We start from the raw sequence: 54678 nt of genomic DNA on the forward strand, positions 1-54678 counted from the left end.
AGCCCGTGGAGAAGGTCCAGTGAGCAGTCCGACGGGAGAGATCTACCGCATCGACTGGATGCCCGGCACGGACGTGCTGCACGGCACCTGTCACTGCGGCCGCGAGCACACCTCGCAGGACCCGATCGAGATGTGGGAGTGGATGCTCGCCCACCCGCGAGGACACGAGCCGCAAGGACACGAGCCACGAGGAAGCACTTCATGAGTGACGTGTACGAAGCCGAACTCGTCGTCGGTCAGAGGCAGTTCGTCGCCGACGGCGTGCTCGCCCTCACGCTGTGCCACCCCCTCGGCGAACAGCTCCCGGCCTGGGAGCCCGGCGGTCACATCGACGTCATGCTCGGCCCCGGACTGGAACGCCAGTACTCCCTGTGCGGCGACCCGGCCGACCGCACCGCGTGGCGGATCGCCGTACTGCGCGAGCCGGCCGGGCGCGGCGGATCCGCCCATGTGCACGAGCAATTGAGGCAGGGCGACAAGGTGCGGGTGCGCGGTCCCCGCAACCACTTCGCCCTGGAGCCCGCCCCCGGCTACCGGTTCATCGCGGGCGGCATCGGCATCACCCCCATCCTGCCGATGCTGGCGGCGGCGGAGTCCCGGGGCGCGCAGTGGTCCCTGCTGTACGGCGGGCGCACCCGTGACTCCATCGCGTTCACCGGGGAGTTGGGCCGCTACGGCGACCGGGTCACCGTCGCGCCGCAGGACGAGACCGGGTTGCTCGACCTGGCGTCGGTGCTCGACGACGTCCCCGAGGGCACCCTCGTCTACTGCTGCGGTCCTGGTCCCCTGCTGGACGCGGTGGAGGCGCGCTGCCCGGCCGGGGTGCTGCGCCTGGAGCGGTTCACGCCGAAGGAGCAGGAGGGCGGCGAGAACACCGAGTTCGAGGTCGAGTTGGCGCAGAGCGGCCGGACGGTGACCGTACCGGCGGACGTCTCCGTGCTGGACGCCGTGCGCGGCGCAGGTGTGGAGGTGCTCTTCTCCTGTACCGAGGGCACCTGCGGGACGTGCGAGACCGATGTCCTCGAAGGCGCCCCGGACCACCGGGACTCGGTGCTCACGGACGCGGAGCGGGAGGCCGGGGAGACGATGATGATCTGTGTGTCCCGGTGCCGGGGGAAGCGGCTCGTCCTCGACCTGTAGCCATCCCGAGGTCGGCCTCGATCCCGGCGACCGTGTCCAGCAGATGCGGCAGCAGCTCACGGCGGACCGACGCCACGGTGTTGCGGCTGGCGTGCACCGGGATGTTCACCGCCGCGACCACCTCGCCGCTCCGGTCCCGCACCGGGGCGGCGACCGAGCGCAGCCCCTCCTCCAACTCCTGGTCGACGATGGCGTATCCGCGTGCCCGCACCTTGTCGAGCTCGGCGCGCAGCAGGCCCTCGTCGGTGATCGTGCGTGGCGTCAGGGGGCGCAGGTCGGCCCGTGCCAGCCTCGACTCGCGTTCCTCCTCGGTCAGATGGGCGAGGATCACCCGGCCCACCGAGGTGACGTGCGCCGGGAAGCGGGTCCCGACGGTGATCGCGGCCGTCATGATGCGGCGCGCGGGGACCCGGGCGACGTACACGATGTCGTCGCCGTCGAGCACGCACAGGGACGACGACTCCCTTGTGCGGTCGACCAGTTGCTCCAGATGCGGTTCGGCGATCTGCGCCAGCGAGAAGCCCGCGAGATAGGAGTAGCCGAGTTCCAGCACACGTGGCGTGAGCCGGAACGCCCGTCCGTCGGCGTGCACGTATCCGAGGTCGACGAGGGTGAGCAGGAAACGCCGGGCCGCCGCGCGGGTCAGTCCGCAGGTGCGCGCGACCTCGGCGAGCGTCAGTTCCGGGTGTTCCGCGTCGAACGCGCGGATCACGGCGAGGCCCCGCTCGAAGGAGCGGACGAAGTGCGGGGCGCGGGCTGCTGCAGGCATCGTCGCCTCCAGGGGACGCACGAAGTGCGTTGAGCCCGCAGGCCAGACGCACGGTTCGATAACTGTCAACAATATTGTTAGCCAAAGGCATTGACCGCGGCGAGCAAAGACTCTACCTTTCGCGCTGTGCACCACTGTGCGCTATGCGCACAACCTGTCGGAACAACGAAGTCTGCGCAGGAGGAGCCATGCGTCGTCTGCTCGCCGCTCTCGCGGCCGGAGCATTCCTGGTCACCGTGTCGGCCTGTGGCTCGTCCGGGGACAGTACGGGGTCGGACAAGGAGTCGTCGTCCGGCGGCACCACCAAGGTCAAGGTCGGCGTCATCCCCATCGTCGATGTCGCCCCGCTCTATCTGGGGCAGGAGAAGGGCTTCTTCAAGAAGCAGGGTCTGGAGCTGGAGGTCTCGCTCGCCCAGGGCGGCGCGGCGATCGTGCCCGCCGTCGCCAGCGGCCAGTACCAGTTCGGCTTCTCCAACTCGACCTCACTGATGATCGCCCAGTCCAACAACGTGCCCGTGAAGGTCGTTTCCAACGGCATCGCCTCAACGGGCGTACAGGGCAAGGACTTCGGGGCCCTCACCGTGAAGGGCGACAGCTCGATCAAGTCGGCCGACCAGCTGGAGGGCAAGAAGGTCGCCATCAACACCCTGAAGAACATCAACGAGACCGCGGTGCGCGAGTCGGTGCGCAAGGCGGGCGGCGACCCGGACAAGGTGAAGTTCGTCGAGCTCGCCTTCGACCAGATGCCGGCCGCCCTCGACAGCGGGCAGATCGACGCGGCCATGGTGGTCGAACCGGCGCTCGCGACCGTGAAGAGCCAGGGCGCCAAGGAGATCGCCTCACCGCTCGTGGACGTGGCGCCCGAACTCACCGTGGCCATGTACTTCACCTCGACGTCGTACGAGCAGCAGAACGCGGCCGTCGTGAAGAAGTTCCAGACCGCCATCGCCGAGTCGCTCGCCTACGCGGACGCCCACCCGGACGAGGCCCGCCAGATCGTCACCACCTACACGAAGATCCCCGCGGCCGTGCTGGCGAAGGTCACCCTGCCCGCATGGCCGGCCGAACCGAATCGCGCCTCCCTGGACGCGCTGGAGAAGCTCGGCCAGTCGGACGGCCTCTTCAAGACGGCACCCGACCTGGACAAGCTGCTGCCGTGAAAGGACTCAACTTCGCACTCGGCGCCGCCGGGCTCGCGGCCTTCCTCGCCCTGGGCGAGGCGGTGCCGCGGCTCGGCCTCGTCAAAGAGGCCTACTTCCCACCGACCAGCCGCATCGCCGACGCCCTGGGCACCGAGCTCTCCGACGACACCTTCTGGACGGCGCTCGGCGACACCCTCACCGGCTGGGCGCTGGGCCTGCTCATCGCCTCGACGGCGGGCATCGTCATCGGCGTCGCCATCGCGGTGGTGCCGTATCTGCGCGAGGCCACCGCCTCCACGATCGAGTTCCTGCGCCCGATCCCCTCGGTCGCCCTGATCCCCCTCGCGGTGCTGTTGTACGGCACCGAACTGCGCTCGGTGCTGTTGCTCGTCGTCTACGCCTCGTTCTGGCAGGTGCTGATCCAGGTCCTGTACGGCGTCCAGGACGTCGACCCGGTCGCCGAGGAGACGGCGCGCTCCTACGGTCTCGGCCCCTGGGCACGGGTCCGGCACGTGCTGTGGCCGACCGCGCTGCCGTACGTCATGACCGGCGTCCGGCTGGCCGCCGCCGTCGCGCTGATCCTCGCCATCACCGCCGAACTCGTCATCGGCGCCCCGGGGTTGGGCGCCCGTATCGCGGTCGCGCAGAACTCCCAGGCGGTGCCGGAGATGTACGCGCTGATCGTGGTCACCGGTGTCCTGGGGCTGCTCATCAACGTGGGCGCGCGTACCGTGGAGCGGCGGGCCCTGGCATGGCATCAGTCGGTGCGCGGGGAGGTGGCGGTGTGAGGGACAGTGTGAGGAGCGCTCTGCTGCGGCTGTGCTTCGTACTCGCGCTGCCCGCGCTGCTGTTCACGATCTGGTGGTTCGCGTCCGACGGCAGTACCGACGTGTTCTGGCCGCCGCTGCGGACCATCCTGACGACCTTCCCGGACGTCTGGACGGGCCGGCGGTTCGAGGACGACGTGCTGCCCAGCGTGCTCCGGCTCTCGGCCGGGTACGCCGTGGCCGCCGTCGTGGGTGTCGCCGTCGGCCTGGTCATCGGCTCCTACCGGCGGGTGCGGGCGGTGTGCGAGCCGGTCCTGGAGTTCCTGCGGGCGGTGCCCCCGCCGGTCCTCGTCCCGGTCATCATGCTGTTCGCAGGCATCGACGACACGATGAAGATCGTCGTGATCGCCAGCGGCTGTGTCTGGCCGATCCTGCTCAACACGGTCGAGGGCGTGCGCGCGGTGGACTCCGTGATGGCGGAGACGGCCCGCTCGTACGGCATCACGGGCATCGCCCGCCTCAAGGACGTGGTGCTGCGGTCGGCGAGTCCGCAGATCTTCGCGGGGCTGCGGCAGGCCCTGTCGATCGGCATCATCCTCATGGTCATCAGCGAGATGTTCGCGGCCAGCGACGGCCTCGGCTTCACCGTCGTGCAGTTCCAGCGCAGTTTCGCGGTCCCCGAGATGTGGACCGGGATCCTCGTCCTCGGTCTGCTCGGCTTCGTGCTCTCCGTCGTCTTCCAGCTGGTCGAGCGGCGGGTCCTCGGCTGGTACCACGGTCTGCGGGCCTCGACCCGGCGGTCCCCGTGACGCTCACGAAAGGGCGGTCCATGCACGCACTTGTCGTATCCGGCCTGACCAAGGTCTACGAGGGGTCAGGGCGCCGCGTGGAGGCGGTGCGCGACCTCACCTTCACCGTCGAGGCGGGCGAACTCGTCTGCCTGGTCGGCCCGTCGGGCTGCGGCAAGACGACGCTGCTGAAGTGCATGGGCGGCCTCCTCGCCCCGACCGGCGGCGAAGTCCTGCTGGCGGGCCGGAAGGTGAACGGCCCGCCGCCCGGGATGGCGTTCGTGTTCCAGGAGTACGGGCGCAGCCTCTTCCCGTGGAAGCGGGTCGGCGAGAACGTCGAACTCCCACTGAAGCAGAAGAACTTGAGCAAGGCGCGACGCCGGGAGCTGGTCGCCGACGCGCTGGCGTCGGTGGGGCTCGCGGACGCCGCCGGGGCCTACCCCTGGCAGCTGTCCGGCGGGATGCAGCAGCGGGTGGCGATCGCCCGCGCGCTGGCGTACGAGCCCGAAGTGCTGCTGATGGACGAGCCGTTCGCGGCCGTGGACGCCCAGACCCGCGCCGATCTGGAGGACCTGGTACGGCGGTTGTGGCGGGAGCGCGGCATCACCATCCTGTTCGTCACCCACGACATCGACGAAGCGGTGTACCTGGGCGAGCGGGTGATCGTGCTGTCCGCCTCCCCCACCGTCGTACAGGAGCAGCTGAAGGTCGATCTCCCGGACGAGCGCGACCAGTTGCACACCCGGGTGGCCCCGCGCTTCGCCGAGCTGCGGACCCATGTGTACGAGCAGATCCAGGCGGCGAAGCGCGGGGTCCCGCAGGACGCGCTCACGAAGTCGGACACGCCGCCACCTCGCTGAGGGGTGCGGCCGGGCGGGAGACCGGCGTCACTTGGCGGCCCAGAGGCCGCGGACATGCCCGAGGTGGCGGGTCATGACCGTGCGGACGGCGTGCTCGTCGCGGGCGACGAGGGCGTCCAGGATCTCCAGGTGCTCCTCGGCGGAGGCCAGCAGCCGGCCCGCCTCCAGCAGGGCGGTGAGCCCGTAGAGGCGGGAGCGCTTGCGCAGGTCGCCGACGACCTCGACGAGGTGGGTGTTGCCGGCGAGGGCGAGCAGGCCGAGGTGGAAGCGGGTGTCGGCCTCGACGTAGCCGACGAGGTCACCGCGGGCGGCGGCCTGGACGATCTCCCGGGCGGCCGGGCGCAGCGCCTCCAGGGAGACCGGGTCGGCGGTGCCGGCCAGCTCCACCACGGTCGGGATCTCCACGAGGGCACGGATGTGGGTGTACTCGTCGAGTTGCTTCTCGGAGACCGCGGTGACGCGGAAGCCCTTGTTGGGAACGGTGTCGACCAGTCCCTCCTTGGCCAGATCCAGCATGGCCTCGCGCACCGGGGTGGCCGAGACGCCGAAGCGGGCGGCGAGCGTGGGTGCCGAGTAGACCTCGCCGGGGAGCAGCTCACCGGCGATCAGGGCGGCCCGCAGGGCGTCGGCGACCCGTTCCCGGTAGCTGCTCCTCCGGCCGCCCAGGACGGGCAGCGCCGGGGCGGTGGCAGGGGTGGGGGCGCTGGTGCGCTGGGCAGCCATGAGGGCGGTCTCCTAGTGGTGCAATGTCACGCGGCATCGCCATTATCGGCCTCCGGGAAGCCGCCTGGACGCGGAGGGCGGCCGGGGACTGCCTGGGGCTGCCTGGGGAACGTCTAGAGGACGAACCCCGCCGGGAAGGGGTCGGTCGGGTCGAGCAGGTACTGGGCGGTGCCCGTGATCCAGGCCCGGCCGGTGAAGCTGGGCAGGACGGCGGGGAGGCCGGCGACCTCGGTGGTGCCGAGGAGGCGGCCGGTGAACCGGGTCCCGATGAAGGACTCGTTCACGAACTCGGTGTTCAGGGGGAGTTCGCCGCGCGCGTGGAGCTGGGCCATGCGCGCGCTGGTGCCGGTGCCGCAGGGCGAGCGGTCGAACCAGCCGGGGTGGATCGCCATCGCGTGCCGGGAGAGCCGGGCGGTGGCGCCGGGGGCGTACAGGTGGACGTGGTGACAGCCGTGGATGGAGGGGTCCTCCGGGTGGACGGGCTCCGCCTCGGCGTTGATCGCCTCCATGAGGGAGAGTCCCGCCTGGAGGATGTCGTCCTTGCGGGAGCGGTCGAAGGGCAGCCCGAACTCCTCCAGCGGCAGGATGGCGTAGAAGTTGCCGCCGTATGCCAGGTCATATGTCACCGTGCGCCCGTCGGGCAGTGTGATCTTGCGGTCGAGGCCCACGGCGAAGGACGGCACGTTCTTGAGGGTGACCGCCCTCGCGGCACCGTCCTCCACCTCGACCTCGGCGACGACGAGGCCGGCCGGGGTGTCGAGCCGGATCGTGGTGACGGGCTCGACGACCTCGACCATGCCGGTCTCCACCAGCACGGTGGCCACTCCGATGGTGCCGTGTCCGCACATCGGCAGATAGCCGGAGACCTCGATGTAGATGACGCCCCAGTCGCAGTCCGGGCGGGTGGGCGGCTGGAGGACGGCGCCGCTCATCGCCGCGTGGCCGCGGGGTTCGTTCATCAGGAGCTGCTTGATGTCGTCGCGGTGCTCACGGAAGTACAGCCGCCGCTCGTTCATGGTCGCGCCGGGGATCGTGCCGATGCCGCCGGTGATCACCCGGGTGGGCATGCCCTCGGTGTGCGAGTCGACGGCGTGCAGGACGAGTTTGCTGCGCATGGATCCAGCCTCCTTCGCGGTTACGCCAGTCCGGCGGCGACGGCCTTCTCGGTAGCGGTGCGGACCGCGGCCGACTGCTCCGCGAGCAAAGGCTGCCGCGGTGGGCGGCAGCCTCCCCCGTGCCGGCCGACGATGTCCATGGACAACTTGATGGCCTGCACGAACTCGACCTTGGAGTCCCAGCGCAGCAGCGGGTGCAGCTGCTCGTAGAGCTTCTTCGCGGTGCCGAGGTCGCCTCCGACGGCCGCCCGGTAGAGGTCGACGCTCGCGCGCGGCAGCGCGTTCGGGTAACCGGCCACCCAGCCCTTGGCGCCCGCGACCGCGAGTTCCAGCAGGACGTCGTCGGCGCCGATCAACAGGTCGAGTTCCGGGGCGAGTTCGGCCAGCTGATAGGCGCGGCGGACATCGCCGGAGAACTCCTTGACCGCGTGGACGAATCCCTCGGCATGCAGCTTGGCGAGCAGTTCCGGGACGAGGTCGACCTTCGTGTCGATGGGGTTGTTGTAGGCGACGACCGGCACTCCGGCCTCGGCGACCGCCGCGTAGTGCGCGAGTACCGAACGTTCGTCGGCGCGGTAGGCGTTCGGCGGCAGCAGCATCACGGACGCGCAGCCCGCGTCGCGCGCCTGCTCGGCCCAGCGCCGGGCCTCGGCGGAGCCGTAGGCGGCGACGCCCGGCATCACGCGCTCGCCGCCGATCGCGGCGACGGCGGTCTCCACGACCTTGGCGCGCTCCTCGGGGGTGAGGACCTGGTACTCGCCGAGGGAGCCGTTCGGTACGACGCCGTCGCAGCCGTTCTCGACGAGCCAGGCGCAGTGGTCGGCGTACCGGGCATGGTCGACGGACAGGTCGTCGTCGAGCGGCAGCGCTGTGGCGACGAGGACGCCGTGCCAGGGGCGGTGATCAACGGTGGGCATGTGTACTCCCTATGAGATGTGACCTGTGAGGTGTGACATTTCACTGTTCCTCGGTCTCTCCGGCCCGGGCCAGTACACCGAGGGGTACCGGACGGGCGAAGGGCCGTCTGCCCGGTGTGGGTTCGCAGCCGGCCAGTCCCGCGACCGCGGGTCCGCACACCCGCCCCTGGCACCAGCCCATCCCGGCCCGTGTCAGCAGCTTCACGGTCCGTTCGTCCCCGGCGCCGAACTCGTCGACGGCCTCCCGGATCGCGCCCGCGGTGACCTCCTCGCAGCGGCAGACGACGGTGTCGTCGGTGACCTGCTCGGTCCAGTGGGCGGGCGGTGCGTAGAGGGTGTCGAGCGCGGCGAAGAACGCGCGCAGCCGGGTACGGGTCCTCGCGGCGGCGGCCCACTCGCGTGCGTCGGGCGCGGTGCCGTGCAGCCGCGCCGCGGCCGATCGGCCCGCGATGTGTCCCTCGGCGAGGGAGAGGGCGGAGCCGCCGATGCCGGTGGTCTCGCCCGCGGCCCAGACGCCGGGGACGTCGGTGCGCTGCTCGTCGTCGACGTGCACGTCCATCCCGTCGAGACGGCAGCCCAGCGTCTGTGCGAGGTCGGTGTGCGGCAGCATGCCGTGGCCCACGGCGAGGGTGTCGCAGGCGATACGGCGCTCGGTGCCGGGCCTGACCCGCCCGTCGCCGTCGAGAGCCGCCGCCGTGACCGCCTCCAGCCGTTCGGTGCCGTGCGCCTCGACGACGGTGTGGCGGACCAGGGTGCGCACCCGGTGCCGGAGAAGGTGGGCCGCGTACCGGGCGCCTTCGGCGACCTTGCCGGGCTGGACCGCAAGGGTGCCGGCCCGGCGTACGAAGCTCTTCGGGTCGGCGGACTCGACCAGCGCGGCCACCTTCACACCGGCCGCGGCGAGGCCGGTCGCGACGGGGAGCAGCAGCGGGCCGGTGCCGGCGACGACGGCGGTGCGTCCGGGGACGGCGAGGCCGCCTTTGAGCATGGCCTGGGCGCCGCCCGCCGTGACGACACCGGGGAGGGTCCAGCCGGGGAAGGGCAGGACCTTCTCGTAGCCGCCGGTGGCGAGGAGCACGGCGTCGGCGCGGACCGCGACGGGTTCCTCCTGTTCGGGACCGAGGAGGGCGTGCACGGTGAACCCGGCGGGGAGCCGCTCCACGACCCAGACATGATGGTCCGTCAAATGGCGTGCGGTGCCTGCCCGTACGTGGGTGCGCAGGCCGTCGCGGAGTCGCTCCCAGGTGGGCCACTGGTGGTGCAGGGCCTGGGGGCGGCGGGCTCCGAGTCCCGGCGCCGGGCGGCGGTAGAACTGTCCGCCGGCCTCCGGGGCGGAGTCGATCAGGGTGACCCGGACTCCCCGTGCGGCGGCGGCGATCGTGGCGGCGAGCCCGGCGGGTCCCGCGCCGATCACCGCCAGGTGCGGTCGGTCATTCACCATGCCCCGTCCCTTCCTGGGTACGGATCGCGTCGCCCGGGTGCAGGGGCACCAGGCAAGCCCGTTGGTTGGGGCGGTCGTTGACCGTCACCAGGCAGTCGAAGCAGACACCGATGCCGCAGAAGACGCCTCGTGGTCGGCCCTCGCCGCGGGTGCTGCGCCAGGAGGTGACACCGGCGGCCCAGAGCGCGGCGGCGACGGTCTGGCCGGGCAGCGCCGGGATCTCGCGGCCGTCGAGGGTGACCGTGAAGGGCGGGCCGGGCCGGGCGTCGGCCAGTTCGAGCGGGGACTTCACGCGGTCTCCTCCTCGGTCGAAGCGCGATCGGGCTCCTCGGCGGGAGAGCAGTCTGGCGCCTCGGCGGGAAAGCGGTCGGGACGGAAGGGCGTCAGGTCCAGCTCGGGTGCCTTCCCGGTGAGCGCCTGCGCGATCAAGTGCCCGGTACCGGTGGCCAGTCCGATGCCCGCGCCCTCGTGCCCGCAGGCGTGGTGCAGTCCGGGGACGCGCGGATCGGGGCCGATCGCGGGGAGGTGGTCGGGCAGGTACGGGCGGAATCCGAGGTAGGCGCGCATCGCCCGGACGTCGGTGAGGAACGGGAACAGCCGGGTCGCGCCCGCCGCCAGGGCGCGCAGGACCGGCAGGGAGAACGACCGGTCGAAGCCGACGCGTTCACGGCTCGCGCCGATCAACACCGGCCCCGCGGCGGTCCCTTCCACGACCGGCGAGGTCTGTAGCGCGGCCGAGTCGCTGGCCACGTCGGCCACGTAGTCGGCGGCGTACACCTTGTGCCGGATCATGCGCGGGAGGGGTTCGGTGACCAGGACGAAGCCGCGCCGCGGGAGGACGGGGAGGCGGGTTCCGGCGAGCCGGGCCAGTTCGGCGCCCCAGGTGCCGGCCGCGTTGACGACCGCCGGGGCGTGGATGTCGCCCCGGTCCGTGCGGACGCCGCGCACCGCGCCGTCCGGGGTGAGTGTCACGTCCGTGACGGTCCGGCCGGTGAACAGCCGTGCGCCCGAGGCGCGGACGAGGTGGGCGGCGGCCAGCGCGGGCATGACCTGGCAGTCCTGTGGATACAGCACCCCGCCGGGCAGACCGGGGGCGAGACGGGGTTCGAGGTCGTACAGTCCGTCTCCGGTGACGGTCTCGGCGACGACCCCGGCGAGGCGCTGTCCGTCGGCGAACCGTTCGAGCGCGGCGAGTCCCTCCGGTGCCGAGGCGACGACCACACCGCCCTTGGCCTCGTACTCGACGGACTCCCCCCACTCCTCGGCCAGGTCCGCCCACAGGCGCCCCGACAGCAGGGCCAGGTCGAGTTCCGGGCCGGGTTCCTTGTCGGAGACGAGGAGGTTGCCCTCACCGGCTCCGGTCGTGCCGCCGGCCACGGGACCACGGTCCACGAGGATCACGTCGAGGCCCGCCCGGGCCGCGTACAGGGCGCAGGCCGCGCCCACCATTCCGGCTCCGACGACCACGACATCGCAGGTCAGTCGCTCGCTCACGACAGTACTATGTCACATACCTCTCTCGTTGGGGATGCCCCGCGTCAGACCCGGCTCCCGGTCGCCGTGTCGGACGACAGCCGCTGAGCGACGTAGATCGGGATGACGGAGAGCAGGACGAGCACCGCCGCCACCACGTTGACCACCGGCGCCTGTTGAGGCCGTGTCATGTTGTTGAAGATCCAGATCGGCAGGGTCTCGACACCCGGTCCGGCGGTGAACGTGGTCACCACGATCTCGTCGAAGGAGAGCGCGAAGGCGAGCAGGCCGCCCGCGAGCAGCGCCGAGCGCACCAGCGGGAAGGTGATGTCCACGAAGGCGCGGAAGGTGTGGGCACCGAGGTCCATCGCCGCCTCCTCGTACGAGCCGGAGGTGCGTCGCAGCCGTGCGACGACGTTGTTGAAGACGACGACGATGCAGAAGGTGGCGTGCCCGACGACCACGGTGAACAGCCCCAGGCCGACGCCGAGCGGCTCGAGTACCGTGCTGAAGGCCGAGTTGAGCGCGATGCCGGTGACGATGCCGGGCAGCGCGATCGGCAGGACGACCACGAAGGAGATGGCGTCGCGGCCGAAGAAGCGGTGCCGGGCGACGGCGAAGGCGATGAGTGTGCCCAGCACCAGTGCTGTGGCAGTGGCGCCGAGGCCCGCCTTGACCGAGACCCACAGCGCCTCGCGCGCGCCCTCGTTCTCCCACGCGACCGACCACCAGTGCGCGGTGAACCCCGGCGGAGGCCAGCTCGCGCTCCGGTCCGGGTTGAAGGAGTTGAGGAGGACGAGGACGAGCGGGACGTAGATCACGACGAAGCCGAACGCGGCGGCGACGCGCAGGGCGATGCGCGCGGAGCGGGACAGTTGCACGAGGGCTCCTCTCTACAGGCTGCTCAGGGCACCGGTACGGCGCATCGCCAGCAGGTACAGCACGATGACGACCACCGGCACCGTGCCCAGCGCGGCGGCCATCGGCAGGTTGAGTTCGATGTTGGAGTAGACGAGGTTGCCGATCAGCTGGGTCTTGCCGCCGACGATCTGCACGGTGATGTAGTCACCCAGACTCAGCGAGAACGTGAACACGGACCCGGCCGCCACCGACGGCAGCACCATCGGCAGCACCACCGACCGGAAGGTCCGCCGGCCCGTCGCCCCCAGGTCCGCCGACGCGTCGAGCAGGTTGGCGGGCAGCTGCTCCAGTGCCGTGTGGATCGGCAGGATCATGTACGGCAGCCAGAGGTACGTCAGTGTGAGCACGGCCGCGGTCAGTCCGTACCCCGGGCCGCTGAGCCCGAACGGCTTCAGCGTCCAGTCGGCGAGCCCGCCCTCGGAGAGGATCAGCCGCCAGGCGTACACCTTGACCAGGTAACTCGCCCACAGCGGGGTGAGGATGGCGACCACGAGCAGGGGGCGCCACCGGGGCTTGGCCACCCGTGCGGTGTAGAAGGCGAGCGGGAAGGCGATCACCGCGCACAGAGCGGTGACGGCCAGGGCCACGCCGATGCTCCGCAGGATCACCTGCCGGAACACCGGGGTCGTGAACAGGGCGTGGAAGTTGTCCGTCGACCAGACCTTCACGACCTCGGACGTGAAGGAGTCCGTCGTCCAGAACGCGGAGACGAACAGCACGCTCAGCGAGCCGAGATAGAGCACGGCCAGCCACAGCAGCGGGGCCGTCAGCAGGAGGGTCAGGCGGAGGCGGGGGCGCCGGTGCAGCGCCCCCGCGGTCCGGTTGAGTACGGTCAACGCCTCAGCCCTTGATCTCGGTCCAGGCCTGGACCCACTTGGCGTACGGCACGCAGGTGACGTCGGTGCGGCCGTCGAGGCACTGCTCGATGGGGGTGTTCCAGAAGGCGATGTTCTTCCAGTAGCTCTCGTCGGTGGCGTGGTAGGTCGCGCAGAAGTTCTTGTCGCTGGTCAGGGCGCAGGCCTTGGAGTTGGCGGGCGCCTCGCCGAAGTACTCGGCGACCTGGGCGTTGGCCTGGGGGGAGACGATCCAGTCGAGCCATTTGTAGGCGCAGTTGGGGTGCTCGGCCTTGGCGGAGATCATCCAGGTGTCGGACCAGCCGGTGGAACCCTCCTTCGGCACGAACGCCTTGATCTTGGCGCCCTCGTCGGCGGTGAGGTTGGCGATGACCTGCCAGGTGGTGCCGACGACGGAGTCCCCGCTCTTGAAGGCGGAGATCTCCTTGAGGTAGTCGCTCCAGTACTCGCCGATGTTGGCGTTCTGCTGCTTCAGCAGCTCCACGGCGGCGTCGAACTGCTTCTGGTCCAGGGCGTAGGGGTCCTTGATGCCGAGGTCGGGCTTGGTCGCCTTGAGGTACAGGGCCGCGTCGGCGATGTAGATGGGCGAGTCGTACGCGGTGACATGGCCCTTGTACGTGGACGCGTCGTCGAAGACGGCGGACCAGGAGGTCGGCGCGGGGGTGACCTTCTCGGTGTTGTACATCAGCAGGTTGGCGCCGCGGCCGTGCGGGATGCCGTACATCTGGCCGTCGACGGAGTTCCAGTCGCCGTCCTTCAGTCCGCTGAAGATGTCCTGGTAGTTGGGGACGAGGTCGGTGTTGACCGGTGCCGCGTCTCCGGAGGCGATGAGGCGCAGGGAGGCGTCGCCGGAGGCGGAGACCGCGTCGTACTGGCCGGTCTTCATCAGCTTGACCATCTCGTCGGAGCTGGCCGCGGTCTTGGCGTTGACCTGGCAGCCGGTCTGCTTCTCGAAGTCGCTGACCCAGTCGACCTCGGGGTCGTTGGAGCCGTCCTCGACATAGCCGGCCCAGGCGATGAGATTGACCTCGCCCTCGGTCTTGCCGAGCTTCGACTGCGCCTTCAGATCAGGGGGGTTGAGGCCGGTGGCCGAGGAGCCGCCGCCACCGTCGTCGGAGGATCCGCAGGCGGTGACGGCGAGGAGCAGTGCGGCGGCCGCGGCCGCCTTGAGGGTGACGCGCACGACATACTCCGTGGGTGAGGGGGACGAGCGGGGTCGGTCAGTCGGGGACGGGCACGGCGACGGCATGGCGCCGGTGCCATTGCAATCGCACCCGGGTGCCGCGGTAGGCGGCGACGTCCTCGGAGGAGGTCTCCAGGTTCTGCTGGAGCACGGTGAGCCGGCCGCCGCTGTCGAGGTCGACGAGGAAGCGGGTCGCGTCGCCCAGGTAGACGACCTCGGCGACCGTGCCGACGGCGGTGGAGTGCTCCGGCTCGGCGGACTCGGCGGACTCCTTCAGGACCCGGATCTTCTCCGGGCGGATGCTGAAGGTGCCCGGGGTGCCGACGATCCGGTGGGCCGACTCGCCTTCGAGGAGGTTGGAGGCGCCCACGAAGGACGCCACGAAGGGGGTCGCGGGGCGTTCGTAGATCTCGGCCGGGGTGCCGACCTGTTCGATACGGCCCTGGTGGAAGACGGCGATGCGGTCGCTCATCGTCAGGGCCTCCTCCTGGTCATGGGTGACGAGGACGAAGGTGATGCCGACCTCGCGCTGGAGCGCCTTGAGTTCGACCTGCATCTGCTCGCGCAGCTTGAGGTCGAGGGCGCCGAGCGGTTCGTCGAGGAGCAGGACGCCGGGGCGGCCGACGAGGGCGCGGGCGAGGGCGACGCGCTGCCGCTGGCCGCCGGACAGCTGGCCGGGGCGCCGCTTGCCGAACCCTTCGAGACGGACCTCGGTGAGGGCCTTGCGGGCTCGTACCAGCCGTTCCGCCCTGGGCACCTTGCGGACCTTCAGCGGGTAGGCGACGTTCTGCTCCACGGTCATGTGCGGGAACAGGGCGTAGTCCTGGAAGACGGTGTGGACGTCCCGTTCGAAGGGCGCGAGGCCGGTGACGTCCTGCCCGGCGAGTTCGACGCGGCCTCCGGTGGGGGCCTCGAAACCGGCGATCATGCGCAGGACCGTGGTCTTGCCGGAGCCGGAGGGGCCGAGCATCGAGAAGAACTCCCCGTCCCGGATCTCCAGGTCGACCCCGGCCACGGCCGTCGTCTCGCCGAACGACTTCCGCAGGCCCTGGAGCCGGATCGCCATTCCCTCCATGGGCGGGAACCTTTCTGGTGCTCTCTCGCGTTGAACTGTTGACCGGAAACATATGAAGTCATAGTTCAAAGCTCAAGGCCCCCTTAGGGTAAAGCTTGAGTCAATGCGCAAGGTGGTGCCCGTGAAGCAGCAGCACATGAACGGCGGCGCCCGCAGAGCCGTCTTCGCCCCGGTCGACAACCGTGCGCGCGTGGACACGGTCGTGCGCCGGATCGGCGACGCCATCGAGCTCGGGCTGCTCGCCGACGGGGAGCAGCTGCCGGGCGAGAGCGAGCTGGCGGGTCAGCTCGGAGTGTCCACCGTGACCTTGCGGGAGGCGCTGATGGCGCTGCGCCAGCAGGGTCTGGTCACCACCCGCCGGGGCCGCGGCGGCGGTTCCTTCGTCTCCCTTCCCGAACTCCCCGGCGAGGACCGGCTCAAGGTCCGGCTGCGCGGCTGGAGCACCGAGGAGCTGCGCGACCTGGGCGACCACTGGGCGGCCCTGTCCGGTACCGCGGCCCGGCTCGCCGCCGAGCGCACGGAGCCCGACGACCTCGTACAACTGCGGCGTACGGCCGAGGAGTTGACGCGGGCCGAGGACGTGGCGGCGCGCAGCCGGGTGTACGGCCGCTTCCATGTGGAGCTGGCCGCGGCCGCGCAGTCGGCTCGGCTGACCCGGGAGCAGGTGACGCTGCAGACGGAGGTCGGTGCGCTGCTGTGTCTTGTGCTCGGGGACGACGAATATCGTGAAGAGGTGTCCGAGCGACTCCGATTCGTAATCTCGGCCGTGCAGGATGGGGCCCACGAATCGGCCAGGGAACTCGCCGAGCGGTGCGTCCGGGAGTCGACGTCGCGGCTGATCGCCCTGCGTCTGACGCTGTAGCCGCACCGGCCGCCCGATCCCCCGTCCGCAGGAGGGCATCCATGAGCCTCGCGACGGCAACGCTCGACAGGGCGCCGGAGGAGTCGGTCACGGCCCGGGTCCGCGAGGCCCTGGAGGCGGTGTTCGAAGCCGTGGCCGCGACCCGTACCGACACGACGGCCCTGCTGGAACGGGTGGCCGCCGAGGGCCGCCGCCCCGCGACCGTGGACCTCGCCGCGCTCCGCCCCGGCCTCCATCTGCGGCTCGCCCGCGAGGAGTTGGTCTCCGGGGTCGGCTTCGTCGCCGCACCGGGTCTGCTGGGCGACGTACCGGCATGGCTGGAGTGGTGGCAGTCGGGGCGCGACGGGGACGTACGGCCGCTGCTCCTGGACCTCGATCCCGAGCACTCGGCGTACGCCGACTACACGCACTGGGACTGGTTCGCCCTCCCCCGCGACACCGGGGAACGCGCGGTGGCCGGTCCGTACGTCGACTACCTCTGTTCCGACGAGTACAGCCTCACCCTGTCCGCGCCGGTGCGGGTCGAGGGGCGGTTCGCCGGGGTGGCCGCCGCGGACGTGTATCTGCGGCACTTCGAGGCGGCCGTGATGCCGATGCTGCGCCGGCTGCCCGGACCGGCGCGGCTGGTGAACGCGCGCGGCCGGGTCGCGGCCTCGACCGACCCCCGGCACCTGGTCGGTTCGCTCAGCAAGGGACCGGACTTCGCGCGGGCTCTCGCGTCGGGCCGTCCGGGCCACGCGGACGGGCTGCGGCTGGCGCCGTGCGACGGGGTGCCCCTGGTGCTGGTGACCGCCGCCCGGTGACCCGGGGCGGGGTCCGGTCGAACATCGCCGGGCACATCCCGGAGGCTCTCCGTGCGGACGTGCTCACTCCGCGGCGGAAACCACCCTCAGATGGGCCGCGGAGCGGCGTGCGCCCCGGGGCCTCGCCGACGGCCGGCGCGTCTCGCGCAGGACCAGGGTCAGCCGGGTGTAGCCCAGCTCCTGGAGGGTGGTGGGCGTCTCGTCGACGACCCGGCAGTCGGTGGCGCCCCAGCGCGGATCGGGGTGCAGGACCGGACGGACCGCGCCGTCGTGGGCGAAGGCCCGCTCGCCGACCGCGCGGATCCAGTGCGGCAGACCGTGCCGGTAGGCGGCCTCCATGATGGGGTCCTGGGCGATGTCCCGGCGGATCGACTGAAGCCCCTGGTCATGGCCGTTGCGCTCCACGGCGGCCGCGAAGTGGGCGAGCGCCGGCAGACACCAGCTGGACTCGTGCTCACCGAGGACCGTGCCCGCGTCCGGGTGGAACAGCACGAACCTGAGGAAGTTGTCGTCGGGCATGGCGGTGGGATGCGGGCCCACCTCACCGAAAAGTGTCTCGAAAGCGGTGTTCGACAGCACGACGTCCCACCGGTGGTCGAGGACGACCGAGGGAAAGGGGACGGCATCCAGGAGGGTGGTGTAGTCCTGCAGATACGCCCGGGCCTCAAGACTGTCGGGGACGGGCCGCGGCTCCGGCCGCTGCCTTCCTGCCTGTTGTGCCATCGGGAGGTCACCCCTCTTGCCTATGCGGCCTTCACGCGGCGCCCCGATCCTGCTGCCCGAGCGCGAGTCGTGTCAACTATCGTGGCATTTCGTGCCTGTTGACGGCTGAAATTGGCCACAGTTGTGGCGAGACCTGGATGTAAGTTCGAACGAGGGGCTACTCTCCCGGGAGTTCACGGCAACTGCATGTGATGATCGCCCTGTGAGAAGCCAGTGAGAGACGTAGGAGATCTGTCGGTGACGGATGGCTTCGCGAGTCCGGCCACCGCGGTGACGGCTGCGCTGCCGGGCGTCGTCGCCCGGGTCACCGCGCTCGCCGACCGGCTCGGCGTGCCGCACGCGGAGGTCCTGCACATCGGCCGCCTCTCGGTGGCCTCCGGCGTCCCCGAGCCCGTGGTCAAGTCCCTGCTGGGCGGCCGCCCCGCGGGCGAGCCCGACGTACAGGCCCGCTTCCTCCAGCGCCTGGGCCTGCTGCGGCGCACCCGGCTCAAGCCCAACGGCCGCAAGTACACCCAGCAGGAGATCGCCGACGGCGCCTTCATGTCCCGGCAGCAGGCGGGCGCCCTCATCAACGGCGACCGGCGGCCCACCATGGAGCACTGCGACGCCATCCAGCGCTTCTTCCGGGTGCACGCCGGATTCCTCACGGCCGAGGACCCCGAGGCGCTCGCCGGGGCCCTGCAGCGCACGGAGCAGGAGCTGCTCCAGAAGCTGGCCGACCGCGAGAAGGAGGCGTCGGCCGCGGCCGGCGATCCGCTGGAGCGGCTGCTCCAGGACCACGGCGTCCGCGGGATCGCCTGGCGGGCCGCGCAGCTGCCCACCGACCAGCACCGCGACAAGGTCGCCGAATGGCTGGACATGCTCCTGGAGAGCGTCAAACGGCCCGAGTCGTGAGCCGGGGGATAACTGTGGGCATCGGTAGGGAAATGCGCCGCCTGTGCGGCGAGCTGGTGGCGGAACTGACCCTCCCCGCACCGGCGCGCCCGGCGGACCTGTACACCGAACTCTGCGAGGCGATGAGCCGGCGCCGCGGTCGGCCGGTCCACTTCCGTACGGCCGCGTTCCCGCCCGACACCGCGAGCGGGCTGTGGCTCGACATGGCCGACCAGGATCTCGTCGTCGTGGAGGAACGCACCGCTCCCGGGCACCAGTTGGTCATCCTCGGCCACGAGCTGTGGCACATGAAGGCCGGGCACTGCAGTCACCATGTCGAGGGCGCCGCGGTCGCGGCCCGCATGCTCAGCGACGACGCGGACCTGCGGGCCACCGTTCTGAAGGTCGCCGCCCGCAGCCGGTTCGACCAGGCCGACGAGAAGGAGGCCGAGCGCTTCGGCCTGCTGCTCGCCAGCAAGTGCCGTGCCTGGCTGGACGGTTCGTCGGCGCGGCCCGTCCAGCTCGACCGCCTCGCGGGCCGTATCGAGGCCTCGCTGGGCTACCTCGGCCCCAAGAGCTGACCGGCGGCGGCACCGGTCAGGTCGCGCTGCGTTCGCTCGCCTCGCGCAGGTCGCGTTCGGTGGCACGGCTCAGCGGGATGCCGGGCCGGCCCTCGCACAGCAGCTCGCGCCAGTGCTCACGGCTCCAGTCCGCCGGCGCCGTGGTCGCGGTGAACTCCTCGACCAGGGAGACGAACCGCCCGGGATCGGTGTGGAACGGAAAGTGTCCCGCCCCCTCGAAGATCTCCAGCCGGCTCCCCGGCATCGCCTCGTGCGCCCCGAACGCGTGCCGCACCGGCACCACGCTGTCCCGGTCGCCCCACAGCAGCATCGTCGGCATGCCCTCGGTCAGATAGCACCGGTCGAGCATCGTCACCACCTGCCCCCGCCAGTCGACCACCGCGCGCAGCGTGCGGATGAAGGCGTTGCGTGAGGTCTCGTCCGGCAGCGCGTCCACGAGGTTCAGCAGGTCGGGGGCGTCCTGCCCGAGGTCGGTGTCGAGCAGCTTCATCAGCCTTACGGCGAGCCCCACTTGCCACCGCATCCCCGGCAGTCGCAACGAGGACAGCATCAGGTCGGCGCCGGGCAGCGACACCATCCGCAGCACGGGATTCACCTCACGCCCCACGCCGCCCGCGCTGACCAGGATGAGGCGCTCGGTGCGCTCGGGGAACTGGTAGGCGAACTGCATGGCCACGCCACCGCCCAGCGAGTGCCCGACGAGCGTCGCCGTCTCGACGCCGAGGGTGGTCAGCAGATCGCGCACCCCGTTGGCGTACGCGGCCACCGAGTAGTCGGCGCGCGGTTTGTCCGAGGCGCCGTGGCCGAGCAGGTCGGGGGCGATCACGGTGTGGGTGCGGGCGAGGTCGGGGATGAGTTCGGCCCAGGTGGCGGAGGAGTCCCCGATGCCGTGGATGAGGACCAGCGCGGGCCCCTCGCCGGCCATCCGGAAGGCCCGGCGATGGCCGTGCACGACCCGGTACTGCAACTCGAGTTCACCGTCGCCCACGGAGCGCAGCCGTACGGTGCGCGCCGGGCGGCGGTGCGGGACGTCGACCACGCACGTGCCTCCCCGTTCCCTGGCCGCCGGGCAGCGGCCGAAAGCCCTTCCCTCCAGCGTAGAACTCCATTCCCACCGGTGATTTCGCCGAGGTTTCGCCTCCGCTAAGCGGGCGAACCGGGGAGTGGCCGGGCCTCATTGTCAGTGGTGGGCGGCAAGCTGGAGTCGCACCCCTTGTACGGGTGCGCGACCGATGAGCCGACTTGGGGAGAGCCGACCGATGCAGACCGCCGTACTCACCGACCGCGAGCGCACCGCCGTCCAGGCCTACCTGCGGCTTCTGCACACCGTGCGCGCAGCCTTCGACGGTCCGCCGGACGCACGGCGACCACCCGTCGTGCCGCCCGCCGTGCTCGCGGAGGCGGAGCAGGCCCTGGCGGACGCGGGCCTCGTGGGCAACGAGGAGGAGTTCTTCCGGCTGCTGCGGAGCTGGCTCCCGCGTCCCTGAGGCCCGAGCTCAGGTGTGCGGCACCACGACGGCGGTCGCGACCAGCCCGCGCCTCACGGTCCAGCGCCCCTCGAAGCGGTCGAGGCGCCGGCCGCCCACCGTCGGCCCGGGTACGAGGAGTTCGGCGCTGAGGCTGCCGGCGAGCCGGTCGCCGGGGTGGACGGAGAGCTCGATGTCGGCCTCGGTGAAGTCGAGCCACTTCCCGGTGAGCGGGAACCACGCCTTGTAGACCGACTCCTTGGCGCTGAACAGCAGCCGGTCCCAGTGGACGTCGGGCCGTTCCTCGCCCAGCCGGCGCAGCCGGTCCGCCTCGGTGGGCAGGGAGGTGTAGGCGAGGACTCCGTCGGGGAGCGGCTCGTGGGGTTCGGCGTCGATCCCGAGGGAGGCCAGGTCGGCGGCGCGTACGAGGGCGGCGGCGCGGTAGCCGTCGCAGTGGGTCATGCTGCCGGCCAGGCCGGCGGGCCACTGCGGGGCGCCGCTGGCGCCGGGCAGGACGGGCTGGGGCGGGACGCCCAGCTTCTCCATGGCGCGACGGGCGCAGGAACGCACCGCGGCGAACTCGCGTCGGCGTTTGTCCGCCGCCCGCGCCACGACGGCCGCTTCCTCGGGGTACAGCGGCGCGATCCCGTCGTCACCGTACGTCTCCACGGCCACCACCGTGTCCGGCAGCAGCTCCTCGATCACGGGGCCCGACCTCCTTGGGCAGGATGCGGCGCAGTCGGCCCGGCGGGTCGGGGCGCTCGCGCCACTCCCGGGGGTATCCGACCGACACCTCTTCGAAGCGGACACCGTCGTGCCAGGTGGTCCGCGGGATGTGCAGATGACCGTAGACCATGGTCTGGACGCGGAACCTGCGGTGCCAGTCGGCGGTGAGCCGCGTGCCGCACCACATGGCGAACTCGGGGTACCAGAGCACCTCGGTCGGGTGCCGGTCCAGGGGGTAGTGGTTGACGAGCACGGTGGGCAGGTCCTCGGGCAGCTCGGCGAGTCTGCGGGCGGTCTCCTCGACCCGGGCCCGGCACCAGGCCTCGCGGCTCGGGTAGGGGTCGGGGTGCAGCAGGTGCTCGTCGTTGCAGACGATGCCGGTGCCGTACGCGTACTCCAGCCCCTGCTCCTTGGTCGTGCAGCCGGCGGGCAGGAAGGAGTAGTCGTACAGCAGGAAGAGCGGGGCGACGGCGACCGGACCGCCGGGGCCCTCCCAGACGGGATAGGGGTCCTCGGGGGTGACGACGCCGAGTTCGCGGCAGAGCGCGACGAGGTGTTCGTAGCGCTCGACGCCGCGCAGGGTGACCTCGTCGTCGGGGTGGGTCCACAGCTCGTGGTTGCCGGGGACCCAGACGACCTTGCGGAAGCGGCCGGCGAGTGTCTGGAGGGTCCGGCGGATCGCGGAGACGGTCTCGGCGACGTCACCGGCCACGAGGAGCCAGTCCTCGTCCGTCCCGGGGCGCATCTCCTCGACGAGGGCGCGGTTCTCCGGGTAGCCGACATGCAGGTCACTGATGGCCAGCAGCTGTGCGGAACCACCGGCCCTCGACGTCACCTCTCGCCCCTCCGAGCTCACGAATGGGACCACGAGAGCACATTCACGGCGCTTGGACAAGCGGCCCGGCACGGCGCGAAGAGGCATCGTTCAAGATCGAATAATCCGTAACACGCGCGTTGCACGCGGGACCCTCCGGAAGCCGTATGATCGCCCCAACACCACCGCCATGAACTTCCCTTCGCGCAGGGCGGTTTGGTGACCCTCCTCACACCCTGGCCGGGCTCGGCCTGCTTCGCCGTGCCCGAAAACCCCGAAAGGCGGCCTGCATGATCTCTCGCGTACGCGTCTGGCTCAACCGCACGTACGCGGAGAACGTGTTCTTCATGGATCAGCTGCGCCGAAATCCCAGTGATCGGGCCGTCGAGATCCATGCGACGCACGGCGACGCGGACTCCCCCGTACTGGCCGCCGCCGACACGGCCGAGCTGGAGCCGGAGGGTCTGTCCCCGGCCGCGTACGTCGAGTACGCGCTCGACCAGTGCACCCGGCGCGGCATCGACGTCTTCGTGCCCCGGCTGCACCAGTCGGCGATCGTGGCGCACCGAGCGGACTTCGAGGCGGCCGGTACGGCACTCCTCGCGCCGCCGCCGGAGGCCGTGGCCGTCTTCCACGACAAGGTGATCGCGTACGAGGCCGTACAGGCCATCGGGGTGCCCGTGCCGCCGTGGTACCGGGTGCGGACCGCCGAGGAACTCGTCGTCGCCGTCGAGAAGTTGGAGGCCGGCGGGCACAAGGCCTGCTTCAAGCCGGCGTCCGGCGCGGGCGGGGTGGGCTTCCGTGTGATCACGCGCGCCCCCTTCTCACTCGTTCACCTCAACGGCTTCCCCAGCCCGTACGTCCCGCTGGACACGGTCGTGGAGGCGCTGACGCAGGCCGACGAGCAGGTGGACTGGCTGGTCATGCCGCGCCTGGAGCAGCCGGAGGTGTCGGTCGACTGCCTCACGGGTCCCGACAACCGGATCCGGCTGGCGGTCGGCCGCACCAAGAACGGGCGCCGTCGCGGGTTCACGCTGCACGAGCAGTGGCTGGAGCCGGCACGGATGATCGCGGAGGGGTTCGGGCTCCACTACCTGTCCAACATCCAGTTCCGGATGTTCGGTGACACGCCGGTGCTGATGGATGTCAACACGCGGCCCGCGGGCGGGCTGCACCAGCTGTCGCTGTGCGGGGTCAACGCGCCTTGGGCCGCTGTGCAGTTGGCGCTGGGCGAGGACCCGGGAGAGATGGCTCCGCCGTTCCTGGGGCAGGACTACACGGTGGTGTCGGGACCGCGTCAGCTTCGGCCGGTGGCCATTCCGCATCAGCGGGCCGAGGTGTCGGAACCGCTGCCGGTGCCTGCGGCGCCCGAGCCGGTCGCCGTCGACTCCGTCCCGGCCGCGGGTCAGGTACTGCCGCTCTAGGTCGTTGGCCGGGTGCGGGTTCGTCGTGGCTTGTCGCGCAGTTCCCCGCGCCCCTCAAAAGCGTCTCCACCCACCGGTATGGACCAATTCCCTCCCTCACCCTTGACAGGTGGATTGGTCCATACCAACTTGTGTTGCGCACTTCCCTGTACTCCCGAGCACCCCCATATCTTCAGGGAGATCATGTGCGCACTCCACTTCTACGACGTCCCAGACGTCTCCTCGCTCTCCTGGGTACCGCGGCTCTCGCACTGGCCGGAGCCATCGCCCTTCCCGGTACAGCTCAAGCGGCCAATGTCCTGACCAATCCCGGATTCGAGTCGGGGGCCCTGAGCCCCTGGTCCTGCACCGGGAATCTCGGGTCGGTCGTCTCCTCCCCCGTGCACGGCGGCTCCAGGGCCCTGGCCGGTGCGGTGAGTTCGAGTGACATCTCCAAGTGCAGCCAGACCGTCGCCGTACGGCCGAACACCGCGTACACACTGAGCGGTTGGGTGCGCGGGAGCTACGTCTACCTCGGCGTGGACGGCGGTTCCTCCACCTGGACCACGTCGCCGTCGTCGTACAGCCAACTCAGTGTCTCCTTCACGACCGGTGCCTCGCAGACGAGCGCCACCGTCTACACCCACGGGTGGTACGCGCAGGGCACCTACTACGCCGACGACATCAACCTCGACGGCCCGGGCGGCAGTTCGGACACGCAGGCGCCGACCGCGCCGGCGAGTCTGCGTTCCACCGCGAAGACCTCGTCGAGTGTGTCGCTGGCGTGGAACGCCTCGACGGACAACGTCGGTGTCACGGCGTACGACATCTACAGCGGGTCCAACCAGGTGCTCAGCGTCTCCGGCACGAGCGCCACCGTCAGCGGGCTCGCCGCGAGCACGGCCTACACGTTCACCGTGCGGGCCCGGGACGCGGCCGGGAACTCCTCGGCCGCCTCGAACGCCGTGAGCGTCACGACGGACGCGGGCGGTGGGGGCGGTACGGGGTTCAAGCAGGCCGCGCCCTATCTGTATCTCGGCTGGGGTGACCCGCCGAGCGCCACCTCGGTGATGAGCTCGACCGGCATCAAGTGGTACACGATGGCGTTCATCCTGTCCTCCGGCGGCTGCAACCCGGCCTGGGACGGCAGCAGGCCGCTGACCGGCGGCAACGACCAGACCGTCATCAACTCCATCCGTTCCGCCGGCGGGGACATCGTGCCGTCGATCGGCGGCTGGAGCGGCAACAAGCTCGGGCCGAACTGCTCCACCGCCGAGGCACTGGCGGGCGCCTACCAGAAGGTGATCGACGCCTACGGGCTCAAGGCGATCGACGTCGACATCGAGAACACGGACGAATTCGAGAACGCGACCGTGCAGGACCGGATCCTGAACGCCCTGAAGATCGTCAAGGCGAACAACCCGGGGCTGCGGACCGTCCTGACCTTCGGGACGTCGACGACCGGTCCCACGTACTGGGGCAACCGGCTCATCGAGCAGGCCAACGCGCTGAACGCCAACATCGACGTGTTCACGATCATGCCGTTCGACTTCGGCGGCGGTGCCGACATGTACGGCAACACCGTGAACGCGACGGAGGGGCTGAAGACCAAGCTGAGGTCGACCTTCGGCTGGGACGACGCCACGGCCTACGCCCACATCGGCATCTCCGGGATGAACGGGCTCTCCGACCAGCAGGAGCTCACCTCGACGGCCACCTGGACCTCGATCCGGGACTGGGCCAACTCCCACCACATCGCGCGGCTCGCGTTCTGGTCGGTCAACCGTGACCGGCCGTGCCCGGGCGGCGGCGTGGTCAGCAACTGCTCCGGCATCAGCCAGAGCAACTGGCAGTTCACCTCGATCACGGCCGGCTTCACCGGCTGAGTCGATCGAGACCGGTCGGGCCGATCGATACCGGTCGACTCAAGCGATACCGGTCGGGTCAAGTGATCGGGTAACCCCACGCCTGGGCCAACTCGGCCAGGTGTGGGGGCAGTTCCACAGCGGAGTCGGCCTCGCGGGCCGGCTGGACGCGTCCCGACCTGATGGTGCTGGACCAGTCGCCGAGCTGCGGGCGGAAGGCGCCGTGGTCCTGGTCGCCGTAGTCGAGCATGCCGCTCTCCCAGGGCAGACCGAGGTGGTCGCACAGGGCGCGGGTCGCCCTCTCCGGCTCCGCGGTGAGCTCCTCGTAGGTGACCACATGGGCGTCGAGGGCTTGGCGCGCCTCTTCCAGCCTCTCGGCGTAGTCCAGGACTTCGGCGCGGATGGCCTCGTGGTCGGGATCCGTACGGCGGTTGGTCAGGGATGTGATGACCGCGCCGGGGTGGCGCAGCAGGACGACGTACCTCGCGTTCGGCCAACATCGGTGCAGCCGGGGCCAGATGAGGGTGTTGGCGGGGGTCTTGTCGACGATGACCTCCTTGCCGCTGCGGGCGAGTTCGAGGTGCAGCACCCGGTCCCACAGGACGTGTTCCAGCTCCTGCTTGTCCAGTTCGAGCGCCTTCATGGCCTCGGAGGTGAAGCTACGGCTCAACTCGACGTGCAGCGTCCGCAGATGCATCTCGTGCGGGGCGCGGACCCGGCTGTGGCTGTTCAGCAGCACCCGCAGCAGGGTGGAGCCCGAGCGCACGGACGACAGCACGAACACCGGGGAGTCCACCAGGCGCGGTGCGCGGGGGGCGGTGTACTTCGGGTCGGCGGCGGGTCGGGGCGCCGGTACGGCGTCCAGGGTCCGGCGGGGCGGGCTCACCGCCTCCTTCATCAGCCTCCCCCGACGCCTCAGCCCTTTGCCGATCGCGGACAAACGCGGGTCTCGCACAGTGACACCTCTCTCTCACGCCTTACACCCGCATCCCAGGGGCAGGGGAGAAACGCATGGTGTCCCGCAGGTGAAGCGCCGTGGTCACCGGAGCCCGAATTCAGGCGGTGACCAGGCGCTTTACCGCTTCCTTAATTCTCGATGGGAATCAGAACCGGCCCGCCCCCCGATACAGTTCCAGCTCCGCGTCCAGCTCCACCGCGAGCACCGTGGCATGCGGGTCGAGGTCGCTCCCGGCCGGCGGATCGATCCACAGCACGCCCACGGCGTCGTGCAGCCCGCCGACCACCCGGTGGCCGAGCTCGGTGCCGGTGCCGAGGACGGTGACCCGGCGGACCGGGGTGGCCAGGCCGCGGACACCGATCTCGGCGCGGGGGACGTCGAACAGGGTGAGGTAGAGCGTCCGGCCGTCGGCGGAGAGGGTGCTGGGCCCGTAGTGGTGCCCGGCCGGCAGCCCGCGCACCGTCCCGTACACCGCTTCCGCGTGCTTGGCGATCCACTCCCCCAGCCCTTCGAGGCGCTCCACCTGCGGCTGCGGGATGGTGCCGTCCTCCATCGGGCCGACGTCGAGCAGCAGGTTGCCGCCCCCGCCGATGGTCTCGGTGAAGTAGCGGACCAGCTGGGTGAGCGACTTGTGGTTGTGGTCCTGGTGCTGGTAGCCCCACGAGTCGTTGATGGTGAGGCACAACTCCCAGGGACCGCTGGGCGGTTCGATGGGGGCGCCCTGCTCGGGGGTGGCGTAGTCGCCCTCGCTGAGCATGCGGGCGTTGAAGACGACGTCGGGGTTGTACGAGCGTATGAGCGCGGCGAGTTCAGGGATGCGCCACTGCTCCTCGCTGCGGTCCCACTCGCCGTCGAACCACATCAGGTCGGGCCGGTAGCGGGAGGACAGCTCGCGGATCTGGCCGTCCCGGTAGGCGATGAACCTCTCCCAGGCCACCAGGTCCTCGTCCTCGGCCGAGCACTCGGAGTAGCGGTTGTCCTCCTGCTCCGGCGGGCGGCCGGGCTTGCGGGTGGTGGCGTAGTCGGGGTGGCTCCAGTCGGAGTGCGAGTAGTAGAAGCCGACCTTGAGGTCCTTCTCGCGCAGGGCCTCCGCGTAAGGGCCGATGTAGTCCTTGCCGAGGCCGAGGTCGCCGAACTCCGTGTCCCACAGGGCCACTCCGTCGTGGTGACGGGTCGTCAGGACGGCGTAGCGCGCACCGGCGCGGGCGAACAGGTCGGCCCAGGCGCGAGGGTCGTACCTGGCGCCGGTGAAGCGGTCCAGCTGGGACATGTACCGGTCGTGCGGGACGATGTCGTCGTAGAACGACCAGGACTCCTGGACGCCGTCGACGGCGTAGATGCCCCAGTGGACGAAAATTCCCAACTTGGCGTCGGTGAACCAGGGTTGCATGGCCATGGGTCAGTTCACCTCGGCACGCTTCAGTCGCAGGGTGAGGATCTGGAAGGGGCGCAGCGTCACGGGGACCGTGCCGTCGACGGCGGCCTCGTCCCCGGTCAGCGGTCGCTCCAGCAGGTCGGTCACCTTGGCTCCGGCGAGCGGGAAGCCGGTGCGCAGGACGCCCCGGGCGCGGCCGCCGCCTGACTCGTAGAGCCGCACCACGACGTCTCCGGAGGCGTCGTCGGCGAGCTTGACCGCCTCGACGGTGATGCCCTCGCCGTCGACGGACACCACCGGCTCGGGCTCGCCCGCCGAATCGGCCACCCGCAGGGGGAGGTTGAGCGCGTAGCCCTCGGCGACCGCGTCCTCGATGCTGGCGCCGGGCAGCAGCGAGTAGGTGAAGCGGTGCTTGCCCTGGTCGGCCTCCGGGTCCGGGACGCGCGGGGCGCGGACCAGGCTGAGGCTGACCTTCGTCGTCGTGCCGCCGTCCTCGCGGACCGTGCGGGTCACGTCGTGGCCGTACGTCGAGTCGTTGATGACCGCGACACCGTAGCCGGGCTCCGCGACGTGCACCCAGCGGTGCCCCGAGACCTCGAAACGGGCCGCCTCCCAGCTGGTGTTGGTGTGCGTGGGGCGCTGGATGTGGCCGAACTGGATCTCCGCGGAGGAGTGCGGTGCGCGGACGTCGATCGGGAAGCCCGCCTTGAGGATCTTCTCGGCCTCGTGCCAGTCGATGTCCGTCTCGATGTCGATCCGGGGGCTGCCGGCGCGGACGCTGATCGTCTGGGTGATCTTCGAGCCCTTGCCGAAGGAGCGCTCCACGCGGATGGCGCCGAGGAGCGGGTCCGCCTCCACGACGGTCACGCTGTCCGCGTCCAGCAGGTCGGTGAAGCGGTTCCTGTAGTGCTTGTCGATGTCCCAGGCGTCCCAGTAGTTCGGGAGGTCGGTGTGCAGGCGGAGGAGGTTGCCGGGCTCGGCGAGGACTTCGCGGTTCGCCCGAAGATCGAATGCAGAGGACAGTGTTCCGTCTTCCGCCACCTCTACACGGACGAGTCCGTTGTCGAGGACACGGCCCTCGACCGTCACCGGCCGTGCGGGCTCGGCGGCGGCCAGGGGCGCGCTGCCGTTCGCGGGCACCGTGACGTACGCCGGCGCGCCCGAGCCGTCCCGGACCACCTCGGCGCGGTCGTACGGGCTGGTGTTGAAGACCCGTGTCCCGCCACCGCCCAGTGCGGCGACGGCCTCCGCCGTCAGCACCTCCAGCTCCTGCGCCACCCGCGCGTACTCGGCCTCCGCCTCCCGGTGCACCCAGGCGATGGACGACCCCGGCAGGATGTCGTGGAACTGGTGCAGCAGGACCGTCTTCCAGAGGCGGTCGAGCTTCTCGTGGGGGTAGGCGTAGCCCGGCGCGTGCAGGGCGGCCGTCGTCGCCCACAACTCGGCCTCGCGGAGCTTGTGTTCGCTGCGGCGGTTGCCCTGCTTGGTGCGGGCCTGCGAGGTGTACGTGGCGCGGTGCAGCTCCAGGTAGAGCTCGCCGTGCCAGACGGGGGCGTCCTCGTACTCGGCGCGGGCCTTGGCGAAGAACTCGTCGGGGTGCTCGACGACGACCTTGGGCGAGCCCTCCAGGTCGGCGAGCCTGCGCGCGCGTTCCATGATCTCGCGGGTGGGGCCGCCACCGCCGTCGCCCCAGCCGAAGGGGGCCAGGGAGCGCGAACCGGCGCCCTTCTCCGCGTAGTTGCGGACCGCGCGGTCCATCTCCTCGCCGCTGAAGCGGGCGTTGTAGGTGTCGACCGGCGGGAAGTGGGTGAAGATGCGGGTGCCGTCGATGCCCTCCCACCAGAACGTGTGGTGGGGGAACTTGTTGGTCTGGTTCCAGGAGATCTTCTGGGTGAGGAACCACTCGTTGCCGGCGAGCTTGGCGAGCTGCGGGTAGGCGGCGTTGTAGCCGAAGGAGTCCGGCAGCCAGACGCCCTTGGTCTCGATGCCGAAGTGCTCGATGAAGAACCGCTTGCCGTGGACGAGCTGGCGGGCGATGGCCTCGCCGCCGGGCAGGTTGCCGTCGGACTCGACCCACATGCCGCCGACCGGGGCCCACTGGCCCTTCTTCACCGACTCCTGGATCCGGGCCCACACGTGCGGGTAGTTGTCGCGCACCCACTCGTACTGCTGGGCCTGGGAGCAGGCGAAGATGAAGTCGTCGTACTCGTCGGCGAGCGAGGTGACGTTGGAGAAGGTCCGGGACGTCTTGCGCTTGGTCTCGCGGATGGGCCAGAGCCAGGCGGAGTCGATGTGGGCGTGGCCGACACCGGAGATGGTGTGGGCGCTGGCGTGGGCGGGGCTGGCCAGGACGGGGGCGAGCACCTCGCGGACCGCGGCCGCGCTGCCGGAGATGTCGTCCAGGTCGAGGGCGTCCATCGCCCGGTCCAGGGCGTGCATGATCTCGTGGCGGCGCGGCTCGTGCTCGCCGAGGTGGACCATGACGCCGCGCAGTACCTGGAGGTCCAGGTCGAGGTGCCAGACCTCCTCGTCGAGGACGGCGATGTCGGCGCGCTGGAATGTATACAGTGGACGGTCGCCTGCCGTCAGTACATCGCCGAGCAGCGTCGGCGCCGCGAAGTCGTTGGCCAGGATGTCGGGGTTGGACGCCGCCTCGACCAGGTAGTCGATCTGTTCCCCGCCCGTCGCCGGGTTGGCGATCGGCACGTACTGGTTGAGCGGGTTGACCGCCTTCAGGGGGCGGCCGTCGGGCAGGTGGACCAGCGCCTCGGCCTGGTTGCCCGGCCAGTCGCCCACGAAGCCGAGGTCGATGACCGCCTCGACGCGCTTCCCGGCGAACTCGGCGGGGACCTCGCCCCGCATCCGGAACCAGGTGGTGCCCCAGGGCGGGCCCCACGGGGTGGCCATCGCGAAGGGCGCGTACGGGGCGGCGGCGGCCTCCTCGAAGGGGACCGGCTCCCCCGGCGCCTGCCAGGCCTCGACCTCGAAGGGGACGGTGGCCGCGTAGATCGCGGGCTTGATGCGCTGGTTGTGGAGGCGCTCTACGCGTTCCTCGATCCGGCGGCGTTCGTCGTGCATGAGAGGTCTCCAGGAAGGGAGCGAGCGGGTGGAAGCGGAGGGAGGCGGGCTGGGCGGGGCACGGCGGAGGTACGGCGAGGGAAAGCGCTTTCCCTCCGTGTGCTCACTTAAGGTACGCCAGGCCCGGATGGACCTCGGTGTAGCCCTCGACCAGTCGGCGGGCGACGTTCACGGAGTCGACGAGCGGGTGCAGCGCGAACGCCTTCACCGCCGTCGCACGGGAGCCGGACTCGGCGGCGGCCAGCACCTCGCGCTCGACCGCCTTGACCGAGCAGACCAGGCCGCTCGCGTGGTCGGGCAGCGGGGCGACGGCGACCGGGTGGGCGCCGTTGGCGTCGACGAGGCACGGCACCTCGATCACGGCATCGTTGTCGAGCACCGAGAGGGTGCCCTGGTTCCGGACATTGAGGATCAGGGTGGTGCGCTCGTCGCGGGCGATGGCCCGCATCAGGGCGAGGGCGACCTTCTCGTAGCCGCCGGACAGGTCGTCGGCGTCGCGCTCACCGGCGCCGGCGCTCTCGCGGTTCTCGGACATGTAGGTGGCCTCGCGCTCGGCGCGGGTGCGGTCCCAGGCGGTGAGGGCGGCCGCGTCCGGGCGGCGCATCTCCTCGTAGAAGGCGGCCTGCTGGCCGGCGAGGAAGGCGCCGCGGGTCTTCTCGGCCTGCTGGTAGGCGCGGACGGCCTCGCGGTTGAAGTAGTAGTAGTGCAGGTACTCGTTGGGGATCGCGCCGAGCGACTGGAGCCAGTCGACGCCGAAGAGCTTGCCCTCCTCGAAGGAGCCGAGGAGCCCGGGGTCGGCGAGCAGCCGCGGGAGTTCGTCGCGCCCCGCGACCCGCAGGCCTCGGACCCAGCCGAGGTGGTTGAGGCCGACGTAGTCGATCCACGCCTCCTTCGGGTTCGCGCCGAGCACCTGGGCGATACGGCGGCCGAGGCCGACCGGTGAGTCGCAGATGCCGATGACGCGGTCGCCGAGGTGGCGGGACATGGCCTCGGTGACGAGGCCTGCCGGGTTGGTGAAGTTGATGACCCAGGCGTCGGGGGCGAGGCGGGCGACCCGCCGGGCGATGTCCTCGGCGACGGGGACCGTGCGCAGACCGTAGGCGATGCCGCCGGCGCCGACCGTCTCCTGGCCCAGGACGCCTTCGGCGAGGGCCACCCGCTCGTCGTTCGCCCGGCCCTCCAGTCCGCCGACGCGGATCGCGGAGAAGATGAAGTCGGCGCCGCGGAGCGCCTCGTCGAGGTCGGTGGTGGCGGTGACCGTGGGGGCGTCCTCGACGGTCGACGCCTGTTCAGCCAGTACACGGGCGACTGCATACAGTCGGCTGTCGTCCAGATCATGCAGAACGACTTCCGTGACCCGCCCCTCGGCGCGGTCCGTCAGGAGCGCCCCGTACACGAGCGGCACACGGAATCCGCCGCCGCCCAGAATCGTCAACTTCACGCTTGAACCTTTCCTGCCACGACCACGTCGACGCCCGCCTCCTCCAGGGAGGCCCGCGTCGCCGCGTTCACCGGCGCGTTCGTCACCACCACGTCCAGGTCCTCGGGACCGCAGACCTTCGCCATCCCCGTACCCGGGAACTTCGCCGCGTCGGCGAGCAGCACGATCCTGTCGCTCGCCTTGATCATGGCGCGCTTGACCGGCACCTCGACGACCGTCGTGTCCATCACCTGCCCACCGGGGCGCACTCCACTGGTGCCGAGGAAGAGCCAGTCGGCGTGCAGCTGGCGCAGGTTGTCCTCGGTGAGGAAGCCGACCAGGGAGCGGTACTCGCGGCGGACCATGCCGCCGAGCAGGACCAGCTCGATGCCCTCGTCGTCGGCGAGCTCCTCGTAGACCACCAGATTGCTGGTGATCACGGTGAGGCGGCGGCCGTGCAGCTGGCGGGCCAGGCGGTAGGCGGTGGTGCCGATGTCGAGCAGCACCGACTGACCGTCTTTGATCAGTCCCGCCGCATGCGCGGCTATGACGTCCTTCTCGGCCACGCGGACCTCGGCGACGTCGGCGAAGGGCTGGTCGCCCTCCTCGGCGCGGGCACCGCCGTGGACACGGGTGAGCAGCCCGTCCTCCTCGAGTTTGACCAGGTCACGCCTGATCGTGGCGGGGCTCACACCCAGTTGCTCGGAGAGGTCGGTCACGGCCGCGGGACCGCCGGAGCGCAGGGCCCGCAGGATGAGTTGATGTCGTCGTTCTGCCAGCACGACGTGAACAGTACTCGTCATTGCCAATCATTTCTATGCTCAGTTCTGCTCGGGTATTGACCAATCGTGCGGAGCGGCGCACGATTCCGGTCATCGAAATTGACGAGTTTTGACGAGAGGCGCTGCCGGTGGATGACGACAGGCCCGATGTGCTGCTGACCGGGCTGCTCTTCTACGACCTCGTCCTCACAGGTCTGGGCAGGCCGCCCACACCGGGCGAGGAGATCTGGACGGCCGGCATGGGCTGCGGCCCCGGCGGCATCGCCAACCTGGCGGTCGCCGCGTCCCGCTTCGGCCTCAGGACCTCCCTGGCCACGGTCTTCGGCGACGACTTCTACGGCGAGTACTGCCGGGACGTCCTCGACGACCAGGAGGGCGTCGACCTCTCGCTCTCGCGCACCGCGGACGGCTGGCCCACCCCCGTCACCGTCTCGCTCGCACAAGGCCACGACCGGGCCCTGGTCACCCACGGCACGGAACCCCCCTACTCGCAGGACACGCTGATGGGCGACCCGCCCGAGGCGCGCACCGCCCTCGTCCACCTCGAGGCCGAACCCCGCGAGTGGATCGCCAAGGCCGCCGCCAACGGCACCCACGTCTACGCCGACGTCGGCTGGGACCCCACCCAGCAGTGGTCCACGGACCTGCTGGACCAGCTGAAGCTGTGCCACGCCTTCCTCCCCAACGAGACCGAGGCGATGGCCTACACCCGCACCGACAGCGCGGTCGCGGCGCTCGGCACGCTCTCCGAGCTGGTGCCGGTCGCGGTGGTCACGCGGGGCGGGGACGGCGCGGTGGCCGTGGACCAGACCACCGGCGAGTACGCGGACGTCCCGGCCCTCGACATCGATGTCCTGGACGCGACGGGCGCCGGGGACGTGTTCGGCGCGAGCTTCGTCGCGGCCTCGCTCGGCGGCTGGCCGCTGGAGGAGCGGCTGCGGTTCGCGGTGCTCGCGGCCGGGCTGTCCGTCCGTCATCCGGGTGGGGCGCTGGCCGCACCCGGCTGGTACGGCGTCGACCGCTGGTGGCGGTCGCTGTCCGCGGCCGACCGCGAACTGTCGTCGGCCGACCGTGAACTGAAGACCGCATACGGTTTTCTGTCCGACCGGATCCCGGCCGACCCCGGCCCTCCCGTCCGGTACGCCCCCGTCACTCCCCCCGCACGACAGCTCTGACCCCCCGTACATATGCGAAGACCCGAAAACCCCCGAAAGGCGGTGGGAGCTGTGCGGCTCTCACGAAGAGGCCTGCTCCGCGCGGGCCTGGCCGGTACGGCCGCCACGGCGCTCGGCGGCCTGGCGTCCGGCTGTGCCGTTCCGACCGGCTCGACCGGCCGGAACATGGTCCTGTGGTACTGGAGCGGCGGTCTGAGCGACACCGTCGTCAAGAACGCCAAGGCCCGCTACGACAGTTCCGTCGACCTCCAGGCCATCCAGATCGGCGGCCAGTACCGCTCCAAGCTCATCACCACGATCACCGGCAAGGCCCACATCCCCGACATCGCGGGGCTCAAGGGCGAGGACATGGCCGCCTATCTGCCGAACGCGGACCAGTTCATCGACCTGCGGACGCTGGGCGCGGAGAAGTACAAGGACCAGTACCTGCCCTGGAAGTGGGACCAGGGCATCGCCGACGACGGCACGATGGTCGGCTTCCCGATCGACTGCGGGCCGGTCGCGCACTTCTACCAGTACGACGCGTTCCGCAAGGCGGGGCTGCCGTACGAGCCCGAGGACGTCTCCAAGGAGCTCGACACCTGGGAGAAGTTCTTCGCCGCGGGCGTGCAGCTCGGCAAGCGCATCCCCGAGGCCAAGCTGCTCACCGACGTCAACTCCGTCTTCGACAACGTCGTGAACCAGGGCAGCAAGCGGTACGTCGACAAGGACCGCCACTTCATCGGCGACCAGCAACATGTGCGCGACGCCTGGGCGTTGGCCGTCGAGGCCAAGCGGCGCGGGATCGTCTCGGACCTGGTCAGCGGTACCCCGGACCAGCTCTCCGCCATCCAGGACGGCAAGCTGCCGAGCCAACTGGGCGCCTCCTGGGCCAGCTTCGACATCAAGAACGGTGTGCCGAAGACCAAGGGCAGGTGGCGGGTGGCCGACATGCCGGTGCGGCCCGCCAACAACGGCGGTTCGTTCCTGTCGATCACCAAGGCGTGCCGGGAGCCCGAGCAGGCGTTCCAGATCATCACCTGGATGCTCGACGCGGCCAACCAGGCACAGGGGTACGTGGACGCGGGCCTCTTCCCCTCCACGCCCGCCTCCTACGACCTCAAGCAGATGCAGGAACCGGACGACTTCTTCGGCGGCCAGGTCACGACCGACATCTTCGGACCCGCCGCGCAGAAGATCGTCGTCGCCTACAACAGCCCGTACGACATCGCGCTCGGGCAGCCCGTCAAGGACGAGATCAAGAACGTCGGCGTCCTCGGCAAGGACCCCAAGAAGGCCTGGAGTGACGCCATGAGCAAGTGCCGTCGCATCGCGAAGCACCTGGGGGTGAGCTACTGATGGCCGTCCTCGAACAGACCCCGCCCACCGTGGCCCCGCCGTCAACGGCCAAGCCCAGGACGGGCCTTCGCAAGTACTGGCACCTCTACGCCGCCATCTCCCCCTTCTATCTGATCTTCCTGGGCTTCGGCCTGTTCCCGGTCGGCTTCTCGCTCTACCTGTCCTTCCACCGCTGGGACGGCCTCGGCACGATGGAGTGGGCCGGGCTCTCGCAGTACCAGTACCTGCTGAGCGACAGCGACTTCTGGAACTCGATCGGCAACACGATCATCATCTGGGCGCTGGCCACCTTCCCCATGATCCTCCTGGCGATGATCACGGCCGTGATGCTCAACTCGGCGGTGCGGTTCAAGAGCCTGTACCGCGTCGCGTACTTCCTGCCGAACGTCACCTCGGTCGTCGCCATCGCGATCGTCTTCGGCTCGATCTTCTCCACCAACGCCGGCATGGTGAACGCCGTCCTGCACGCGGTCGGGATCGACCAGGTCGCCTGGCTGAACACCCCCTGGGGCATCAAGGTCACCATCGCGGCCCTGATGACCTGGCAGTGGACCGGCTACAACGCCATCATCTTCCTCGCCGGCCTCCAGACCATCCCGAGCGACCTGTACGAGGCGGCGCGCATGGACGGCGCCGGGCCCGTCCAGACCTTCTTCCGGATCACGCTCCCGCTGCTGCGGCCCACCCTGCTGTTCGTGCTCGTCGTCTCGACGGTCACCGGCCTGCAGAGCTTCTCCGAACCACAGGTCCTGCTCCAGACCTCGTCCAACGACTCGACGTTCGCGGGCGGTCCGGGCCACTCGGGACAGACGATGGTCCTCTACTTCTTCCAGCAGACCTTCGACAACAACGACTTCGGGTACGGCGCCGCCGTGGCGTGGGGCATCTTCCTCGTCGTCGTCCTCTTCTCGATCATCAACTGGCGCCTCGTGCAGCGCCGGGGCGACTAGGAAGGGCGCGCCATCATGGCTTCCATCAAGGAGTCCCGTACCTCCATCAAGGGGTCCCGCCGCAGAGGGATCGCGCTGCACCTCCCGCTGATCCTCGGCACGCTGATCTCGGCCTTCCCGTTCTACTGGGCCGTGATCATGTCGACGCACAGCTCGTCGGAGATCTTCTCCTACCCGCCGAAGCTGCTGCCGGGCACGCACTTCCTGGAGAACGTCCGCAATCTCTTCGACGCCATCGACTTCTTCGGGTCGATGTGGAACTCGCTGCTGGTCGCGGCGTCGGTGACCTTCCTGGTCCTGCTCTTCGACTCCCTCGCCGCGTTCGTCTTCGCGAAGTTCGAGTTCCCCGGCAAGGGGCCGCTGTTCGGGCTGCTCATGGTCATCTTCATGGTGCCGGCGCAGCTGTCGGTCATCCCGCAGTTCGTCCTCATGGCGAAGATCGGCTGGATCGGCTCGATGACCGCGCTGATCGTGCCGGCCGCGGCCAACGCCTTCGGCATCTTCTGGATGCGCCAGTACATGAAGACGGCCATCCACGACGAGCTGCTCGACGCCTCCAAGCTCGACGGCGCGAACTTCCTGCGCCAGTACTGGCACGTGGCGCTCCCGGTGGTCCGCCCCGGTCTCGCCTTCCTCGGCATCTTCACCTTCATGGGCCAGTGGAACGACTTCGCCTGGCCCCTGATCGCCCTCACCAACCCCGACAACGTGACCCTCCAGGTCGCGTTGTCCCAGCTCAACGGCACCCACGGCACCACCGACTACGGCATCGTGATGACCGGCGCCCTGCTCGCCCTCATCCCGCTGCTGATCGTGTTCGCGGTCGGCGCCAAGCAGATCATCGGCGATCTCGCGAAGGGAGCCGTGCGCGGATGACGAGCGATCCCCTGCTCGCCCTGCGTCCCTGGGAGGCACCCGAGGTGACCTCCTGGGGGCGGCTGCCCATGAACGCCGTCGACCGGCGCTCCGGAGCACTCCCCCTGGACGGCGACTGGAACTTCCGGTTGCTGCCGGCTCCGGGCGCGCCGGTCGGCGGTCCATGGTCCTCGGCCCATGTGCCGGGTGTCTGGACCATGCAGGACACCGACGACCTTCCGCAGTACACGAACGTCCGTATGCCGTATGCGGAATTCCCGCCCCTGTCGCCTGTACACAGAAACCCGACGGGTGTGTACGAGCGCACGGTCGACGTCCCCGCCGAGTGGACCGGCCGCCGGATCGTGCTCCAGGTCGGCGCCGCCGAGAGCGTGCTGCTCGTGCAGGTGGACGGACATCCCGTCGGTATCTCGAAGGACTCCCACCTCGCCGCCGAGTTCGACCTCACCCCCTTCGTCCGGCCCGGCGAACGCGCCACCGTACGCCTCACCGTCGTGAAGTGGTCCGACGCCTCGCACATCGAGGACCAGGACCAGTGGTGGCACGGCGGCATCACCCGCTCGGTGCTCCTGTACTCGACGGACCCCCTGCACCTCGCGGACGTCACCGTACGGGCCGCGTACAGCGGTGAGCTGCGGGTGGACTGCCGGGTGCGGGACACGCGTGGCGCGCTGCCCGAGGGGTGGTACGTCACCGGCGATCTGGACGGCCTGCCGCTGGCCCAGGACGCGGAGTTCGACCGAGCCAACGCCGAGGACGACCGGGTCTCCGACTTCCTCGGCGAGGCACGGCTGCTCACCACCGTCCCCGATGTGCGCACCTGGAACGCCGAGACGCCCGAGCTGTACGGCCTGACCGTCCGCCTGCACCGCGCCGACGGGACGGTCGCCGACACCTCGTGCCGGCGCATCGGCTTCCGGGACGTCGAGATCGTCGGCCGCGACCTCCTCGTCAACGGCGAGCGGGTGTACATCCGCGGTGTGAACCGGCACGACTTCCATCCGCTGACGGGCCGGACGGTGTCGTACGACGACATGCGCGACGATCTCGTCCTGCTGAAGCGGTTCGGCTTCAACGCGATCCGCACCGCCCACTATCCGAACGACCCCGCACTGTACGACCTCGCCGACGAGCTCGGCTTCTACGTCGTCGACGAGGCGGACATCGAGTCCCACGACCACGCCCACGAGATCGCCGACGACCCGCGCTATCTCAACGCCTTCGTGGACCGGGTCTCACGGATGGTGCTCCGCGACAAGAACCACCCGTCGGTCGTCATCTGGTCGCTGGGCAACGAGTCCGACTACGGCGCCAACCACGACGCCGCGGCCGGCTGGGTGCGCCGGCACGATCCGACGCGGCCGATCCAGTACGAGGGTGCGGCCAAGCTCGACTGGGCGGCGACGGACGACGCCTCCGACATCGCCTGCCCGATGTACGCGCCGCTGGAGGACTGCGTCGCCCATGCCCGGTCCGGCGAGCAGACCAGGCCCCTCATCCAGTGCGAGTACTCGCACGCCATGGGCAACAGCAACGGCACGCTCGCGGACCATTGGGCCGCCATCGAGTCAACGCCAGGTCTTCAGGGCGGGTTCATCTGGGAGTTCTGGGACCACGGCATTCTCCAGAGCGTGAACGACCAAAGACCGGTCGGGCGTGGGGGCGCCGGACTCTATGACAACGGTGTCGCCGCGCCGGGCCATCGCTGGGCGTACGGCGGCGACTTCGGCGAGAGCGTCCATGACGGCGCGTTCATCGCGGACGGCGTCGTCTTCCCGGACCGCACGCCCAAGCCCGCGATGTACGAGCACCGGGAGATCGCGGCGCCGGTGCGCATCGAGTGCTTCAAGCACGAGGGCATCGTGCTCGGCAACCATCAGCACTTCCGCGGGCTGGACTGGCTGGCCGGCGAGTGGGAGCTGTCCCTGGCCGACGGCGACACTCTGACCGCGCCCGCCGCCCTGCCGGAGCTGCGGCCCGGTGAGACGGCGGTCGTGCCGCTGCCCTTCGAGGTACCGCGTACGGGCGGCGAGGCCTGGCTGACGTTGCGGGTGACGACCGCGCGGGACGAGGCGTGGGCGCCGCGGGGCACGGTGGTGTGCCTGCCGCAGGTGCGGCTGCGCGAGGCGGCCCCGGTCACCGTCGCTGCGGAGAACCGTTCCGTCGAGGTCGACGCCGACGGGCTGCTGGTCCACCCCCTGCTCACCGCCGCGCCCGCCCTGTCCCTGTGGCGGGCGCCCACCGACAACGACGAACTGGGCGGCATGGCGCTGCGCTGGCGGACCTGGGGACTCGACTCCCTCGTGCGCAAGGCGGTGTCGGTGCGCGAGGACGACGGTCGGGTGACCGTGGTCGCGGAGTACGCCGGCACGCTCGGCGTCGTACGGCACCGGCAGGTCCTCACGCCCGTCGAGGGCGGCGTCCGGATCGACGAAGAGGCCGAGGTGCCCGCGGAGTTCGACGACGTGGCCCGGGTCGGGTCGGTGTTCGAGACGGTGGCGGGCCTGGACCTGCTGGACTGGTTCGGACAGGGGCCCTGGGAGTCGTATCCCGACCGGAGCGCGGGCGCGCCCGTGGGCCACCACTCCGTGCCGGTCGACGCGTTGTTCACCCCTTATCTGCGGCCGCAGGAGAGCGGCGGCCGCCACGGCGTACGGCACTTCACCCTGTCGGCGCCGGACGCGACCGGGCTGACGGTCGCGCTCGACGAGCCGCGTCAGGTCTCGGTGACCCGCTACCGGGCCGAGGATCTGACCTCGGTCACCCATCACGACCAACTGGTGCCGCGGGCCGGGTGCGTGGTGCACATCGACGCCGCCCACCGGGGGCTCGGCACGGCTTCGTGCGGCCCCGACACCTTCCCTTCCTACCTGGTCGCACCGGGTGTCCACCGCTGGAGCTGGACCCTGCGCACTCTCTGAACTCCACCGGCTTTCCACCCCTTTCACGGAGCACACGTGTGCACTTCGCATGAGCACGGGTCCGAGCATGCCCAGGCGGGCGCCGGGCGCCGCAGTTTCCTCCGGGCCACCGCACTGCTCGGCGCCGCCGCCACGGCCGGCGTCGCGCTGCCGGGCGTGGCCGAGGCCGCCACACAGAGCCGTTGGCGTCCCGACACCGACAGCAGGCGTTTCACCCTCGCGGTGATGCCCGACACGCAGTACCTCTTCGACGGGCCGAGCATCGACAAGGCGCCCGTCGAGGCGTCCCTGCGCTATTTCCTGGAGCACGGGAAGGACGAGAACCTCGTCTTCCTGTCCCACCTCGGCGACCTCACCCAGAACGGCGCGGCGGCCGAAGTCGCCGCGATCAGCGAGGCGTTCGAGCTGCTGGACCGGCGAGGTGTCGGCTACAGCGTCCTCGCCGGCAACCACGACGTGAAGTCCTCGACGGACGACCAGCGGGGCGCGACCCCGTACCTGGACGCCTTCGGGCCGGACCGGTTCGCGTCCCACAAGACCTTCGGCGGCGCCTCCTCCGACGGCTACAACACCTTCCATCTCTTCCGGGCCGCGGGCCGCGAGTGGCTGGTCCTGGCGCTGGACTGGCGGCTGTCGGCGAAGGGGTACGCGTGGGCGAAGGACGTCCTCGCCCGGCACCCGAGGACACCCGTCATCCTCACCACCCACGAACTGGTCGTCGAGGACGACACCCTGTCGGCCTACGGTCAGCAGCTGTGGGACCAGCTGATCGAGGACCACGACCAGATCTTCCTCACCCTCAACGGCCACTACTGGCCCGCCGGCCGGGCGACCCGCAAGAACGCGGCGGGACATGACGTCCACCTGCATCTGACGAACTACCAGAACCGCTACTTCGGCGGCGCGGCGATGATCCGCCTCTACCGTTTCGACCTCGACCGCAACGTCATCGACGTCGAGACGGTCTCGCCGTGGATCCTGGGCCGGGCCGGGAAGGGCCTCAACGAACTGGAGCGGCAGGAGATCGAACTCAGCGGTGACGCCGACCGGTTCACGGTCGAGGTCGACTTCGCCGAGCGGTTCTCCGGCTTCGCCCCGGTCCCGGCACGGGCGGAGCGTCCGGTGTCGCGGCTGCTGATACCGGGCACGGTGGCCTACTGGCGTTTCGGGTCGGCGCCGAAGGGCACCGTCCGCGACCTGTCCGGCCGGGGCAACGACCTCTCCCTGGTCACCGTCGGCGACGGCACGCTCGGCTGGTCCGCCGACCACCACCCCGACCAACCGGGGCACGGCAGCCTGGAGTTCCAGGGCTACAAGTCCCCGCTGAAGGGCGCGTACCTGCGCACGGTCGACGGCGCCCCGCTCAACTCGGCGACCCTCAAGGCCGGTTACACCATCGAGGCCTTCTACCGCCTGCCCGCCGACTGGGACCCCTCCCACCACGCCTGGTCCGGCATCGTCAGCCGCACCGGCACGGGCGGCGCCGCCGGCAAGACGGGCGACGACCCCGACGAGCCGCTGGCCACGCTGTCGCTGTCCAACGACCGTGAACCGCAGTGGGCGATGCGCCCGCTCAACCAGGAGGGCATCGCCACCAACTGGGGCCAGGAGACCCCGCTGGAGACCTGGTGGCACCTCGCGGTCGTCAACGACGGCAGGCACACCACGCTCTACGTCGAGGGCTGCCCCGTGGTCCGCAACCCGAAGGCCGTCTCGACCGGCATCACCTCCGTCGGACTCCCCTGGCTGCTGGGCGGTTACGAGTACGGCGGGAAGATCGACCAGATCCTGCACGGACGCCTCGGTGACGTCCGCATCGTCGAACGGGCGCTGCCCGTGACCTCCTTCATGACGCACTGACCCCCTTCCAGAGGATCACCATGACCGAGCAGCAGCTGCCCGACTGGGCCGACCCCTCCGTCTCGCCCACCGCACTCGACCCGCAGGGCCTGTCCAGGCGCGGACTCCTGCGCCGCGCGGGCCTGTTCGGCGCCGCCTTCACCCTCGGCTCGACGGCGGCGCCCACCGCGGCCTCCGCCTCCCCCCAGCGCTTCGGCGGCGACGACCCGCGCCTGGCGTATCTCGTGGGCGACCACCACATCCACTCCGTCTACAGCCACGACGCCAAGTACACGTTCTCCCAGCAGGCGAAGGCCGCCGCCAGATACGGCCTGGACTGGATGGTGTTCAACGAGCACTCCAACTTCGGGCACGCCTACTACGGCGCGAAGCTGGAGCACGAGGAGATCCTCAAGGCCCGCGCGGAGAACCCGCGTCAGCTGATCTTCCAGGGCCTGGAGTGGTACATCCCGGCCGCCGAGCACTGCACGGTGTTCGCGGCACCCGGCCCCCACGAGGTGGACCTGCTCACGCGGTTCGAGCTCGCCTACGACGGCAAGCTGCTCAACTACACCGAGGGCTCGGCGGGCGCGACCGACACCGCCCGCAACGAGGCACATGCCGTCAAGGCGATCAAGTGGCTGGCCGAGCAGCGCCGTTCGGGCTACGTCGACGACGTCCTCGTCCTCGCCAACCACCCGCTGCGACTCGGCATCGACTCCCCGCACGAGATGCGCAACTGGCGGGACGCCGCCCCCGAGATCATGATCGGCATGGAGGGCGCCCCGGGGGCCCAGGGCGCCGCCCTGCCCGGCTGGCGCAGCACGACCTCGATCCGCGGCGAGTACGAGAACAAGCCCACCGCCCAGTCCTGGTCCGGCTATCCGGCCGACGCCTACCTCACCTACGGCGGCTTCGACTGGGCGACGGCGACCGTGGGCGGCCTGTGGGACGCGCTGCTCGCCGAGGGCCGGCTGTTCTCGATCACCACCAACTCCGACAACCACCGGACCGTCTTCGACACCTGGAAGAACGGCGACTGGCCGACCGGCCAGAACTTCGACAACACCGGCAGGCTCCCCGACCCGGTGAACACCGACACCCCGCAGCCCGGCAGCGACTTCTGGCCCGGCCAGTTCAGCCGCACCCACGTCGGCGTCACCCGCTACGGCTACCGCGCGGTCATGGCGGGCCTGCGCGCGGGCCGCGTCTGGCTGGACCACGGGCATCTGCTCGACGGGCTGGACGTACGGGTCAAGCGGGACTGCGACTCCGGCCGGGGTGTCACCCTGGGCGGCCGGCTGCGCGTCCGCAAGGGCGAGAGGATCAGCCTGTACGTCACCGTCACCACCGCCTCCCGCCCCAACGCGCAGGGCATCCTGCCCGAGCTCCAGCACGTCGACGTGATCCGGGGCGCGGTACGCGGCGCGGCCACCGACCGGGACAGCTGGCAGGCGCCGGACACCAAGGTCGTACAGACGAAGGACGTCAGCGGCCGCAAGGGGACGTACACCCTGCGCATCCCGCTGACCGCCGGGGACGAGTCCTTCTACGTCCGGCTGCGCGGCAGCGACGGCAACCGCCATGGTGCGGGGTACCTCGGCGCCTCGGTCGACCCGAACGGGCCGATCCCGCACGAGCCCGGCAACGGTGACCCGTGGGCGGATACGTGGTTCTATTCCAACCCCGTGTTCATCGACGTGGCAGGTGCCTGATGAAGCGTCAACTACTGTCCCTGGGCTGCTTATTAGGTGCCTTCACCCTCGGCGCGGGCACCGCGTCGGCGACCGGTGACCCGCACTGGGTGGAGACCGGAACGGCGTACACCGACACGCTCGGCGGCGGGCAGGGGATCGCCGGCCGGGCGGACGGCTCACTGCTGTACCGCGGGCTCACCGACATCCCCCTCGACCTGCGCCTCAAGGGCTGGAACCACGTCGGTGACCCGGACATCGCCCGCGGGTACACGTTCGACGCCTACCAGGGCCCGGACACGGCCACGTCGAAGATGTTCGCGGTCACCACACCGGCCGGGAAGCGCTACGAGTACGTGCATCAGCTCAACCCGGGCGAGAAGCTCAACAACTCCTTCGCGACCGTCTCGCCGGACGGGCGGTGGCTGGTGTCGGGCGAGTGGGGCGACCAGAACAGACTCCAGGTCTTCCCCGCGCCCCTCCTCAACCCGGCCACCCCGCCCACCGGTGGGACGCTGAACGAGGCCTGGCAGATCACCCTGGACAAGCCGGTGCGCGACATCCAGGGCTGCGACTTCGTGACGGACACCCGGCTGCTGTGCGCCTCGAACGACGCCACGGGGACGCTGTTCCCCGAGATCCGCCCGCTGCTCCAGGTCGACCTGCCACGGAAACTGGACGGGCAGCCGATCACGGGGACGGTGAAGAGCCTCTTCGCACTGCCGCAGCGCAGTGTGTGCACGGGCGTCTTCGAGACGGAGGGCGTCGACTACGACACGAACAGCGGCACCCTGCGCGCGCAGGTGATTCCGCCGGGCGCGTGCGCGGTCGCCACCGCCGTGTACTCGTACCGGCAGGTCACAGGCTGATCGGAGCGGGGTACGGTGGCCGCGTGACCACGGAAGAGTCGCTGCGGCCCCAGTCCCTCATGCTCACGTTCCTGGGCGACCAGGTGCTCGGGCGTGACGTCTGCGTGTACTCGGGCAGCGTCATCGACGTGTTCGCCCGCGCCGGGATCGGCGAGCAGGCGACGCGCTCGACACTGACCCGCATGGTGAACCGCGGTCTGCTGCGCCGCCAGCGCGAGGGCCGCCGCATGTACTTCGGGCTGACCGAGCACTCGGCGGCCGTCCTGCGCGACGGCGAGCGGCGCATCTGGCAGACCGGCGCCGTCAACCGGCAGTGGGACGGCACCTGGACGCTGCTCGGCTTCTCGCTCCCCGAGTCCTGGCAGCGGCAGCGCCACGACCTGCGCTCCAAGCTCACCTGGAGCGGCTTCGGCCCGCTGTTCAGCGGTCTGTGGATCGCGCCCGGCGAGGTCGACGTGGCGGAACTCGTCGCCGATCTCGGCCTGTCCGCCCATGTGAAGGTCTTCCGCGCGCACGCCGACGCCGGCATGGACATCGGCGCGATGATCGAGGAGACCTGGGAACTGGCCGAACTGGCCGAGCGCTACGAACAGTTCGTACGACGCTGGCAGCCGTGGGAGACCCGGGCGCCGGAGGCCGACGAGGCCCTGGCCCAGCGGCTCCTGCTCCAGGCGGAGTGGCTGCGGGTCATCCGCCGCGATCCGCGACTGCCGGTCAAGCATCTGCCGGACGACTGGCCGGCCGAGCAGGCGGAGAAGACGTTCCGGGCGGTGCACGAGCGGCTCACCCCGCTCGCGACGGCCGCCGCGGAACGCCTTCTCGACCTCGTTCCCGACGCTCAGGCGTAGAAGCGGGACAGGCTCTGGAGCACCGCGGCCGGCTTCGCCCCGCCCTCGATCTCGATCGTGCCGTCGACGGTGATCTGCACCCCGCCCGCCACGTCCTCGGCCTCGGCCAGCTTCCCGACCAGGCGGATGCGTGAGCCGACCTTGACCGGGGAGGGGAAACGGACCTTGTTCAGGCCGTAGTTGACCTTCGTCGTGACGCCCTGGACGTCCAGCAGTTCGGTGAAGAGCGGGATGAAGAGGGAGAGGGTCAGATAGCCGTGGGCGATGGGGGCACCGAACGGTCCCGCGGCGGCCTTCTCGGGGTCGACGTGGATCCACTGGTGGTCACCCGTGGCGTCGGCGAACGTGTTGATGCGCTCCTGGGTGACCTCGATCCACTCACTGGTCCCGAGGTCGCTGCCCGCCAGCTTCTTGAGTTCGTCGATGCCGTTCACGGTGATGCTCATGAGGTTCCTTCACTGTTGCCGTACCGGGTACGGACCCGGGACTTGAGGAGCTTGCCGGAGGCCGTGCGCGGGAGTTCGTCCGCGATGACCACCGACTTCGGGATCTTGTACTTGGCGAGGCGGCCGGAGAGCGAGGCCAGCACCTCGTCGGCGTCGAGCGAGGCGCCCTCGCGGGGCACGACGACCGCGCGGGGCACCTCGCCCCACTTGTCGTCCGGTACGCCGATGACCGCGCACTCGACGATGTCGGGGTGGGCGAGGAGCAGGTCCTCGATCTCGGCGGGGTAGACGTTCTCACCACCGGAGATGATCATGTCCTTGATCCGGTCGACGATATGCACGTAGCCGTCCTCGTCGATCCGGGCGGCGTCCCCGCTGCGGAACCAGCCGTCCGCGAAGGAGGCCGCCGTCTCCTCGGGCAGTCCCCAGTAGCCGGGCATGACGTGCGGTCCGCGGACGTGGACCTCACCGGTCTCGCCGACGTCGGCGGGGGTCAGGTCGGGCCGCACCACCCGTACGTCGCTGAAGAAGTGCGGCACGCCCGCCGAGCCCGCCTTGCTGATCGCGTGCTCCGCGTCCAGGAACAGCGTGCCGGGGCTCGCCTCCGTCATGCCGTAGCCCTGGAGGAAGGTGAGGCCCCGCTCCTGGTACGCGGCGATCAGCGGTGTGGACACCGGGGAGCCGCCGCAGGTCAGGATCCGCAGGGAGGAGAGGTCGGCGCCGGCCCAGCGGGGATGCCGGGCCACCTGCTCGAACATCGTCGGCACGCCGAACATGAAGGTGATCCGGTGCCGTTCGATCAGGTCGAAGGTGGCCGCCGGGTCGAAGGCCTCGACCAGGACGCAGGTGCCGCCCTTCAGCAGCACCGGGAGCGTCAGCATGTTCAGGCCCGCCGTGTGGAACAACGGGGCGGAGACCAGGGCGCGTTCGTCGGCGATCAGGTCGGTGTCGACGAGGACGTTGATCGCGTTCCAGGTCAGGTTTCCGTGGGTGAGCATGGCGCCCTTGGGGCGGCCGGTCGTGCCCGAGGTGTACATGATGATGCAGGTGTCGTCCGGGGAGACCGGCTCGTCGATCGCCTCCTCGGAGGCCGACGCCAGCGCCCGCTCGTACTCGGCGCCGACCTCGACGTACGTCCGCACGTCGGTGCTGCCCGGCAGTCCGGCGACGAGTCCCGCGTGCGACGGGCCGTAGACGAGCGCCTTGGCGCCGGAGTCGGCGAGCTGGTAGGCGATCTCGGGGCCCGCCAGCCGGGTGTTGAGCGGGACGAAGACCGCGCCGAGGGTGCCGGCCGCGAACAGGGTCTCCAGGTAGGAGGGGTGGTTCGGGCCGAGGTAGGCGATCCGGTCGCCGCGGCGCAGGCCCCTCGCGCGCAGGGCGTGGGCCAGGCGCGTGGTGCTTGTATGCAATGTACGGTAGTCGGTCGACTGTTCGCCGTGGACCAGAGCCGTGCGGTGCGGGGTCTTGCGGGCCCGGCGTGCGGGCCATGACCCCAGTCCCTCGTTGCGCATACCGGACCCCTTACGGCTTCGTCAGCCCGAGCAGACGGGCGGCGTTCTCCTTGAGGATCTTCGGCTTGACCTCGTCCTTGATCGACAGCTTCTCGAAGTCGGCGAGCCAGCGGTCGGGGGTGAGGACGGGGAAGTCGGAGCCGAAGAGGACCTTGTCCTTGAGCAGGGTGTTCGCGTACTGCACGAGCTGCGGCGGGAAGTACTTCGGCGACCAGCCGGACAGGTCGATGTGGACGCCCGGCTTGTGCGTGGCCACGGCGAGGGCCTCGTCCTGCCAGGGGAAGGACGGGTGCGCCAGGATGATCTTGAGGTGCGGGAAGTCGGCGGCCACGTCGTCGACGTGGAGGGGATTGCTGTACTTCAGCCGGATCCCGCCGCCTCCGGGCACACCCGCGCCGATGCCCGTCTGCCCGGTGTGGAAGAGGGCGATCGTGCCCGTCTCCTCGATGACCTCGTACAGGTCGTACGCCACCGAACGGTCGTTGGGGAAGAAGCCCTGGATGCTGGGGTGGAACTTGAAGCCCTTCACCCCGTACTCCTCGACCAGCCGGCGGGCCTGCTTGACCCCCGCCCTGCCGCGGAAGGGGTCGATGGAGGCGAAGGGGATGAGGACGTCCGCGTTGGCGGCCGCCGCCTCCGCCACCTCCTCGTTGGGGACGGGCGCGGTGCCGGTCGCCGATTCCGCGTCCACCGTGAAGATGACCGCGGCCATCTTCCGCTCGCGGTAGTAGGCCGCCGTCTCCTCAAGGGTCGGCTTCCGCTTGCCCTCGACCTTGAAGTAGGCGGAGGAGGCGTCGTGCAGGTCGTCGTCGAGCGAGGAGTGGCCCTTGGAGGACACCTCCGCGTGGGTGTGTACGTCGATGGCGACCAGCTCATTGATGTCCATCACGCCTCCGGGAACTTCGGCGCCGGGATGCCGACCGACTGGAGCTCGGCGCCGACCGAGGTCGGGAAGGCGTCGGCCAGCGTGTCGGGGGTCCAGCCGCCGTCGGCGTAAGCCGCCTTGATCTCCTGCGGATGCGACCAGAGTGCCACCTTGTCGCCGCCGATGCCGATGGCCTGCCCGGTGATGGAGCGGGCGGCTTCCGAGGCGAGGAACGGGACGAGGGCCGCGCAGTCCTCGGGGGTGCCGAAGCCCTCGCCCTTGCGGAGGAAGTCGGGGAGCGGCTCACCGTTCCGCATGGCCTCGATGTACGGGGCGAAGGCGGGGATCGTCTCGGTCATCGCGGTCGCGGCGACCGGCACGATCGCGTTGACGGTGATGCCGGCGCGGCCCAGCTCCATGGACCAGGTGCGGGCGAAGGCGGCGATACCGGCCTTGGCGGCGGCGTAGTTCGTCTGCCCGAAGTTGCCGCGCTGTCCGGCCGGGGAGCCGACCAGGACGATGGAGCCGCCCTCGCCCTGCTCGCGCATGCGGACCGCGGCGGCGCGGGCGCAGGTGAAGGTGCCCTTGAGGTGGGTGGTGATCACCGCGTCGAAGTCGTCGTCGGTCATCTTCCAGAGCACCTTGTCGCGCAGGATGCCCGCGTTGGTGACCAGGATGTCGATCCGCCCGAACTCCGCGACGGCCCGGTTCACGAGCCGCTCGGCGGCCTCCGTGGTGCCGACGGGGACGACCTCGGCGACGGCCGTGCCGCCGGCCTCGGCGATGGACTTCACGGCCGCCTCGGCCACCGCCTCGTCGATGTCGTTGACGACCACGGAGGCACCGTGGGCGGCGAGGGCGTGCGCATAGGCGAGGCCGAGGCCACGGCCGCTGCCGGTGACGACGGCGACCTTGCCGGAGAGATCGATGCTGGGCACGGGGGAGGTCCCTTCACATGGAATACGACTTCGAGATCGAAGCTAAGAGCAATAATTGTTGACGTCAATAGTTGTTGATGACCTACGGGTGCGTCATGCTGAAATCTGCACGACAGACCGACCCAGGGAGCCCGCCATCACACGCCAGCACGTCACGAACCCGAGCCCGATCGACGCGGACGAGCCGTGGATGCGCGGACTGCACGCCGACACCGGCTATCTGCTGTACCGCCTGGGGCTGCGCTCGGGTCAGTTGTTCAACACGTTCCTCCAGGAGTCGGGGCTGCGACTGCGCCACTACGCGGTGCTGCGCTTCCTCGCCGGTTCCGACGGCGCGCTCCAGCGCGAGCTGAGCCATCGGCTCGGCTACGACCCGAGCGCGATCGTCGGCCTGGTCGACGACCTGGAGAAGCTGGGCTTCGCCGAGCGCCGCCCCTCCCCCGACGACCGCCGCAGCCGGATCGTCGTCCTGACCGGGGACGGCCGCGCGTTCCTGCGCGACACCGACGAGGCGGGCCTGCGGGTGACGAACGAGCTCCTGGACCCGCTGGACGCCACCGAGCGGGAGGCCCTGCACGGACTGCTGCTGCGGATCGCGGAGGACGGACTCAACTGATGTTGTGCAAGTGATTGACGGCGATACGAGCATTGCCTAACTTCACTCGCGTCCCACACCCCCGCCCCGCATCGGAAGGGACCCCGTGTTGAGAACCCCCACCGCTCTCGCCGTACTGACCGCGACCCTGTGCGCAACCGTCGCCGTCCCGGCACAGGCAGCCGCCACGGACACCCACCTCGAAGGGCAACTCCCTTCGGGCGCCCAGTACTTGATGGACGTTCCCGCCGACTGGAACGGCACCGTGCTGCTCTACAGCCACGGCTACCGCCCCGTGCCGGCTCCCCTCGCCGCGCAGAACGCGCCCGGCCCGGCCGCCCTCGCCCGTCTCCTCGACGAGGGCTACGCGCTGATCGGCTCCTCGTACGCGACGAACGGCTGGGCGATCACCGACGCCGTACCGGACCAACTGGCCACCCTGGACCTGTTCACGGAGAAGTTCGGCGCGGCCCGGAAGACGATCGCCTGGGGCACCTCGTACGGCGGTTTCGTCACGACGACCCTCGCCGAACGGCACGCCGACCGGTTCGACGGCTCGCTGTCGATGTGCGGTCTGGTGCAGGGCGGTGTCGCGAACTGGAACAGCACCCTGGACCCGGTGTTCGCGCTCAAGACCCTGCTCGCGCCGGACACCGACATCCCACTCGCCGGTTTCACCGACCAGTCGGCGGCCGTCGGTGCCGCGAACGCGCTCTCCGCGAAGGTCACCGAAGCCCAGCAGACCCCCGCGGGCCGGGCCCGGATCGCGCTGGCCGCCGCCCTGCACAACATCCCCGGCCACAACGACGCCTCCCAGACCGAACCCGCCCCCACCGACTGGAACGCCCAGCAGGCCAACCAGTACGCGGCGGTCTCCGGCCTCCTGAGGCTGCCCGCCTTCAGCTGGCGGCAGGAGGCCGAGAGCCGGGCCGGCGGCAACATGTCCTGGAACACGGGCGTCGACTACACCGCGATGCTCGCCCGGTCCCCGCTGTTCAAGGAGGTGACGGAGCTCTACAAGGAGGCGGGACTCTCCCTGCGCACCGACCTCACGACCCTCGACCGGGAACCCCGGATCTCCGCCGACACCGACGCCGTACGGTGGATGCGGCGCACCAGCGCCCTCTCGGGCCGGCTCAGCGACCCCCAGCTGAACATCCACACCACCGGTGACGCGCTGATCCCCGTCCAGGCCGAGAGCGCCTACCGACGGGCCGCCACCGCGGCGCACTCCGGCAGGCTGCTCAGCCAGGCCTACGTCGACGGGCCCGGCCACTGCACCTTCACCACGGGTGAGATGATCGGCGCCCTGCACACCCTGGAACACCGTCTGGACACCGGCCGCTGGGACGCCTCGCCGCAATCCCTCAACGCCCGTGCGGCACAGGAGGATCCCACCACGGAACCCCGGTACGTGAGCTACCGGCCCACCGCCTACCCCCGCCCGTACGACCTCGCCCACCCGGGAGATGCCCGGCCATGACGCTGCGCTCCGCGCCCGACCGACTGCTGTCCGTGCTCGCCGCGTTCGACCACGAACACCCGGCACTGAGCCTCTCGGACATCAGTCGGCGGGCCGGGCTGACCCTCACCACCGCCCACCGGCTCGTGGGCGCCCTCACCGAGTGGGGCGCCCTGGAGCGGGACGAGTCCGGCGTGTACCACGTCGGACTGCGGCTGTGGGAGGTCGCGGCGCTCGCCCCGCGCGGGCTCGCGCTGCGCCAGATCGCGCTGCCGTATCTGGAGGACCTGTACGAAGCCAGCCACGAGAACGTGCAGTTGGCCGTGCGGGACGGCGGCGAGGTCGTCTACATCGAGTGGCTGTCGGGTCGTTCGGCGGTCGGCGTGCACATCCGGGTCGGCGCCCGCTGGCCCCTGCACGCCACCGGCGTCGGCCTCGCCCTCCTCGCGCACGAGTCCCCCGAGTTCCAGGAGCGGTACTGCGCGGGCCCGTTGGCTTCCTTCACCCCGTACACCATCACCGACCCGGCACGGTTGCGCCGGGTCCTGGCCGACGTACGGCGCACCGGGGTGGCGGTGAGCGACCGCCAGGTCACCGACGACGCCCTGTCGGTGGCCGCCCCCGTCCGCGCGACCGGCGGCGCGGTGACGGCCGCCGTGTCGATCGTGGTGCCACAGGTCGACGCACAGGTCCCGGTGCTGGTGCCGGCGGTACGGGTCGCGGCGCGGGGGATATCGCGGGCGCTGGGGTGGCGACCGTCCTCGCCCGGCAGTTGACGGGTGCGCCGGGACGGCGGCCGTCCTCGCTCAGCGGTTGACCGACATCCGCCGCCCCGCGAAGCGGTCCCCCAGCCACGCCACCACGTCGTCGATGGCCCGCGGATCGCCGAGGAGATGGTCACCGGCGTACGACTTCCGGCGTGTCGCGATCCCCGCGTCGCAGTACGCCCGGCGGGTAGCCCCGGATATCCCTCTCACCGGCGAGGCCGGGCCGCCCCGCCCGTCGCGATACTGGTACGGCCCTTGCCCCGAGGAGCCGCTCATGTCCGCCCAGCCCTGGTTCACGCCGGTCGCCGCACGGCTGCGTACGACGCATCCGTACGTCGTCGACACGGCGCTCGCCGCGCTCGTGCTGTTCGCCGCCTCGCTCCAGTGGATCTTCCCCGACGAGGGGGACGACCGGCTCACCTGGCTCGGCTGGCTGCTCGGCGCGGCCACCGCGCTCCCGCTGGTGTGGCGGCGGCGCGCCCCCTTCGCGACGGCCTGCGCGGTGTCGGTCGCGACCCCCGCCCAGGCGCTCTACCACGCGCCACCCCCGGATGTGATGTACGGCGGGATGGTCATCGCCTACACCATGGCCGCCCAGGGAAAGCCCTGGCAGCGGCGCTTCATGGTGGTGGGCTGGGCGGTCGGGGTCTCGCTCGTCATGCACCACAAGCCGGACCCCCAGCCGTTCGAGTACGCCTTCCAGCTGCTCAGCATCGCCTGCGCGTACGCCTTCGGGATGCTGGCCCGCGTCCAGCGCGCCTACACCGCCGAACTGGAGGACCGGGCGCGGCGGTTGGAACGGGAGCGGGCCGCGGACACCGCACGGGCGACGGCGCAGGAACGGGCCCGGATCGCCCGGGACATGCACGACATCCTGGCGCACGCGGTGAGTCTGATGGTGGTGCAGGCCGAGGCCGGGCCGGTCGTGGTGCGCAGCGATCCGGCGCGCGCGGAGGCCGCGTTCGAGGCGATCGCGGCGGCCGGGCGGGACTCCATGTCGCAGCTGCGGCGGATCCTCGGCGTCCTCAAGGAGGAACAGCGCAACGGGACTTCGCCGCAGCCGGGCATCAAGGCGCTGCCCGCGCTCGTCCGACAGGTCCGCGAATCGACGGACCTGCGCGTCGAGTTGCACACCGAGGGCGCGCCGCTGCCGCTACCGCCGGACACCGACATCGCTGTCTACCGCGTGATCCAGGAGGCCCTCACCAACACGGTCAAGCACGCGTACGCTTCCTGCGCGAGCGTCGAACTCGACTGGACGGAGGAGGCGTTGACGCTGACGGTGACAGACGACGGACGGGGCCCCGCGGCCTGGAGCGGCGGGCACGGGCTGATCGGCATCCGGGAACGGGCCGCGGCCTGCGGTGGCGAGGCACGTGCCGGGCGGGGTCCGGACGGCGGTTTCCGGGTCGTCGTACGCCTTCCGGTGGTGGACCGGCAGGCGGCGCCGGGGTGAGCATCCGGGTGGTCGTCGCGGACGACCAGGAGCTGGTCCGCAGCGGCTTCAGCATGATCCTGGAGGCGCAGGCGGACATCGAGGTGGTCGCCGAGGCCGGCGACGGGGCGGAGGCGGTCGCCGCGGTGCAGCGGCACACGCCCGACGTGCTGCTGCTCGACATCCGCATGCCGGTGATGGACGGTCTCCAGGCGGCCCGGCGGGTGTGCGCGCAGTCCGCGTGCAAGGTCGTCATGCTGACCACGTTCGACCTGGACGAGTACGTGTACGAGGCGCTCTACGCGGGCGCCAGCGGCTTCCTGCTGAAGGACGTGCGCCGCGACGACCTGGTGCACGCGGTACGGGTGGTCGCGGCCGGCGACTCGCTGCTCGCGCCCGCGGTGACCCGGCGGCTGGTCGCGGACATCGTGCGGCGCCGCCGGGAGGAGGCCGCGGCCGACGTCACCCCGCAGCGCCTGGACGTGCTGACCGCGCGCGAGGTGGAGACCCTGCGGATGCTCGCCCGCGGCCTGTCCAACGCCGAGATCGCGTCGTCCCTGTTCGTGAGCGAGCACACCGTGAAGACCCATGTCAGCAATGTGCTGGGCAAGTTGGGGCTCAGGGACCGGGTACAGGCGGTGATCTGCGCGTACGAGACCGGGCTGGTGACGCCGGGCACGCCCTGAGCCTCGCGCGCCCTGAGCCTCGCGTGCCCTGAGCCTCGCGCGCCCTAGTCCTGGTCGCCCAGTTCGGTGAAGAGGGTGAGCTGGAGCGCGCCCGGTGCCTCCAGGCGGGAGTTGAGGGAGTTCCAGGGGGTGCGGGTCGGTTCGGCGATCACCTCGGCGCCGGCCGCCGCCAGTCTCGCCGTGGTGGCGGTGGAGTCGTCGACCTCGAAGGCGACCCGGATCGGTCCGGCCACGCGGCGCCCCACCTCGACCTCGTCGATGAACGCGGCGTGGTTCGGGTCGGTGATCTCCAGCGTGGCCCGGCCCGCCTCCAGGATGGTGACGCGGCCGTCGGGCGACGAGAACGCGGCGCGTTCGGGCAGACCGAGGACGTCACGGTAGAAGCGCAGGGCCTCGTCGTAGTCCTCGGCCGTGACGACGAGACGGAGTTCACGGACGGCGGGTGCGTCGGACATGGCAGCTCCTCGGGATCGCGGATGGTGATGTGATCAACTCCGGTACCGGTGCGGTTCATTCCTCCCTCCCGGGAGGGAGGAATGAACCGCACCGGTACCGGAGTTGATCAC

54 protein-coding genes (1 of these 54 running past the window's edge) are annotated in these 54678 nt (G+C 70.6%); 28 read left to right on the plus strand and 26 right to left on the minus strand.

Annotated elements, in window-relative coordinates:
- The 3 genes in view from HLK59_RS03865 to HLK59_RS03875 are tightly spaced (each overlapping or abutting the next) and all read left to right on the plus strand, a layout consistent with a single transcriptional unit that may run on beyond the window.
- Nucleotides 1-23, plus strand: the end of a protein-coding gene (locus HLK59_RS03865; protein ID WP_171139765.1) for an aromatic ring-hydroxylating dioxygenase subunit alpha. The gene continues 1051 nt to the left of window position 1, outside the view; the window shows 23 of its 1074 coding nt (coding positions 1052-1074); its start codon lies off the left edge, out of view; its stop codon occupies nt 21-23.
- Nucleotides 20-205: a hypothetical protein gene (locus tag HLK59_RS03870; RefSeq protein ID WP_171139721.1), complete on the plus strand. Its 186-nt coding sequence runs from the start codon at nt 20-22 to the stop codon at nt 203-205. The genes HLK59_RS03865 and HLK59_RS03870 overlap by 4 nt, the downstream gene beginning before the upstream one ends.
- Nucleotides 202-1140, plus strand: coding sequence for a PDR/VanB family oxidoreductase (locus HLK59_RS03875; protein ID WP_171139766.1), 939 nt, complete (start codon nt 202-204; stop codon nt 1138-1140). The genes HLK59_RS03870 and HLK59_RS03875 overlap by 4 nt, the downstream gene beginning before the upstream one ends.
- On the opposite strand, the gene HLK59_RS03880 is transcribed toward HLK59_RS03875, so the two are convergent.
- Nucleotides 1055-1909, minus strand: coding sequence for an IclR family transcriptional regulator C-terminal domain-containing protein (locus tag HLK59_RS03880; protein ID WP_171139767.1), 855 nt, complete (start codon nt 1907-1909; stop codon nt 1055-1057). The genes HLK59_RS03875 and HLK59_RS03880 overlap by 86 nt on opposite strands.
- A gap of 188 nt (nt 1910-2097) precedes the next feature.
- Between HLK59_RS03880 and HLK59_RS03885 the strand changes: the two genes are divergently transcribed.
- The 4 genes from HLK59_RS03885 to HLK59_RS03900 are packed head-to-tail and all read left to right on the plus strand — an operon-like array spanning nt 2098 to nt 5466.
- Nucleotides 2098-3069, plus strand: coding sequence for an ABC transporter substrate-binding protein (locus tag HLK59_RS03885; RefSeq protein WP_171139768.1), 972 nt, complete (start codon nt 2098-2100; stop codon nt 3067-3069).
- Nucleotides 3066-3839 carry an ABC transporter permease gene (locus HLK59_RS03890; RefSeq protein ID WP_171139769.1) on the plus strand — a complete coding sequence of 258 codons (774 nt, stop codon included), beginning with the start codon at nt 3066-3068 and terminating at the stop codon, nt 3837-3839. Before HLK59_RS03885 ends, HLK59_RS03890 begins: the two co-directional genes overlap by 4 nt.
- A gap of 8 nt (nt 3840-3847) precedes the next feature.
- Nucleotides 3848-4627 (plus strand): ABC transporter permease subunit, encoded by a 780-nt coding sequence (locus tag HLK59_RS03895; RefSeq protein WP_171139817.1) that lies wholly within the window; start codon nt 3848-3850, stop codon nt 4625-4627.
- A gap of 20 nt (nt 4628-4647) precedes the next feature.
- The gene (locus HLK59_RS03900; RefSeq protein WP_171139770.1) at nt 4648-5466 is read left to right on the plus strand and encodes an ABC transporter ATP-binding protein; all 819 of its coding nucleotides are present in this window, start codon (nt 4648-4650) and stop codon (nt 5464-5466) included.
- Between the two features lie 27 nt (nt 5467-5493).
- Here the strand turns inward: HLK59_RS03900 and HLK59_RS03905 are convergent, their stop codons facing one another.
- The 10 genes from HLK59_RS03905 to HLK59_RS03950 all read right to left on the minus strand — a co-directional run bounded on the left by HLK59_RS03905 (nt 5494) and on the right by HLK59_RS03950 (nt 15168).
- Nucleotides 5494-6189, minus strand: a complete 696-nt coding sequence (locus tag HLK59_RS03905; RefSeq protein ID WP_171139771.1) for a GntR family transcriptional regulator — start codon at nt 6187-6189, stop codon at nt 5494-5496.
- A 113-nt stretch (nt 6190-6302) separates the two neighbouring features.
- Nucleotides 6303-7304 carry a proline racemase family protein gene (locus HLK59_RS03910; RefSeq protein ID WP_171139772.1) on the minus strand — a complete coding sequence of 334 codons (1002 nt, stop codon included), beginning with the start codon at nt 7302-7304 and terminating at the stop codon, nt 6303-6305.
- Nucleotides 7305-7324: 20 nt separating this feature from the next.
- Nucleotides 7325-8221: a dihydrodipicolinate synthase family protein gene (locus tag HLK59_RS03915; protein WP_171139773.1), complete on the minus strand. Its 897-nt coding sequence runs from the start codon at nt 8219-8221 to the stop codon at nt 7325-7327.
- Between the two features lie 40 nt (nt 8222-8261).
- Nucleotides 8262-9662, minus strand: coding sequence for an NAD(P)/FAD-dependent oxidoreductase (locus HLK59_RS03920; RefSeq protein WP_171139774.1), 1401 nt, complete (start codon nt 9660-9662; stop codon nt 8262-8264).
- Complete coding sequence (locus HLK59_RS03925) at nt 9652-9954, minus strand: (2Fe-2S)-binding protein (protein ID WP_171139775.1); 303 nt, start codon at nt 9952-9954, stop codon at nt 9652-9654. The genes HLK59_RS03920 and HLK59_RS03925 overlap by 11 nt, the downstream gene beginning before the upstream one ends.
- Nucleotides 9951-11156 (minus strand): FAD-binding oxidoreductase, encoded by a 1206-nt coding sequence (locus HLK59_RS03930; RefSeq protein WP_171139776.1) that lies wholly within the window; start codon nt 11154-11156, stop codon nt 9951-9953. Before HLK59_RS03930 ends, HLK59_RS03925 begins: the two co-directional genes overlap by 4 nt.
- A 44-nt stretch (nt 11157-11200) precedes the next feature.
- Nucleotides 11201-12016 (minus strand): ABC transporter permease, encoded by an 816-nt coding sequence (locus HLK59_RS03935; protein ID WP_171139777.1) that lies wholly within the window; start codon nt 12014-12016, stop codon nt 11201-11203.
- A 12-nt stretch (nt 12017-12028) separates the two neighbouring features.
- The gene (locus HLK59_RS03940) at nt 12029-12892 is read right to left on the minus strand and encodes an ABC transporter permease (protein ID WP_171139778.1); all 864 of its coding nucleotides are present in this window, start codon (nt 12890-12892) and stop codon (nt 12029-12031) included.
- Nucleotides 12893-12896: 4 nt separating this feature from the next.
- Nucleotides 12897-14093: an ABC transporter substrate-binding protein gene (locus HLK59_RS03945; RefSeq protein WP_171139779.1), complete on the minus strand. Its 1197-nt coding sequence runs from the start codon at nt 14091-14093 to the stop codon at nt 12897-12899.
- A gap of 37 nt (nt 14094-14130) precedes the next feature.
- Nucleotides 14131-15168: an ABC transporter ATP-binding protein gene (locus tag HLK59_RS03950; protein WP_171139780.1), complete on the minus strand. Its 1038-nt coding sequence runs from the start codon at nt 15166-15168 to the stop codon at nt 14131-14133.
- Nucleotides 15169-15271: 103 nt separating this feature from the next.
- Here HLK59_RS03950 and HLK59_RS03955 point away from each other — a divergent pair, with 103 nt between their 5' ends.
- Nucleotides 15272-16030: a GntR family transcriptional regulator gene (locus HLK59_RS03955; protein ID WP_171139781.1), complete on the plus strand. Its 759-nt coding sequence runs from the start codon at nt 15272-15274 to the stop codon at nt 16028-16030.
- Between the two features lie 41 nt (nt 16031-16071).
- Nucleotides 16072-16833: a hypothetical protein gene (locus tag HLK59_RS03960; protein WP_171139782.1), complete on the plus strand. Its 762-nt coding sequence runs from the start codon at nt 16072-16074 to the stop codon at nt 16831-16833.
- A gap of 63 nt (nt 16834-16896) precedes the next feature.
- Here HLK59_RS03960 and HLK59_RS03965 read toward each other — a convergent pair whose 3' ends face one another.
- Nucleotides 16897-17556: a hypothetical protein gene (locus HLK59_RS03965; protein ID WP_171139783.1), complete on the minus strand. Its 660-nt coding sequence runs from the start codon at nt 17554-17556 to the stop codon at nt 16897-16899.
- Between the two features lie 237 nt (nt 17557-17793).
- On the opposite strand from HLK59_RS03965, the gene HLK59_RS03970 reads away from it, so the two are divergent.
- Together HLK59_RS03970 and HLK59_RS03975 are read left to right on the plus strand one after the other, a co-directional pair.
- Nucleotides 17794-18450 (plus strand): helix-turn-helix transcriptional regulator, encoded by a 657-nt coding sequence (locus HLK59_RS03970; RefSeq protein ID WP_171139784.1) that lies wholly within the window; start codon nt 17794-17796, stop codon nt 18448-18450.
- A gap of 32 nt (nt 18451-18482) precedes the next feature.
- Nucleotides 18483-19010: a toxin-antitoxin system, toxin component gene (locus HLK59_RS03975; RefSeq protein WP_171139785.1), complete on the plus strand. Its 528-nt coding sequence runs from the start codon at nt 18483-18485 to the stop codon at nt 19008-19010.
- Between the two features lie 16 nt (nt 19011-19026).
- On the opposite strand, the gene HLK59_RS03980 is transcribed toward HLK59_RS03975, so the two are convergent.
- A complete protein-coding gene (locus HLK59_RS03980) occupies nt 19027-20049 on the minus strand; it encodes an alpha/beta fold hydrolase (RefSeq protein WP_171139786.1) in 1023 nt (340 codons plus the stop codon).
- 220 nt (nt 20050-20269) lie between these two features.
- On the opposite strand from HLK59_RS03980, the gene HLK59_RS03985 reads away from it, so the two are divergent.
- On the plus strand, nt 20270-20497 hold the full coding sequence (locus HLK59_RS03985; RefSeq protein WP_171139787.1) for a hypothetical protein: 228 nt from the start codon (nt 20270-20272) through the stop codon (nt 20495-20497).
- A gap of 9 nt (nt 20498-20506) precedes the next feature.
- Here the strand turns inward: HLK59_RS03985 and HLK59_RS03990 are convergent, their stop codons facing one another.
- Together HLK59_RS03990 and HLK59_RS03995 are read right to left on the minus strand one after the other, a co-directional pair.
- The gene (locus HLK59_RS03990) at nt 20507-21181 is read right to left on the minus strand and encodes a 4'-phosphopantetheinyl transferase superfamily protein (protein WP_171139788.1); all 675 of its coding nucleotides are present in this window, start codon (nt 21179-21181) and stop codon (nt 20507-20509) included.
- Nucleotides 21129-22037, minus strand: coding sequence for a metallophosphoesterase (locus HLK59_RS03995; RefSeq protein ID WP_171139789.1), 909 nt, complete (start codon nt 22035-22037; stop codon nt 21129-21131). Before HLK59_RS03995 ends, HLK59_RS03990 begins: the two co-directional genes overlap by 53 nt.
- Nucleotides 22038-22306: 269 nt before the next feature.
- Here HLK59_RS03995 and HLK59_RS04000 point away from each other — a divergent pair, with 269 nt between their 5' ends.
- Both HLK59_RS04000 and HLK59_RS04005 read left to right on the plus strand, forming a co-directional pair.
- Complete coding sequence (locus HLK59_RS04000) at nt 22307-23440, plus strand: ATP-grasp domain-containing protein (protein WP_171139790.1); 1134 nt, start codon at nt 22307-22309, stop codon at nt 23438-23440.
- Nucleotides 23441-23625: 185 nt separating this feature from the next.
- Entirely contained in the window at nt 23626-25305 is a 1680-nt protein-coding gene (locus tag HLK59_RS04005) for a carbohydrate binding domain-containing protein (protein WP_171139791.1), read from the plus strand.
- Between the two features lie 58 nt (nt 25306-25363).
- Here the strand turns inward: HLK59_RS04005 and HLK59_RS04010 are convergent, their stop codons facing one another.
- The 5 genes from HLK59_RS04010 to HLK59_RS04030 form a co-directional block, all read right to left on the minus strand.
- Complete coding sequence (locus tag HLK59_RS04010) at nt 25364-26182, minus strand: sulfotransferase (RefSeq protein WP_171139792.1); 819 nt, start codon at nt 26180-26182, stop codon at nt 25364-25366.
- Between the two features lie 205 nt (nt 26183-26387).
- Entirely contained in the window at nt 26388-27638 is a 1251-nt protein-coding gene (locus tag HLK59_RS04015) for an alpha-L-fucosidase (RefSeq protein WP_171139793.1), read from the minus strand.
- Between the two features lie 3 nt (nt 27639-27641).
- Nucleotides 27642-30695, minus strand: a complete 3054-nt coding sequence (locus tag HLK59_RS04020) for a glycoside hydrolase family 38 C-terminal domain-containing protein (RefSeq protein WP_171139794.1) — start codon at nt 30693-30695, stop codon at nt 27642-27644.
- Nucleotides 30696-30798: 103 nt separating this feature from the next.
- The gene (locus tag HLK59_RS04025; protein WP_171139795.1) at nt 30799-32136 is read right to left on the minus strand and encodes a 6-phospho-beta-glucosidase; all 1338 of its coding nucleotides are present in this window, start codon (nt 32134-32136) and stop codon (nt 30799-30801) included.
- Nucleotides 32133-32897, minus strand: coding sequence for a DeoR/GlpR family DNA-binding transcription regulator (locus tag HLK59_RS04030; RefSeq protein WP_171139796.1), 765 nt, complete (start codon nt 32895-32897; stop codon nt 32133-32135). Before HLK59_RS04030 ends, HLK59_RS04025 begins: the two co-directional genes overlap by 4 nt.
- Nucleotides 32898-33025: 128 nt before the next feature.
- Between HLK59_RS04030 and HLK59_RS04035 the strand changes: the two genes are divergently transcribed.
- Genes HLK59_RS04035 through HLK59_RS04075 form a run of 9 tightly spaced genes read left to right on the plus strand, consistent with a single transcriptional unit; the run spans nt 33026 to nt 45407 of the window.
- Nucleotides 33026-34072, plus strand: a complete 1047-nt coding sequence (locus HLK59_RS04035; protein ID WP_171139797.1) for a carbohydrate kinase family protein — start codon at nt 33026-33028, stop codon at nt 34070-34072.
- 51 nt (nt 34073-34123) lie between these two features.
- Nucleotides 34124-35410, plus strand: a complete 1287-nt coding sequence (locus HLK59_RS04040) for an extracellular solute-binding protein (protein WP_171139798.1) — start codon at nt 34124-34126, stop codon at nt 35408-35410.
- The gene (locus HLK59_RS04045; protein ID WP_171139799.1) at nt 35410-36360 is read left to right on the plus strand and encodes a sugar ABC transporter permease; all 951 of its coding nucleotides are present in this window, start codon (nt 35410-35412) and stop codon (nt 36358-36360) included. Before HLK59_RS04040 ends, HLK59_RS04045 begins: the two co-directional genes overlap by 1 nt.
- Nucleotides 36361-36375: 15 nt before the next feature.
- The gene (locus HLK59_RS04050) at nt 36376-37236 is read left to right on the plus strand and encodes a carbohydrate ABC transporter permease (RefSeq protein ID WP_171139800.1); all 861 of its coding nucleotides are present in this window, start codon (nt 36376-36378) and stop codon (nt 37234-37236) included.
- Nucleotides 37233-40157, plus strand: a complete 2925-nt coding sequence (locus HLK59_RS04055; protein WP_171139801.1) for a glycoside hydrolase family 2 TIM barrel-domain containing protein — start codon at nt 37233-37235, stop codon at nt 40155-40157. Before HLK59_RS04050 ends, HLK59_RS04055 begins: the two co-directional genes overlap by 4 nt.
- 36 nt (nt 40158-40193) lie before the next feature.
- A complete protein-coding gene (locus HLK59_RS04060; protein ID WP_171139802.1) occupies nt 40194-42017 on the plus strand; it encodes a LamG-like jellyroll fold domain-containing protein in 1824 nt (607 codons plus the stop codon).
- A 20-nt stretch (nt 42018-42037) separates the two neighbouring features.
- The gene (locus tag HLK59_RS04065; RefSeq protein ID WP_171139803.1) at nt 42038-43711 is read left to right on the plus strand and encodes a histidinol-phosphatase; all 1674 of its coding nucleotides are present in this window, start codon (nt 42038-42040) and stop codon (nt 43709-43711) included.
- Entirely contained in the window at nt 43711-44559 is an 849-nt protein-coding gene (locus HLK59_RS04070) for a hypothetical protein (protein ID WP_171139804.1), read from the plus strand. The genes HLK59_RS04065 and HLK59_RS04070 overlap by 1 nt, the downstream gene beginning before the upstream one ends.
- 23 nt (nt 44560-44582) lie before the next feature.
- Nucleotides 44583-45407, plus strand: coding sequence for a PaaX family transcriptional regulator C-terminal domain-containing protein (locus HLK59_RS04075; protein ID WP_346779642.1), 825 nt, complete (start codon nt 44583-44585; stop codon nt 45405-45407).
- Here the strand turns inward: HLK59_RS04075 and HLK59_RS04080 are convergent.
- Genes HLK59_RS04080 through HLK59_RS04095 form a run of 4 tightly spaced genes read right to left on the minus strand, consistent with a single transcriptional unit; the run spans nt 45398 to nt 49167 of the window.
- The gene (locus HLK59_RS04080) at nt 45398-45853 is read right to left on the minus strand and encodes a MaoC family dehydratase (RefSeq protein WP_171139805.1); all 456 of its coding nucleotides are present in this window, start codon (nt 45851-45853) and stop codon (nt 45398-45400) included. The genes HLK59_RS04075 and HLK59_RS04080 overlap by 10 nt on opposite strands.
- Nucleotides 45850-47364: a long-chain fatty acid--CoA ligase gene (locus HLK59_RS04085; protein ID WP_171139806.1), complete on the minus strand. Its 1515-nt coding sequence runs from the start codon at nt 47362-47364 to the stop codon at nt 45850-45852. Before HLK59_RS04085 ends, HLK59_RS04080 begins: the two co-directional genes overlap by 4 nt.
- A gap of 10 nt (nt 47365-47374) precedes the next feature.
- Nucleotides 47375-48250, minus strand: coding sequence for an amidohydrolase family protein (locus HLK59_RS04090; protein WP_171139807.1), 876 nt, complete (start codon nt 48248-48250; stop codon nt 47375-47377).
- Nucleotides 48250-49167, minus strand: a complete 918-nt coding sequence (locus tag HLK59_RS04095) for an SDR family oxidoreductase (protein WP_346779643.1) — start codon at nt 49165-49167, stop codon at nt 48250-48252. The genes HLK59_RS04090 and HLK59_RS04095 overlap by 1 nt, the downstream gene beginning before the upstream one ends.
- 190 nt (nt 49168-49357) lie before the next feature.
- Between HLK59_RS04095 and HLK59_RS04100 the strand changes: the two genes are divergently transcribed.
- From HLK59_RS04100 to HLK59_RS04110, 3 genes are all read left to right on the plus strand, one after another.
- Nucleotides 49358-49783 carry a MarR family transcriptional regulator gene (locus HLK59_RS04100; RefSeq protein WP_171139808.1) on the plus strand — a complete coding sequence of 142 codons (426 nt, stop codon included), beginning with the start codon at nt 49358-49360 and terminating at the stop codon, nt 49781-49783.
- An 88-nt stretch (nt 49784-49871) separates the two neighbouring features.
- Nucleotides 49872-51245 (plus strand): prolyl oligopeptidase family serine peptidase, encoded by a 1374-nt coding sequence (locus HLK59_RS04105; protein WP_171139809.1) that lies wholly within the window; start codon nt 49872-49874, stop codon nt 51243-51245.
- The gene (locus tag HLK59_RS04110; protein WP_171139810.1) at nt 51242-52000 is read left to right on the plus strand and encodes an IclR family transcriptional regulator; all 759 of its coding nucleotides are present in this window, start codon (nt 51242-51244) and stop codon (nt 51998-52000) included. Before HLK59_RS04105 ends, HLK59_RS04110 begins: the two co-directional genes overlap by 4 nt.
- Nucleotides 52001-52030: 30 nt before the next feature.
- Here HLK59_RS04110 and HLK59_RS04115 read toward each other — a convergent pair whose 3' ends face one another.
- Complete coding sequence (locus tag HLK59_RS04115; RefSeq protein WP_171139811.1) at nt 52031-52267, minus strand: hypothetical protein; 237 nt, start codon at nt 52265-52267, stop codon at nt 52031-52033.
- Here HLK59_RS04115 and HLK59_RS04120 point away from each other — a divergent pair.
- Nucleotides 52266-53447: a sensor histidine kinase gene (locus HLK59_RS04120; RefSeq protein WP_171139812.1), complete on the plus strand. Its 1182-nt coding sequence runs from the start codon at nt 52266-52268 to the stop codon at nt 53445-53447. The two genes, HLK59_RS04115 and HLK59_RS04120, sit on opposite strands and share 2 nt — an antisense overlap.
- Nucleotides 53444-54112, plus strand: coding sequence for a response regulator transcription factor (locus HLK59_RS04125; RefSeq protein ID WP_171139813.1), 669 nt, complete (start codon nt 53444-53446; stop codon nt 54110-54112). The genes HLK59_RS04120 and HLK59_RS04125 overlap by 4 nt, the downstream gene beginning before the upstream one ends.
- A 44-nt stretch (nt 54113-54156) precedes the next feature.
- Here the strand turns inward: HLK59_RS04125 and HLK59_RS04130 are convergent, their stop codons facing one another.
- Nucleotides 54157-54567: a VOC family protein gene (locus tag HLK59_RS04130; protein WP_171139814.1), complete on the minus strand. Its 411-nt coding sequence runs from the start codon at nt 54565-54567 to the stop codon at nt 54157-54159.
- Nucleotides 54568-54678 lie beyond the last annotated feature (111 nt).

This window comes from Streptomyces sp. S3(2020) (genome assembly GCF_013044505.1).
Classification (GTDB): domain Bacteria; phylum Actinomycetota; class Actinomycetes; order Streptomycetales; family Streptomycetaceae; genus Streptomyces.

Bases quoted from the DNA above. Each gene is read 5' to 3' on its own strand.
- HLK59_RS04090 (WP_171139807.1), bottom strand. From the start codon at position 48,250: ATGGACATCAATGAGCTGGTCGCCATCGACGTACACACCCACGCGGAG.
- HLK59_RS04055 (WP_171139801.1), top strand. From the start codon at position 37,233: ATGACGAGCGATCCCCTGCTCGCCCTGCGTCCCTGGGAGGCACCCGAG.
- HLK59_RS04050 (WP_171139800.1), top strand. From the start codon at position 36,376: ATGGCTTCCATCAAGGAGTCCCGTACCTCCATCAAGGGGTCCCGCCGC.
- HLK59_RS03905 (WP_171139771.1), bottom strand. From the start codon at position 6,189: ATGGCTGCCCAGCGCACCAGCGCCCCCACCCCTGCCACCGCCCCGGCG.
- HLK59_RS04115 (WP_171139811.1), bottom strand. From the start codon at position 52,267: ATGAGCGGCTCCTCGGGGCAAGGGCCGTACCAGTATCGCGACGGGCGG.
- HLK59_RS04065 (WP_171139803.1), top strand. From the start codon at position 42,038: ATGACCGAGCAGCAGCTGCCCGACTGGGCCGACCCCTCCGTCTCGCCC.
- HLK59_RS03920 (WP_171139774.1), bottom strand. From the start codon at position 9,662: ATGGTGAATGACCGACCGCACCTGGCGGTGATCGGCGCGGGACCCGCC.
- HLK59_RS03915 (WP_171139773.1), bottom strand. From the start codon at position 8,221: ATGCCCACCGTTGATCACCGCCCCTGGCACGGCGTCCTCGTCGCCACA.
- HLK59_RS04120 (WP_171139812.1), top strand. From the start codon at position 52,266: ATGTCCGCCCAGCCCTGGTTCACGCCGGTCGCCGCACGGCTGCGTACG.
- HLK59_RS04130 (WP_171139814.1), bottom strand. From the start codon at position 54,567: ATGTCCGACGCACCCGCCGTCCGTGAACTCCGTCTCGTCGTCACGGCC.
- HLK59_RS03885 (WP_171139768.1), top strand. From the start codon at position 2,098: ATGCGTCGTCTGCTCGCCGCTCTCGCGGCCGGAGCATTCCTGGTCACC.
- HLK59_RS04080 (WP_171139805.1), bottom strand. From the start codon at position 45,853: ATGAGCATCACCGTGAACGGCATCGACGAACTCAAGAAGCTGGCGGGC.
- HLK59_RS04100 (WP_171139808.1), top strand. From the start codon at position 49,358: ATGCGCGGACTGCACGCCGACACCGGCTATCTGCTGTACCGCCTGGGG.
- HLK59_RS04020 (WP_171139794.1), bottom strand. From the start codon at position 30,695: ATGCACGACGAACGCCGCCGGATCGAGGAACGCGTAGAGCGCCTCCAC.
- HLK59_RS03960 (WP_171139782.1), top strand. From the start codon at position 16,072: ATGAGCCTCGCGACGGCAACGCTCGACAGGGCGCCGGAGGAGTCGGTC.
- HLK59_RS03910 (WP_171139772.1), bottom strand. From the start codon at position 7,304: ATGCGCAGCAAACTCGTCCTGCACGCCGTCGACTCGCACACCGAGGGC.
- HLK59_RS03900 (WP_171139770.1), top strand. From the start codon at position 4,648: ATGCACGCACTTGTCGTATCCGGCCTGACCAAGGTCTACGAGGGGTCA.
- HLK59_RS04010 (WP_171139792.1), bottom strand. From the start codon at position 26,182: ATGAAGGAGGCGGTGAGCCCGCCCCGCCGGACCCTGGACGCCGTACCG.
- HLK59_RS03950 (WP_171139780.1), bottom strand. From the start codon at position 15,168: ATGGAGGGAATGGCGATCCGGCTCCAGGGCCTGCGGAAGTCGTTCGGC.
- HLK59_RS03955 (WP_171139781.1), top strand. From the start codon at position 15,272: ATGCGCAAGGTGGTGCCCGTGAAGCAGCAGCACATGAACGGCGGCGCC.
- HLK59_RS03880 (WP_171139767.1), bottom strand. From the start codon at position 1,909: ATGCCTGCAGCAGCCCGCGCCCCGCACTTCGTCCGCTCCTTCGAGCGG.
- HLK59_RS04000 (WP_171139790.1), top strand. From the start codon at position 22,307: ATGATCTCTCGCGTACGCGTCTGGCTCAACCGCACGTACGCGGAGAAC.
- HLK59_RS04110 (WP_171139810.1), top strand. From the start codon at position 51,242: ATGACGCTGCGCTCCGCGCCCGACCGACTGCTGTCCGTGCTCGCCGCG.
- HLK59_RS04070 (WP_171139804.1), top strand. From the start codon at position 43,711: ATGAAGCGTCAACTACTGTCCCTGGGCTGCTTATTAGGTGCCTTCACC.
- HLK59_RS03985 (WP_171139787.1), top strand. From the start codon at position 20,270: ATGCAGACCGCCGTACTCACCGACCGCGAGCGCACCGCCGTCCAGGCC.
- HLK59_RS03965 (WP_171139783.1), bottom strand. From the start codon at position 17,556: ATGGCACAACAGGCAGGAAGGCAGCGGCCGGAGCCGCGGCCCGTCCCC.
- HLK59_RS03875 (WP_171139766.1), top strand. From the start codon at position 202: ATGAGTGACGTGTACGAAGCCGAACTCGTCGTCGGTCAGAGGCAGTTC.
- HLK59_RS03975 (WP_171139785.1), top strand. From the start codon at position 18,483: ATGCGCCGCCTGTGCGGCGAGCTGGTGGCGGAACTGACCCTCCCCGCA.
- HLK59_RS04015 (WP_171139793.1), bottom strand. From the start codon at position 27,638: ATGGCCATGCAACCCTGGTTCACCGACGCCAAGTTGGGAATTTTCGTC.
- HLK59_RS04045 (WP_171139799.1), top strand. From the start codon at position 35,410: ATGGCCGTCCTCGAACAGACCCCGCCCACCGTGGCCCCGCCGTCAACG.
- HLK59_RS04085 (WP_171139806.1), bottom strand. From the start codon at position 47,364: ATGCGCAACGAGGGACTGGGGTCATGGCCCGCACGCCGGGCCCGCAAG.